The sequence below is a fragment of the Lacticaseibacillus suilingensis genome, from assembly GCF_016861845.1.
GTDB lineage: Bacteria > Bacillota > Bacilli > Lactobacillales > Lactobacillaceae > Lacticaseibacillus > Lacticaseibacillus suilingensis.
This window is the reverse complement of sequence record NZ_BOLV01000006.1, coordinates 55,564-113,234: the sequence shown is the minus strand read 5'-3', so window position 1 is coordinate 113,234 and position 57,671 is coordinate 55,564. Positions and strand designations below refer to the sequence as shown.

52 protein-coding genes and 1 tRNA gene (2 of these 53 only partly in view) are annotated in these 57,671 nt (G+C 54.2%); 43 read left to right on the top strand and 10 right to left on the bottom strand.

The window, feature by feature from the left end:
* The 3 genes from JUF11_RS05220 to JUF11_RS05210 form a co-directional block, all read left to right on the top strand.
* Window positions 1-288 carry the 3' end of a sulfite exporter TauE/SafE family protein gene (locus JUF11_RS05220; RefSeq protein ID WP_204118655.1) on the top strand. Its footprint begins 558 nt before the window's first position, so the window shows 288 of its 846 coding nt (coding positions 559-846); its start codon lies beyond the left edge, outside the window; the stop codon is at window positions 286-288.
* Window positions 288-656, top strand: coding sequence for a DUF1634 domain-containing protein (locus tag JUF11_RS05215; RefSeq protein WP_204118654.1), 369 nt, complete (start codon window positions 288-290; stop codon window positions 654-656). Before JUF11_RS05220 ends, JUF11_RS05215 begins: the two co-directional genes overlap by 1 nt.
* Window positions 657-1,406: 750 nt before the next feature.
* On the top strand, window positions 1,407-2,303 hold the full coding sequence (locus JUF11_RS05210; protein WP_204118653.1) for a LysR family transcriptional regulator: 897 nt from the start codon (window positions 1,407-1,409) through the stop codon (window positions 2,301-2,303).
* Here JUF11_RS05210 and JUF11_RS05205 read toward each other — a convergent pair.
* Window positions 2,286-2,765, bottom strand: coding sequence for a ribonuclease H family protein (locus JUF11_RS05205; protein WP_204118652.1), 480 nt, complete (start codon window positions 2,763-2,765; stop codon window positions 2,286-2,288). The genes JUF11_RS05210 and JUF11_RS05205 overlap by 18 nt on opposite strands.
* A gap of 110 nt (window positions 2,766-2,875) precedes the next feature.
* On the opposite strand from JUF11_RS05205, the gene JUF11_RS05200 reads away from it, so the two are divergent.
* Together JUF11_RS05200 and brnQ are read left to right on the top strand one after the other, a co-directional pair.
* Window positions 2,876-3,679: a Cof-type HAD-IIB family hydrolase gene (locus JUF11_RS05200; protein WP_204118651.1), complete on the top strand. Its 804-nt coding sequence runs from the start codon at window positions 2,876-2,878 to the stop codon at window positions 3,677-3,679.
* Between the two features lie 268 nt (window positions 3,680-3,947).
* Entirely contained in the window at window positions 3,948-5,303 is a 1,356-nt protein-coding gene (gene brnQ, locus JUF11_RS05195; protein WP_204118650.1) for a branched-chain amino acid transport system II carrier protein, read from the top strand.
* Between the two features lie 26 nt (window positions 5,304-5,329).
* On the opposite strand, the gene JUF11_RS05190 is transcribed toward brnQ, so the two are convergent.
* A complete protein-coding gene (locus JUF11_RS05190; RefSeq protein ID WP_204118679.1) occupies window positions 5,330-5,593 on the bottom strand; it encodes a DUF2187 domain-containing protein in 264 nt (87 codons plus the stop codon).
* A gap of 177 nt (window positions 5,594-5,770) precedes the next feature.
* Between JUF11_RS05190 and JUF11_RS05185 the strand changes: the two genes are divergently transcribed.
* The 11 genes from JUF11_RS05185 to JUF11_RS05135 all read left to right on the top strand — a co-directional run bounded on the left by JUF11_RS05185 (window position 5,771) and on the right by JUF11_RS05135 (window position 17,901).
* The gene (locus tag JUF11_RS05185; RefSeq protein ID WP_204118649.1) at window positions 5,771-6,115 is read left to right on the top strand and encodes a hypothetical protein; all 345 of its coding nucleotides are present in this window, start codon (window positions 5,771-5,773) and stop codon (window positions 6,113-6,115) included.
* 74 nt (window positions 6,116-6,189) lie between these two features.
* A complete protein-coding gene (locus JUF11_RS05180; RefSeq protein ID WP_204118648.1) occupies window positions 6,190-7,011 on the top strand; it encodes an HAD family hydrolase in 822 nt (273 codons plus the stop codon).
* Window positions 7,011-8,003 carry an aldo/keto reductase gene (locus tag JUF11_RS05175; RefSeq protein WP_204118647.1) on the top strand — a complete coding sequence of 331 codons (993 nt, stop codon included), beginning with the start codon at window positions 7,011-7,013 and terminating at the stop codon, window positions 8,001-8,003. The genes JUF11_RS05180 and JUF11_RS05175 overlap by 1 nt, the downstream gene beginning before the upstream one ends.
* A 328-nt stretch (window positions 8,004-8,331) precedes the next feature.
* Window positions 8,332-11,631, top strand: coding sequence for a SpaA isopeptide-forming pilin-related protein (locus JUF11_RS05170; protein ID WP_204118646.1), 3,300 nt, complete (start codon window positions 8,332-8,334; stop codon window positions 11,629-11,631).
* 1 nt (window position 11,632) lies between these two features.
* Window positions 11,633-12,883: a pilin N-terminal domain-containing protein gene (locus tag JUF11_RS05165; RefSeq protein WP_204118645.1), complete on the top strand. Its 1,251-nt coding sequence runs from the start codon at window positions 11,633-11,635 to the stop codon at window positions 12,881-12,883.
* Window positions 12,884-12,896: 13 nt separating this feature from the next.
* Entirely contained in the window at window positions 12,897-14,483 is a 1,587-nt protein-coding gene (locus JUF11_RS05160; protein WP_204118644.1) for a SpaH/EbpB family LPXTG-anchored major pilin, read from the top strand.
* 28 nt (window positions 14,484-14,511) lie between these two features.
* The gene (locus JUF11_RS05155) at window positions 14,512-15,342 is read left to right on the top strand and encodes a class C sortase (RefSeq protein WP_204118643.1); all 831 of its coding nucleotides are present in this window, start codon (window positions 14,512-14,514) and stop codon (window positions 15,340-15,342) included.
* 212 nt (window positions 15,343-15,554) lie between these two features.
* Window positions 15,555-15,890: a PadR family transcriptional regulator gene (locus JUF11_RS05150; protein ID WP_204118678.1), complete on the top strand. Its 336-nt coding sequence runs from the start codon at window positions 15,555-15,557 to the stop codon at window positions 15,888-15,890.
* On the top strand, window positions 15,877-16,224 hold the full coding sequence (locus JUF11_RS05145) for a DUF1048 domain-containing protein (protein WP_204118642.1): 348 nt from the start codon (window positions 15,877-15,879) through the stop codon (window positions 16,222-16,224). The genes JUF11_RS05150 and JUF11_RS05145 overlap by 14 nt, the downstream gene beginning before the upstream one ends.
* On the top strand, window positions 16,221-17,135 hold the full coding sequence (locus JUF11_RS05140) for an ABC transporter ATP-binding protein (RefSeq protein WP_204118641.1): 915 nt from the start codon (window positions 16,221-16,223) through the stop codon (window positions 17,133-17,135). Before JUF11_RS05145 ends, JUF11_RS05140 begins: the two co-directional genes overlap by 4 nt.
* The gene (locus JUF11_RS05135) at window positions 17,122-17,901 is read left to right on the top strand and encodes an ABC transporter permease (protein ID WP_204118640.1); all 780 of its coding nucleotides are present in this window, start codon (window positions 17,122-17,124) and stop codon (window positions 17,899-17,901) included. The genes JUF11_RS05140 and JUF11_RS05135 overlap by 14 nt, the downstream gene beginning before the upstream one ends.
* A gap of 59 nt (window positions 17,902-17,960) precedes the next feature.
* Here JUF11_RS05135 and JUF11_RS05130 read toward each other — a convergent pair whose 3' ends face one another.
* Complete coding sequence (locus JUF11_RS05130; RefSeq protein WP_204118639.1) at window positions 17,961-20,498, bottom strand: excinuclease ABC subunit UvrA; 2,538 nt, start codon at window positions 20,496-20,498, stop codon at window positions 17,961-17,963.
* Window positions 20,499-20,545: 47 nt separating this feature from the next.
* Here JUF11_RS05130 and JUF11_RS05125 point away from each other — a divergent pair, with 47 nt between their 5' ends.
* On the top strand, window positions 20,546-21,271 hold the full coding sequence (locus tag JUF11_RS05125; protein ID WP_204118638.1) for a nitroreductase family protein: 726 nt from the start codon (window positions 20,546-20,548) through the stop codon (window positions 21,269-21,271).
* Here JUF11_RS05125 and JUF11_RS05120 read toward each other — a convergent pair whose 3' ends face one another.
* On the bottom strand, window positions 21,272-21,691 hold the full coding sequence (locus tag JUF11_RS05120; protein WP_204118637.1) for a MarR family winged helix-turn-helix transcriptional regulator: 420 nt from the start codon (window positions 21,689-21,691) through the stop codon (window positions 21,272-21,274).
* Between the two features lie 109 nt (window positions 21,692-21,800).
* Between JUF11_RS05120 and JUF11_RS05115 the strand changes: the two genes are divergently transcribed.
* From JUF11_RS05115 to JUF11_RS05100, 4 genes are all read left to right on the top strand, one after another.
* The gene (locus tag JUF11_RS05115; protein ID WP_204118636.1) at window positions 21,801-22,445 is read left to right on the top strand and encodes an HD domain-containing protein; all 645 of its coding nucleotides are present in this window, start codon (window positions 21,801-21,803) and stop codon (window positions 22,443-22,445) included.
* A gap of 91 nt (window positions 22,446-22,536) precedes the next feature.
* Window positions 22,537-22,609: transfer RNA gene (locus tag JUF11_RS05110), tRNA-Thr, on the top strand.
* A 344-nt stretch (window positions 22,610-22,953) separates the two neighbouring features.
* Window positions 22,954-23,622 carry a CPBP family intramembrane glutamic endopeptidase gene (locus tag JUF11_RS05105; protein ID WP_204118635.1) on the top strand — a complete coding sequence of 223 codons (669 nt, stop codon included), beginning with the start codon at window positions 22,954-22,956 and terminating at the stop codon, window positions 23,620-23,622.
* Window positions 23,623-23,732: 110 nt separating this feature from the next.
* Window positions 23,733-24,662 (top strand): DUF7916 family protein, encoded by a 930-nt coding sequence (locus JUF11_RS05100; RefSeq protein ID WP_204118634.1) that lies wholly within the window; start codon window positions 23,733-23,735, stop codon window positions 24,660-24,662.
* Between the two features lie 61 nt (window positions 24,663-24,723).
* Here the strand turns inward: JUF11_RS05100 and helD are convergent, their stop codons facing one another.
* Window positions 24,724-27,009, bottom strand: coding sequence for an RNA polymerase recycling motor HelD (gene helD / locus JUF11_RS05095; protein WP_204118633.1), 2,286 nt, complete (start codon window positions 27,007-27,009; stop codon window positions 24,724-24,726).
* Between the two features lie 143 nt (window positions 27,010-27,152).
* On the opposite strand from helD, the gene JUF11_RS05090 reads away from it, so the two are divergent.
* From JUF11_RS05090 to JUF11_RS05065, 6 genes are all read left to right on the top strand, one after another.
* Window positions 27,153-28,685, top strand: coding sequence for an ABC transporter permease/substrate-binding protein (locus tag JUF11_RS05090; protein WP_204118632.1), 1,533 nt, complete (start codon window positions 27,153-27,155; stop codon window positions 28,683-28,685).
* On the top strand, window positions 28,685-29,614 hold the full coding sequence (locus JUF11_RS05085) for an ABC transporter ATP-binding protein (RefSeq protein ID WP_204118631.1): 930 nt from the start codon (window positions 28,685-28,687) through the stop codon (window positions 29,612-29,614). The genes JUF11_RS05090 and JUF11_RS05085 overlap by 1 nt, the downstream gene beginning before the upstream one ends.
* Before the next feature lie 67 nt (window positions 29,615-29,681).
* On the top strand, window positions 29,682-31,007 hold the full coding sequence (locus JUF11_RS05080; RefSeq protein ID WP_204118630.1) for a dihydrolipoyl dehydrogenase family protein: 1,326 nt from the start codon (window positions 29,682-29,684) through the stop codon (window positions 31,005-31,007).
* Between the two features lie 552 nt (window positions 31,008-31,559).
* The gene (trpS, locus tag JUF11_RS05075; RefSeq protein WP_204118629.1) at window positions 31,560-32,576 is read left to right on the top strand and encodes a tryptophan--tRNA ligase; all 1,017 of its coding nucleotides are present in this window, start codon (window positions 31,560-31,562) and stop codon (window positions 32,574-32,576) included.
* Window positions 32,577-32,868: 292 nt separating this feature from the next.
* Window positions 32,869-33,453, top strand: coding sequence for a LemA family protein (locus tag JUF11_RS05070; protein ID WP_125579428.1), 585 nt, complete (start codon window positions 32,869-32,871; stop codon window positions 33,451-33,453).
* Window positions 33,454-33,462: 9 nt separating this feature from the next.
* The gene (locus JUF11_RS05065) at window positions 33,463-34,344 is read left to right on the top strand and encodes a TPM domain-containing protein (protein WP_204118628.1); all 882 of its coding nucleotides are present in this window, start codon (window positions 33,463-33,465) and stop codon (window positions 34,342-34,344) included.
* Between the two features lie 61 nt (window positions 34,345-34,405).
* On the opposite strand, the gene JUF11_RS05060 is transcribed toward JUF11_RS05065, so the two are convergent.
* On the bottom strand, window positions 34,406-35,260 hold the full coding sequence (locus JUF11_RS05060; protein WP_204118627.1) for an AraC family transcriptional regulator: 855 nt from the start codon (window positions 35,258-35,260) through the stop codon (window positions 34,406-34,408).
* A gap of 124 nt (window positions 35,261-35,384) precedes the next feature.
* Here JUF11_RS05060 and JUF11_RS05055 point away from each other — a divergent pair, with 124 nt between their 5' ends.
* The 7 genes from JUF11_RS05055 to lepB all read left to right on the top strand — a co-directional run bounded on the left by JUF11_RS05055 (window position 35,385) and on the right by lepB (window position 44,679).
* Window positions 35,385-36,686: a PTS sugar transporter subunit IIC gene (locus JUF11_RS05055; protein WP_204118626.1), complete on the top strand. Its 1,302-nt coding sequence runs from the start codon at window positions 35,385-35,387 to the stop codon at window positions 36,684-36,686.
* A 26-nt stretch (window positions 36,687-36,712) separates the two neighbouring features.
* Window positions 36,713-37,186 (top strand): DUF3284 domain-containing protein, encoded by a 474-nt coding sequence (locus JUF11_RS05050; RefSeq protein WP_204118625.1) that lies wholly within the window; start codon window positions 36,713-36,715, stop codon window positions 37,184-37,186.
* Window positions 37,158-39,395, top strand: a complete 2,238-nt coding sequence (locus tag JUF11_RS05045) for an alpha-galactosidase (protein WP_236000446.1) — start codon at window positions 37,158-37,160, stop codon at window positions 39,393-39,395. The genes JUF11_RS05050 and JUF11_RS05045 overlap by 29 nt, the downstream gene beginning before the upstream one ends.
* Before the next feature lie 96 nt (window positions 39,396-39,491).
* Window positions 39,492-41,531 carry a beta-galactosidase gene (locus JUF11_RS05040; RefSeq protein WP_270235044.1) on the top strand — a complete coding sequence of 680 codons (2,040 nt, stop codon included), beginning with the start codon at window positions 39,492-39,494 and terminating at the stop codon, window positions 41,529-41,531.
* Between the two features lies 1 nt (window position 41,532).
* On the top strand, window positions 41,533-42,525 hold the full coding sequence (locus JUF11_RS05035; RefSeq protein ID WP_204118624.1) for an SGNH/GDSL hydrolase family protein: 993 nt from the start codon (window positions 41,533-41,535) through the stop codon (window positions 42,523-42,525).
* A 173-nt stretch (window positions 42,526-42,698) separates the two neighbouring features.
* Window positions 42,699-44,081: an MATE family efflux transporter gene (locus tag JUF11_RS05030; protein WP_204118623.1), complete on the top strand. Its 1,383-nt coding sequence runs from the start codon at window positions 42,699-42,701 to the stop codon at window positions 44,079-44,081.
* Window positions 44,062-44,679, top strand: a complete 618-nt coding sequence (gene lepB, locus JUF11_RS05025) for a signal peptidase I (protein WP_204118622.1) — start codon at window positions 44,062-44,064, stop codon at window positions 44,677-44,679. Before JUF11_RS05030 ends, lepB begins: the two co-directional genes overlap by 20 nt.
* A gap of 37 nt (window positions 44,680-44,716) precedes the next feature.
* Here the strand turns inward: lepB and JUF11_RS05020 are convergent, their stop codons facing one another.
* The gene (locus JUF11_RS05020) at window positions 44,717-45,727 is read right to left on the bottom strand and encodes an SDR family NAD(P)-dependent oxidoreductase (protein ID WP_204118621.1); all 1,011 of its coding nucleotides are present in this window, start codon (window positions 45,725-45,727) and stop codon (window positions 44,717-44,719) included.
* 103 nt (window positions 45,728-45,830) lie between these two features.
* On the opposite strand from JUF11_RS05020, the gene JUF11_RS05015 reads away from it, so the two are divergent.
* Window positions 45,831-46,271 (top strand): MerR family transcriptional regulator, encoded by a 441-nt coding sequence (locus tag JUF11_RS05015; RefSeq protein WP_204118620.1) that lies wholly within the window; start codon window positions 45,831-45,833, stop codon window positions 46,269-46,271.
* 66 nt (window positions 46,272-46,337) lie between these two features.
* Here JUF11_RS05015 and JUF11_RS05010 read toward each other — a convergent pair whose 3' ends face one another.
* The gene (locus tag JUF11_RS05010; RefSeq protein ID WP_204118619.1) at window positions 46,338-47,255 is read right to left on the bottom strand and encodes an aldo/keto reductase; all 918 of its coding nucleotides are present in this window, start codon (window positions 47,253-47,255) and stop codon (window positions 46,338-46,340) included.
* Window positions 47,256-48,043: 788 nt separating this feature from the next.
* Between JUF11_RS05010 and JUF11_RS05005 the strand changes: the two genes are divergently transcribed.
* The 5 genes from JUF11_RS05005 to JUF11_RS04985 all read left to right on the top strand — a co-directional run bounded on the left by JUF11_RS05005 (window position 48,044) and on the right by JUF11_RS04985 (window position 54,070).
* On the top strand, window positions 48,044-49,573 hold the full coding sequence (locus JUF11_RS05005) for a Ppx/GppA phosphatase family protein (RefSeq protein ID WP_204118618.1): 1,530 nt from the start codon (window positions 48,044-48,046) through the stop codon (window positions 49,571-49,573).
* The gene (locus tag JUF11_RS05000) at window positions 49,570-51,750 is read left to right on the top strand and encodes an RNA degradosome polyphosphate kinase (RefSeq protein ID WP_204118617.1); all 2,181 of its coding nucleotides are present in this window, start codon (window positions 49,570-49,572) and stop codon (window positions 51,748-51,750) included. The genes JUF11_RS05005 and JUF11_RS05000 overlap by 4 nt, the downstream gene beginning before the upstream one ends.
* Entirely contained in the window at window positions 51,747-52,685 is a 939-nt protein-coding gene (locus tag JUF11_RS04995) for a Ppx/GppA family phosphatase (protein ID WP_204118616.1), read from the top strand. The genes JUF11_RS05000 and JUF11_RS04995 overlap by 4 nt, the downstream gene beginning before the upstream one ends.
* A 96-nt stretch (window positions 52,686-52,781) precedes the next feature.
* Entirely contained in the window at window positions 52,782-53,765 is a 984-nt protein-coding gene (locus JUF11_RS04990) for a DUF1002 domain-containing protein (RefSeq protein ID WP_204118615.1), read from the top strand.
* Window positions 53,766-53,839: 74 nt separating this feature from the next.
* Window positions 53,840-54,070 carry a hypothetical protein gene (locus JUF11_RS04985; RefSeq protein ID WP_204118614.1) on the top strand — a complete coding sequence of 77 codons (231 nt, stop codon included), beginning with the start codon at window positions 53,840-53,842 and terminating at the stop codon, window positions 54,068-54,070.
* Between the two features lie 56 nt (window positions 54,071-54,126).
* Here JUF11_RS04985 and JUF11_RS04980 read toward each other — a convergent pair whose 3' ends face one another.
* A complete protein-coding gene (locus tag JUF11_RS04980) occupies window positions 54,127-54,666 on the bottom strand; it encodes a dihydrofolate reductase family protein (protein WP_204118613.1) in 540 nt (179 codons plus the stop codon).
* 59 nt (window positions 54,667-54,725) lie between these two features.
* Window positions 54,726-55,235, bottom strand: a complete 510-nt coding sequence (locus JUF11_RS04975) for a YbhB/YbcL family Raf kinase inhibitor-like protein (RefSeq protein WP_204118612.1) — start codon at window positions 55,233-55,235, stop codon at window positions 54,726-54,728.
* Window positions 55,236-55,339: 104 nt separating this feature from the next.
* Between JUF11_RS04975 and JUF11_RS04970 the strand changes: the two genes are divergently transcribed.
* The 3 genes in view from JUF11_RS04970 to JUF11_RS04960 are tightly spaced (at most 17 nt apart) and all read left to right on the top strand, a layout consistent with a single transcriptional unit that may run on beyond the window.
* Entirely contained in the window at window positions 55,340-56,119 is a 780-nt protein-coding gene (locus JUF11_RS04970) for a PHP domain-containing protein (RefSeq protein ID WP_204118611.1), read from the top strand.
* A 17-nt stretch (window positions 56,120-56,136) separates the two neighbouring features.
* Window positions 56,137-57,075 (top strand): hypothetical protein, encoded by a 939-nt coding sequence (locus JUF11_RS04965; protein ID WP_236000444.1) that lies wholly within the window; start codon window positions 56,137-56,139, stop codon window positions 57,073-57,075.
* An 11-nt stretch (window positions 57,076-57,086) separates the two neighbouring features.
* Window positions 57,087-57,671 carry the 5' portion of an NAD-dependent protein deacylase gene (locus JUF11_RS04960; protein ID WP_204118610.1) on the top strand. 102 nt of this gene lie beyond the right edge of the window, so the window shows 585 of its 687 coding nt (coding positions 1-585); it begins with the start codon at window positions 57,087-57,089; the stop codon falls past the right edge of the window.

Below are 57,671 nucleotides of genomic sequence, written 5' to 3'. Positions count from 1 at the left end.
GTGCTAGCGATGGATACCATCATGAAAATGCCACTGAAGCCTTCCACTGCGACCTCCAACTTGATGATGGGGGTTACGGCTGCCGCCAGTGCCACGGTGTACTTTTTTAATGGCAGTCTGCGGCCAGAAATCGCGGCGCCGCTGGCAGTGGGCATTTTGGTCGGGGCGACTTTGGGCACACGGTTGATGCAAATCATGCCGACCAAGGTGCTACGGCTGATTTTTATTCCGGTGATCGGCTACATGGGCCTGCAAATGCTGCTTAAAGGATTCGGGGTGAGCATCTAATGGACAATGAGGTCAAAAAAGAAACCCAAGACATTGAGCTCATCATCGGCCAGATTTTACGCATTGGGGTCATCATTGCCGCTGCCGTGATTGTGCTTGGGTTGGCGCTGCTGTTGATTACCGGCCAAAGCGGTTATCCGGCAGGGGTGCATCCCAGCAAGCCAGGGGCGATTTTGCAAGGCGTCATCGCGTTCAAGCCATACGCCGTGTTGATGCTCGGCTTGTTCCTCTTGATTTTGACGCCGGTGCTCCGGGTCGTGGTTTCGATTTATGCATTCATCAAAGAAAAAGACCATCTTTATGCTTGGATCACAACAATCGTGCTGGTGATTTTGGTCATTGCGATGGTGATTGGGTACTTAGGTTAAACTGACGCTGGCTCTAGTTGATGGAGCTGGCGTTTTTAGTTTGTTTTGGGGAGGGCCGCGGCGGCAGGCGGGGCGGCGCCGGGGCGTGGTGGTCCGGCTGCGGGGGACGGCTGGAGCCATAGGGCGGTCTCCAGCCTCAACGATGAGCCAGCATCGCGCTATCGCGCTCAACGCTGTCTCATCGTTGCCCCCAGTTAGCCCAGGAGCTGCCTGCTACGCAGTCACCTCGTGGGCTAACTGTTTCGCGGCTGGACCACCTCGCCCCTCTGCCGTCCCGCCTGCCGCCGCTGGAGAACAGTCATGGCTTCGAATAGGCATTCACCGGTTTTGTGAATGAGTTAACTTCTTATGCACTGCCCGATATTGCAGTACGGTTGTTCTGGATGTGGAGAGCTAGATCCAAGCCATCAACGTATTCGTTACTGTTATCGAGCGGGTGGTGGTGATGGGCGGAGCTTGGGGCACGCGGCCAGCAGTGAGCCGATGAGGACTAGTCAGACTGCGCTTTTTAGGCTTACCAGTCCTCATCGCGGCAATTCTAGAGACTCAAGCGAGCGAAGCGAGTTGAGGCTCTAGAATTAGGTTCGAGACCGGGTTTTGGCTCGAACCGGCCGCACAGCAGGCCGCGCGCCCCAAACGGAGCCCAGCGCCGCCACCCGCGGCCCATTGACGCCGCCTTGAACTCGTGTATCATAAATAATAATCAACTATCAGAGCATAAAATGAAATTCGTTCACATAAGGAGTCACCATGAGTAATTTTAGCTATCAAGTGTTTCGGGCGGTGGTCGAAAAAGGGACGTTCATCCAAGCCGCGGCGAGCCTGAATGTCACGCCCAGCGCCGTCAGTCATAGTGTGAGTCAGTTGGAAACCGACCTGGGTTTTCCCTTGTTTATCCGCAACCGTACCGGCGTGGCGTTAACGCCAGACGGGGCGAAGGTGCTGCCGACGGTGCAGGCCATTTTGAATCTGGAAGATCAACTGGCGCAAATCGCCGATAACATCAACGGCTTGAATACTGGGCGGGTGCGGCTGGGGGCCTTTTCCTCAGTCTCAACCAACTGGCTGCCGGGCATCATTCAAGCCTTCAAACGAGAAACTCCGGCAGTGGCGGTCTCGGTCATGCAAGGCGGGTTCAACGAAATCGGGGAGCAAGTGCGTACCGGGGCCGTGGATATTGGCTTTTCCTTGTTGCCGGTAGCGGAGGCGAATGTGGTACCGCTGCTCAAGGATCCGATTTACTGCATCACGCCACGTGATTTTGTCCCGCAAAATGGCAAGACCATGACGGATGCCGATATGGCCAAGCGTTCCTTTATCCTGCAACAAGGCGACTATGACCGCGACACCAAGGCGGCGCTGGATCGTTACCAAGTGTCCACCAATTCGTTGGTGTACTCCGTCGATGACCAATCTATTTTGTCGATGGTGGAAGCGGGTCTGGGTTGGGGCGTGTTGCCAAAACTGGCGTTGCAAAAATTGACCGGCGATGTGAATATCTATCCATTCTCGGAACCGTTCGCGCGTACGCTATGTTTGGTGACGAATCCCACCACGCAAAAATCACCGTCAGTGGCGCATATGTTGACGGTGATTCAAACGTTTATTCAAACCAATTACCCCGATAATTTACTGCCGGTCCGGTAGTTGATCCATGGTGTGATTAAGCGCGGCATCGACTTCATTATTGTACTGATTGGTGGCGTGGCCTTTGACTTTATGAAACACCGGCGCCTGCGGAAAGCGGGCGATTTGCGCCAGCAGCGCCTGCCACAGTTCAGCGTTGATGACTGGCTTGCCTTTCTTGCGCCAGCCGTTTTTCTGCCAGTTAACCCACCATTTTTCTGTCATGGTGTTGATAACATAGGCTGAGTCAGAGTAGATGTCAACTTGATAGCTGGTGTCTTTGATCGCGGTCAGGCCCTCAATAACGGCGGTGATTTCCATAAAATTGTTGGTGCGGCCATAATCACCGCCGGACAGCATTTTCTTATGCTCGCCAAAAATGAGCAGCGCTGCCCAAGCACTTTTGTCGGTAGGCTTGACCTTACCGCCGGCGACGTTGCCGGTGTTGCGATTGCCCCCGTCAGTGTAGAGTTGAATGTTCATGTAAAGACCTCCTGCGCTCTATTATACGCGAGCATCACGTCACTTGGGGAAATCCCCAAGTTCTGATAAACTAGATGCAATTCATTTTGACTGGAAAGGATGGCCCACGCATGCAACGAAAAATGATCGCCTTAGATTTGGACGGCACCACCTTGAATACAGAGGGGACGCTGACAGCGGCCACGGTGGCGACACTCAAGCAAGCTGAAGCGGCAGGGCATCTGGTGGTGATTGCCACGGGTCGGCCGGATTCGATTTCTGAGCAGTTTTACGATCAGCTGGGGCTGCAAGGACCGATGATCAACTTCAATGGCGCCTTGATTCATATTCCGCATCAAGCGTGGGCCAATGAGCTTGAGTCGACGATTCCAGTGGCGGATGCGCTGGATTTATTGACGCTGCGCCAGGATTATGACATCAAGGTGATGGTGGCCGAGGGTAAGCAACTGTTGCGCGCGGATCATGGCTACACCGACATTCCGTTTCTCCCGGATATGCCGCAGCCGGCATCACTCTTTGACGCGGCGGGGCTGACGCAAGCCCCAGTTTCGGTAACCATGTTTATCGATGAGGCGACCTTGGAGCCGTTGACGGCTGCGGTCAAACAACGGCACCCAGAATTGATTGCCAAAACCTGGGGCGCGTGGAGCGGCGAAAACACGGCCCTGGAAATCACCACGGCCCATGCCAGCAAGTCGCGTGGCTTAGCTTATGTAGCCGCAGCGTATGGCATTGCCCAAGAAGATATCATTGCCTTTGGCGACGACATGAATGATTTGGATATGATTGAATACGCCGGCGTCGGGGTTGCCATGGGCAATGCCCGCCCTGCGATCCTAGCTGCTGCCAATACCGTCACAGCGCCAAATTCAGAAAACGGCGTCGCTCAATATTTGACGAAGTATTTATTGTAGGCAGGCAGCGTAGTGAGGCCGGGTTTAGCCGGATGGATAGCCTAGCTCAATGCATTGCCGCCGATTTTTGGCGGCGAGGCATTGAGCGTAGCTAGCCACTCCGGCGTTGGCCGCACGAAGCGCAACTATAACAGGCTGCGAAGGTCGGCGGTTTTAGCGCGACTATAACAGGCTGCGAAGGCTGGCGTACTTAGGATGACAGCTGGCCTAGCCAGTTGTACTGTCAATTGTCTGCCGCACTGACACCCTTGGAAAGGAGCCCGATGAGATGGGCGAACGCAAGCTCACGCGCGGCGAGTTATTTTTCATCGGCACCATGCTGTTCGGCCTGTTTTTCGGTGCCGGTAATTTGATTTTTCCGGTGTTTGTCGGGCAGCAGGCGGGGCAGGCGCTAGGTCCAGCGGTGCTCGGCTTCCTGATTTCAGGCGTCGGCCTGCCGTTGTTAGGGGTGGCGGCGATTGGGATGAGCAAAAGCGATGGCGTTTATACCATGGCGCAGCGCATCAATCGCCCGTATGCCTATGGCTTCACCTTGCTGCTGTACCTCTGCATCGGGCCGTTTTTTGCCTTGCCGCGCCTGGTGCCAATTTCCTATGAGATCGGCCTGGCGCCGTTCATCAAGCCGGCGCATGGTACATTGGGGTTAGCGGTGTTTTCGGTGCTGTTTTTCGCGGCGGCGTGGTGGTTCGCGCGTAAGCCGAGCAAAATCATGACTTACGTGGGGAAAATCCTGACCCCGGCGTTTTTGATTGCGCTGGCGATTTTACTGATTGCCGTAGTGGTTAAACCGATGGGCCGCGGCCAACTGCCGACTGCGGCTTACCAAAGGGTGCCGGTGTTGACCGGGTTTACCGCTGGGTATTCGACCATGGATGCGTTAGCCGCGTTGGCCTTTGGCATCATTGTGGTGGATGCCATCAAGAATTTAGGGGTGACGGCACCCACCCAAATTGCTAAGGATACCATCAAAGCTGGCGTGCTGGCGGCGGGGATGATGGCGGTGCTCTACGCGCTGTTAGCTATTTTGGGGCGCAATGCCTTGGGCGAATTCGCCCGCGCCAGTAACGGTGGTCCCATTTTGGCCAATGTGGCCAATGCGTATTTTGGCCCGGTGGGCAGTGTGCTACTGGCCATCATTGTGATTTTAGCGTGTTTGAAAACGGCGATTGGCTTGATCTCCGCGTTTGGTGATACCTTGCACGAGCTTCTGCCGCAAGTGCCGTATCAAGGGCTGATCTTGGTGGCGACGGTTTTACCCATCATCTTTGCCAACGCCGGCTTGAATCAGATCTTGGCGGTGGCCACGCCGGTGCTGTATTTCATCTACCCACTGGCGATCACGCTGATTTTGCTCAGCCTGCTGACGCCAGTATTGGGGACATCGCGGTGGCTGTTTAACACGGTGACGGTGTTCACGTTGGTGCCGGCACTACTGGATGGCCTCAACGCCTTGCCGGCCAGCTGGCATCACGGCATCGTGCAAACGCTGCTGAATTTTGGTCACTATCTACCGGGGTTTGCTTACGGTTTAGGCTGGTGTGTGCCGGCGGTGCTGGGGCTGGCGGTCGGTTGGGTGCTGGCACAACTGGCGGCGCATCACCACACTAAAAAAGGCGTCGGTTGATGGCAACCGGCGTCTTTGCTTCATACTTAAGCTTGAGAATCAGCTTCGTCTTCTGATGGGGAGGGATTCGGCCGGCCGCCACCTAAGTTCTTGGTGATGGCCTTGAAGTTGATCACGATTTTGAAGTTAAGTTCAGCGGCGTTCGTTTTGTCGCTGGTTTCATAGTCCGTGATATCAAGCAGTGCCGAGTTTTCGTAAACCTTTTGCACGGTGCCGGTGAAGGGATGGTCCATGTCTTCTTTGACCTTACACTTCACGGTATCGCCGAGATGAATGTCTTCTTTCTTCACTATCATCAGTTCCTTCCTAGAGCTATCAATGGTTAATTGATAGAAGGATAGTAGCGCATTGAGCAAGTGAAAGCAATAGACTTCATTTAATTCTTTGAATACTATAATTGTTTGCCAAACCGGCCTTCATTGGCTTATCGTATAAGGTGAACATTTTGAGAAGGGATGACTGAAGACATGGCTGAAAAGACGGTATTATTTGACGCGTTGAGTGATCCGGCAAAGCATACGGCACTGGTGGGTTTTGCCAAGTTTTATATTGAAAAATATTACAATGAAGGGCTGGATTTGCTGGCTCAGATCGATGTGTCCGGGCATGTGGCAGACATCAACCAATGGCTGATTGATAACGATAGCTTTTTGAAAGAAGAAAAGCTGGATGGATTGGTCGCCGATCGCGGCGATAACATGGCGGCGTTGTTGGTCGCTTTGAAGGCGCCGTTTACCGCTAACGGCCAGCCAGAAACGCCTTGGAATACCTGGTTCAAGGATGAAATTGGGCAGGCTCAGCACGGTCGTTAACCCGCAAAGCAGTCGCGCGTGATGCCGACTGCTTTTTTGGTATAATAACAGCGAGTGGCGAAGGAGGTCGACGCATGGCACAATATTTGATTGTTTCGGATGTGGATGGCACGCTGGCGTATGATAGCACCACGATTTCGACCCGCACCAGCCAGGTCATTAACCAGCTCCTGGATGCTGGCCATCTGTTTTACTTGGCCACCGGGCGGATGTACGCTTTGGCGGCGGCGATGGCCGATCAAATTGGCCCACGAGCGGAAATCATTTCGGCTAATGGCGCCGCCTATGAATTTTCCGGTCAAAAAACGCATCACTTGCTCGGTGCTAAAGCCTTAGCCGCGATTGAAGCCGCCGCTGCCGGCAACGGCTTAACGGCAGTGTATTTCACCGATATGGCGGTTTACTACGTCACCACGCCACCGCCAGCCATCGAGCAAATGCTGTATTCTTTTGCGCCCAAGGATGTCACCATTGACGTGAGGCAGCTGCCGGATATTACGGCACTGCAAACCCATAGTGATGAGATTACCAACGGCATTATTTTCTCGCTGAGTGATCCTGAAGCTTTGGCTAACACCCGCGAGCAACTGGCTGCTCAGGCGCTGCTTCATCTGTCGGCCTCAGACCCGACCAACATCGAGTTAATTCCTAAGCATGTGGATAAGGCCAATGCGATTTTGGAACTGCAAGCCAAAACCGGTATTCCTAAGGACCGCACAATTGCCTTCGGGGATGGCCTGAATGACTTGGGGATGCTGAAAGCCGCCGGCATCAGCGTTGCGATGGGTAATGCAGTGCCAGAGGTGAAGGCAGTCGCCAAGTATGTGACTGAGACCAATAAAGAAGATGGTCTCGCCCAATTTTTACTGCGGTTTTTCGATAAGGAGGAAAGCTAATGTATCAAGCCCAAGCAGAGCGTTATGAAGGCGTACCCGTCCGGCCAGCCGGGAATTCCGGGTTAGTGATGCCACCGATTTCTTTAGGCCTGTGGCAGCATTTTGGCAGCGGTGATCCCTTGGCGGCGCGCCGCGATGTGATTTTAGCAGCGTTCGATCACGGGGTTTTTCAATTTGACGTGGCTAATCACTATGGCGATGGCGATTTTGGTTCCAGCGAAGCGCTGCTCGGTCAGGTGTTGGCCAATGAGCTCAAGCCATACCGCGATGAACTGGTGATTGCCACCAAGGTCGGTTACGAAATCCATCCCGGCCCGTTTGGCACTGGCACCTCGCGTAAAGCGATTTTGCAAGGCATCGATGATTCGCTGCGCCGGCTGAATCTGGATTACGTGGATCTCTATTACGCCCACCGCTTTGATGCTGGGGTGCCAGTGGCGGAAACCGTGCGGGCGCTGGATGATGTCGTGCGCCAAGGTAAAGCCCTCTACATCGGGGTTTCCAATTACGATACGGATCAAGCCAAGCAGGCGATTGCCTTGTTCAAGCAGCTGGGCACGCCGTTTGTGGTGGACCAAATGAGCTATAACATGTTCAACCGCAGCGTTGAAACCAGCGGCTTGCTCGATGAGCTGCGGGCTGCTGGGGCTGGGGTGGTGGCTTACGGGCCACTTTCGGAAGGCCTGCTGTCAGACCGTTATCTGAAGGGCATTCCCGATACGTTCAAAATTCACCCGACCAACGAAGGCACCTTTGCGCATGGCCGCGAGGCGGTAGTGACGAAGCTTAACGCCCTGAATGAAATTGCGCAAGATCGCGGCCAAACGCTGTCGCAAATGGCCCTGGCTTGGCTGCTGCGAGACCCAGTGGTGGCGTCGGTGCTGGTCGGTACCACCAGCGTTGAGCACTTGATTGATGACCTCAAAGCCTGTGAGCACCTCGAATTTACCGCGACTGAATGCGAAGCTATCGATAATATTCTCGCTGAGTGAACATTTCACAAACTGTGGCGATCGCGGGCGCCGTTGACCGGCGAGTCGTCGTTGATAAAGACTGAATATAAATATATTTTTGCCCCAAGCCCTTGACGTTAAAAGGGTTTGGGGCTTTTTGTATACCCCATTTATTAAAATAACTATCGCTATGTTTCCCTTCTCACAATTCACCATGCTAGGCTTAATATAAGCAGGTATTAAACGTTTGTATAACGTTTACCTGTCAATGCAGAAGCAAGGGGGAACAGAGATGAACGGAAAATGGTACGACGATACTTAAAGTGACACTGCTGTTGGTCATCTCAACGACACAAGGGGGAAGCCCATGAAAGCAAAAATAATGCATGGCTTCATGGTGGTCGTGCTGCTCTTCATGCAGCTGATGAATCTGGGGGGTATTCAAACCGCCGCGGCGACGACGCCGGATCAGATTGAAAAGGTCATCACCACAAGCAATGCGCTAGATGTCAACGTCACAGGCACGGTCCAAGGCGATCAGATTAACTGGGCGCTAAGTTACAACAAAAAGGACCAAGGCGAACTGCGCGCTCTTAAAGTGCGCGTGTCGACAGATCGAGACGCGACGCTCCGCTTAGCACCGAAAGCTAATCAGCTGGTGCAAGCGATGCAGGGCCAAGATAGCCAGCCGAAAAATCAATGGTGGATCGAAAAAGCCTACAGCCGCTCTTCACAAAATGTGCTGTACTATTCGACCCCAAAAACGAATAACCGTTTGTACGTTGCCGTTGAACTGAACCGTCGCGAAGTGGCGCAGACGGCGCAGCCAACGACCACGACCGTGGAAGCAGCTGATGCTGAAGCGGACCCTGACCCTCTCCAAACACCAGTTGATTCTGCATTGACTGATACCTTGGTGGGGCCAGTTGAAGTGTTGCTGCCGCTTTCGACGGCAACGGAAGAAGAACAAGCCGTTGCTATCGACCGCCCAGCAGCCAACACCCCACAAACCGAAGCAGACGCAGCGAATACTGTGGATGCTGTGGAAGAAAAAGTCCAAGCAACGCAAGGACTGTTGAGCGCGAATATTTACGCCAAAGAATTTGCTGATACACGAGAGGCAAATCCACTCCATTTCCGGATGCCACTGAATTATACCAACGATGCCAGTGGAATTTATCCGGCTAAGGCCTGGCCCTTCAGTGGCAACACCAATGTGAAAAATCACATCGGTGGGAATAGTCAGAACAACGTACTATACAGCAACACAAACGTTAATTCGGCCAATGCAAATACTTGGCTGGATTATGGGGCTGATAAATCAAATCCTGAGTTCAGTATTCGCAAGTATGCAAAAGAAAGCGAAACGACGAATGGCCTGTTTGATGTCCAGCTAGATATCAAAGGCAATACTATCTCTGAACGCCATAAGATGGCCATCGTACTTGTCCTGGATCATTCTGGAAGCATGGATGGCGACCGCTGGACAGCTGTAAAGACGGGTGTCAAAGATTTTCTTTCGGCGATCAAGAAGGCAGACTTAGGAGATGTTGTGCATGTTGGTGTTGTTGGCTATTCCGAAAACACAGATGCGGATTTTACAGTTCCTGTAAAGTCTGTTAATGATAACGAAAGCGCTATTAATACAGCACTGAATCCGAAGCCAGCGAATGGCACTTTTACCCAGAGAGGACTGGAATTGGGTAAAACAATGCTTGATGCGGTCAAGACGATTGAAGACAAGCAGATAATTTTATTGACTGACGGCGTACCGACTTTCTCCTACCACGTCGATGAAAGTCTCAGGTTGAGTGATAACACGATTGTTGGCACGAAGTTTACTGAGACAAAAGAAGGTGCGGGGAATACAGCAAAGCTTAGTAAATCCTATACTACTGAGAGCGGCCATACAATTGTTGACACATGGGCAGCGACAATTGGAGCAGCCCGTACCCTTAAATTAGCTGGCGTGAAACTTCAAGCGCTGGGTATTCAACTTGGTAATGATCGTACCTATATGACGAAGGAAAAAGTTAGGGAAAACATGAGTAAACTCCCTAGCATTGGCGCTAATAACCAACCGTTGTATGAAGACGCAGAAAAAGCCAGCGATGTAACCGCTTATTTACGAAAACAAGCAGACGGCTTGATTAGTAGCTACAACTCAATTATTGACGGCGTCGTCTCCGACCCGCTGGGCAGTCAGTTTAGTTATGTATCAACCAATGCGACAGTGACGAGCGGCACAGCGCCTAGACCAACAGCAACGATTGCGGATGGCAAGTTGACCGTCACTGATCTTAATCTGGGCAAAGATCAACAAGTCTCAATCAAATACCAAGTGCGCATCAACACTGAAGCTGAAGGCTTCAAAGCTGATCACTGGTACCAAATTAATGGTGATACGACCTTTATCGCCAAAGAAGGTACTCCCAAAGTCAATTTCGGTGTTCCTTCTGCCAAAGCACCTTCAAAGGTTTACACAGTTAAAAAAGTCTGGAATGACATTGAAGGCGCGGCGAAGCAACCAGCAAACTTGCAGGTTCATGTTGCCCGCGAAGGCTCAACGTTTGACAATGCGCAGACCCTGACGCTCACCCCGAATGGTGAATGGACCCAGAAGTTCACGGACGTTGCCTATGGTAATCAAGGCCAAGCCATGAAGTACATGGTAACGGGGGAAGTTGGCGCTGATGCTTCGTATGTTTCAACTCAAAACTACAATCCAAACACCTATACATTGACTTTGACTAACGTGCAATATGGCGTTCAGGTAGAAAAGGAATCAACGGATCCAAACTATCTAATGTCTACCGATGCAGCTAAAACGGCCCAATTCACGTTAAATACGTACAAGAATCAAGATTTCACCGACCCAAGCGGGACAGGTCTGGTTGCCGGTGTTCCTCAAGGCCTTGGCGAAGGTTTCTATGGCATTAAGGAAACTGTTGCCCCAGAAGGTTTCGAATTAGACCCAACCGAATATCTGTTCCGGCGCGACAGCAAAGGCAAGTGGTTCTATTACGGCTTCCGCAAAGAAGGCAGCAGTATCAGCATTCCACGCGAGATTAGCAGCACCATGAACTTGAATCAAGTTGATGGCAAGTATGATCGTTTTGAACTGGAAAACGGCACCTTGCTGAAATTGGTGAAGTACAACGAACCAAAGCGAAACCTGAAACTGGTTTTGGTCAAGAAAGGCTTCATGGACAGCTTCCTTCCAGGCGCCGATTTTGCTTTAACCGGCCCTGAAACTGAAGCTAAGACCGAAACTTTGACCTCAGTGGCAACTGCAGCTGGTGTGACCGCGGAAACCAAACTTTTTGGTAACGATGCTTACACCTTGACCGAAATCAAAGCCCCAGGTGGCTATGAAAAGCTTGATGCGACAGTTTCAATTCAAGTGAACGCCAAAGGCACCAACGCTACGGTGAAGGTTGACGGTCAGACTTTGACCAGCAATGGCGTCGCAGTTGAAGGATACTCCTACAAGCTCTCTGGCGACACGCTGATCATCACGGCAGTTAACCAACTCGCTGTGCAAGAAATGCCTGTCACCGGTGGCCCTGGCCTCAATGCGTTTATCGCCAGTGCTTTGGTACTGATGGTGGGCGCAACCGCAGCGGGGTTGACCCTGCGCTACAAGAAAGAACAGGAGGGACGGTAAGATGCTCAAGCGAATTCTCTTTAGTATTGCCGCAGCCGCAATGGCGCTCCCATTCCTGCAGGCAACCCCAACCCAGGCCGCGACGAAGAACGTCGATATCGTGGTGCACAAACGGCTCCACGATGATGCGCGACTGAACACTGACACATGGTCATACGAAAACGACGGTAGTCTCAAATCCAAAATTGAGCTGGCAGAAACCAAGGGCCTCAACGGCGCCGAAGTGGTGCTCTATGACGCCACTAAGTTGTACCAAGAAGCCCTAGAAGACGGAAAGACGCCGACTCAATTTGTGAATGAATGGCGCAACAAGGATCGCATGGACGCCTTTGCGGAAGCGGAAGAACATCTGGACCTGCTGGCAACCAAAACGACGCAGGAAGGGTTCATGGAAGATGGCAGTCGCGAAGACGGGATTGCGCGCTTCACCGTGGCGCAGAAGGTTGGCACTCAATATGCTGCCTACCTGCTCCTCGAAAAGAGTGTGGCGTCCGATCACAGTTTTGACGTCGACTTAAGCACCATGGCCGCTCCAATGATGGTGGTGATGCCCATCATGAATGCTGACGGTGCCGCAATGGACAACATTCATATCTACGCCAAGAACGTTGCCTATGTCCGGGACCCGTACTTCTTCAAGTTTGGGCGGAATGCGGCAGGCGATGATGTCCGCGTCCAAGGGGCAGTCTTTGCCCTGTACCAAATCGTGAACGGCGAAAAGCTTTGGCTGAGCACTGATCTCAGCGAAGCGCCGCGGAACGAATGGATCACGTCCAGCAATCCGCTGACCGATGAAGCGGTTGATAAGTTCATCTCCGATAAAGACGGTTTGGTGAACACCGGGACCCGGTTCTTAGCTAGCGGCACTTACTACTTTGAAGAACTCAAGCCAGCGCTGGGCTACATCAATAATCTGGGCGCGACCGGGGTCAAAGTCGAAGTGCCAACTTCATGGACCAAGCCAGATGGCAGTTTGAATCCGGTGTTGGTGAATGGCGAAGTGCTGAATGAAACCACCGCAGGGATGGTTAGCGCCGAACAAGTCGCAATCGGCCGCCCGCGTGTTTATAACATCCGGGAAAAAGAAGACCAAGGCGAAGTGACAGTGGTGGCTAAGCCATCTAACCCGCAAACGCCAGCTGGCAAGCTGCCACAAACCGGCAGCGTGATTTCTGGCTTGCTCATTGCCCTTGGCGCTGCGTTAATGCTCGGTGCATGGCTGCTTCAACGCCGTGCCCACACCAAGAATTAGGAGGACCCACTTAATGAAAATGACAATGAATAAAGTGTCCCGTGCTGCCCTTGCTGGCTTAATGGTTTGCGGCCTCGCTTTGTCCGCTGCCCCAGCATTGAATGCGGCCCCAGAAACGGTACGGGCAACGGCGGTAAGTCCGACTTTACCGACTAAAGTTACCGTACAAATCAACAAGAAGTTCATCGATTCCAATTATCAACTGACGCCCAACACCGGGGAAACCATCGCGGATCTTGAAGCGCTTGAAGGCATTGGTAACGTTAAATTTTCTGCCTATGATGTGACGAGTATCTTCTACGATTTACAGGCCGCTAATCCTGGTGTATCTGCGGAGGATTTAACCAAAGAGATTGTGGCCGACTGGAGCGAAAAATATAAAGAATCCACGCCCGTGAAAGCCTCTGGTACGACTGACCCCAAAAATGGCACGCTCGATTTTACAGATTTGGAAACGCGTACGGCGGACGGTAAATATAAATTGTATCTCTTCGAAGAAGGGGACAGTGATCGTACCAATTTACTGCGTTCGGTGCCGGTGGTTGTCGGCATGCCAGTGCGTAATGCAGCAAAGAACGGCTTCTTAAAGACCATCAAGATCTATCCAAAGAATACGGGATTGACGAAGGAACTGACCAACCTGAATGGTAACAATGCTGACGATGGCAATGTCTACAACTATGAAGTGGGTCAGAAACTGCACTACGAAACCAACTTCGTCATTCCTCGTGGGATCCGGGAAGCCGGTACGAAATTCAAATCCATCAACCTAACCGACCTCATGTCAGAGGTTGGAACAACGCTGGTTGGGGAACCCACCATCACCATTGAGGGTGAAGATGCAGATTTGCATGGTCTCTTTGTGGCTGCAGGCACTTACACGGACTCCAATGATGATGGCTGGAAAAATCATGCGGGCTTTAAGTATGAGATTGATTTGGAAAACGGAAGCAAGGAAAGCGAGATCATCGCATTACTGGACAAAATTGAAGGGAAAGCCCTGTCCGTCAAATACACCATGAAGATTAATAAGCATGCGGTGCCGAATCAAGAAATCGGCAACACCTTCACGGGTAAATTTGGCAACGAACCAGAGATGACCATTGTTGATAAATCTGAAGAAGTTGAAACTAGTGGCCATAAGTTCAAGAAACACGATGCTTATGACGCTAATCAAGGATTACCAGGCGCTGATTTCAAGCTCAAAAATAATGACGGTCTATGGGCAGTCCTTGATGACGAGACAGCCTCAGCAGGGACTTACATGCCAAATGACATTGATTGGGTAGAAAATGAGAATGACGCCACTGTGCTGACTTCTGGTGCTGGTGGCCATTTGCAAATCAATGGGCTTGAGTCCGGCAGCTATACCTTGGTTGAAATCGAGGCCCCAACTGGCTACCAGATTACCACTAAGAATACTGCTTTCACCGTGGCCAAAGGTGCGCCGACCACGACGGCTATTGGTTCTGACGACATCGCCAACACCCCACTCGATGGCGAACTGCCATTGACCGGTGGTATGGGCATTGCGGCCTTCCTGATTGTCGGGACGGCAGCGATGGGCACAGCGGTGATTTACAAGAAGCGCCACGCTTAATTCGAGTTAACGCAAAGGAGTGAAGGAGATGAGCAAAAAACGCCGCGCCAGCCTCAAAGCTGAGCTGTTTGTGACCATCCTGTTTTTTGCCGGTCTGGCTGTGTTTGCTTATCCCTTCGTGGCCCGCGCTGTGAATACCCTCACCTTAAGTGCGCGGGTGACGCGGGATCGGAAAAAGGCCGAAGCCAATGTGAAGCGGCAGCAGGCGAAGATCAAGCGAGAAAACGAAGCTTTGGCCGAGCAAGGCTTGCGCCCGAATGCTGATGTTTTCACCCAAAAAGGGCAAGGGGTGCAGCAGATCAAAGCGCTCCGTGAGCACCTGATTGGGGCCGTCACGATCCCCAGTCTGGCGGTGAACTTGCCGCTTTACGACACCACCAATGAAGTCCTGATGGAATCAGGCGCGGTGGTGCTGCCAGGGACGAGTTTCCCGACTGGCGGTGCTAGCACGCACACGGTGGTGACTGCCCATAGCGGTATTCCCAGCAAGACGCTGTTCGATGATCTGCATGAGCTGAAAAAAGGCCAGCTGTTCATCTTCACCGTCGATGGTGAGCATCTCGCCTACAAGGTGAATCGCATTAAGGTGATTGAGCCAGATGATGTGTCGAGTTTGCAGATTGAGCCAGGTAAGGACCTGGCCACGCTCATGACTTGCACGCCAATCGGGCAAAATTCTCACCGCCTGCTGGTCACCGGCTACCGGGTCCCTTACACGGAGCAAGCCGCCAAGGCCAGTGCTCGGAGCAACACCCGCGCTAAGGCCTTGAGCTGGGCGGTGATTGCGGCCGCAGTGCTGGGGCTGGCGCTCCTTGGGTATCTGATTTACCGCCTCGTGCGGAAGCACCGTCGCCGTTAAGGTAGCAGAACGTCCTCGTTCATGAAGCGAGGGCGTTTTTGCATGCGCGAAAAAATTAAAATAACGTTGACAGGGTAACTACTCACTGTTACTATGTACCGGTACCTAGCAACAAAGAGTAGCTATCATTTGGCCCACTCTTGCTAGGACTCACAAGCTAGCAAGTGCCGCATGCCGCCAAGCGAAGGCGGCGTCAGAGAAAGGTGAAGACAGTGAAGGGTTTAACGGAATTACTCAAAGGCGCGCTGGAAGGCATTGTCCTGCAGCGCATCAGCGAAGGCGAAACATACGGCTACGAGATCACGACGTATCTGGTCCACTTGGGCTTTGAAGATATCGTGGAAGGCACGGTATATACCGTGCTGCTGCGGCTGGAGAAAAAAGGGCTGCTCAATGTTGATCGGCGTAAGTCAGAAATGGGCCCGCCGCGCAAGTTCTACACGTTAAACTCAGCCGGTGCCCAATATCTAAAGGAATTTTGGCAGAAGTGGGAGTTTTTAGCCGCCACCATGGCCACATTGAAGGAGCAAGGTAATGACGAACATTAAAAACAGTATTAATAACATGATCAAGGACAAGCAGCGGTACCGGCAATTCCTTAAGGACGTCAAGCAACTGCCGACCCCTTATGCTGATACGGTGACGGCGTTAACTAAGTATATTTGGAACTTCGCCGGTAGCGGCGCGATGATGGATGTGCTGGAGGAAGTGCTGCACATCTTTCAAGAAAGTGCGGCTGATCAGGTCCCAGTCCGGCAAATTGTCGGTGAGGATCCGGTGGAATTTGCCGAAAATATCATGGCGCAATACCCAGAAGAAATGTGGCTGATTAAGTATCGAAAGCAGCTACGGCAGAAAGTCCAAGAGGCGGAGCAAAAATGAAAGCAATCGTTGTCAAAGGCGTGACCAAGGACTTTGGCGCGCTGCCGGTGCTGAAAGGCGTCAATCTTGAAGTGGAGCAAGGCGAAATCTTCACCTTGCTAGGCGCAAATGGAGCCGGGAAAAGCACATTGATCAACATTCTCACCACCCTGTCGCAGCCGACTGCCGGCACTGTGGCCATCATGGGGCTGGACCCGCGCACGGCTGGCAACCAGGTGCGCCGGCTGATGAGCTTGAATGCGCAGGCCACCACGTTGGACGGCGAATTCACCGGTGCCGAGAACCTGAGCTTGATTGCCCGGCTGCGAGGGGTGAAGGATGTCCCAGCCGAGATTAATGGACTGGCGCAGCGGCTGGATTTGACCAGCTTTTTGAACCGGAAAGTCAAAACTTATTCTGGTGGCATGCGGCGGCGGTTGGACTTAGCCATGTCCTTGCTGGGTAATCCGCAGCTGATTTTTCTGGATGAGCCGACCACCGGCGTTGATCCGCAAAACCGCCTCGCGCTGTGGCAGATGATTAGAGAACTGCGCGATGCTGGCAAAACCGTGTTCCTCACGACGCAGTATCTCGATGAGGCTGACGCTTTGTCCGACCATATCGCGTTCATCCATGATGGCGTGATTGTTAAATCGGGCACGCCAGCGGCTATCAAGCAGCGGGTTACGGCCACTTATACGCTGCAGGTGGCGCCAGCTGATGAAGCTGTCGCAACCGCCACACTCGGGGCGGCAGGCATCGCCTTTGCCCCAACTGAACATGGGCTTTCGCTGACCGCTAAGCAGGCCGAGCCAGCCCTGACGGCACTGCTCGATGCAGGCGTCACGGTGACCCATTACGACCAGGACGAAACCGATTTGGAATCGGTCTTCCTCAATGTCACCAAGGAGGCAGCCCATGCAAACCTTTAACCAGCTCCGTACGTTAACCGGCCGCATCATCCGGCAAAACCTGACCAACGCCGATACGATTATCACGGTGATTGCGATGCCGGTGTTCATGTTGCTGTTTTTCGTCTACGTGATGGGCGGCAACATTGCCACGACTGGTGCAGGCGGCGCCCAGGCGTATCTCCGGTATGCTTTGCCCGGTTTTTTGCTGCTGACAATGGCAATGGGGTCCGCCTACACCTCAATGCGTATTAACCTGGATCGCACCTCAGGCTTTTTGGATCGATTGCACTCACTGCCGATTGCCCGCTGGGTGATTTTGGGCTCACATGTCCTCGCGTCAGTGACCTTTATGCTGATGGCCGAAGCGTTGGTCTTTCTGGTTGGCGTGCTGATTGGTTACCGCGCTGATGTGACCTTAAGTTCGGCACTGCTGTTTGTCGGCTTGTCGGTGTTGTTCGGCCTAGGCATCACGCTGCTGGCAATTCCGTTTTCCCTGAAGGCGGATAACTATGCTTCCGCTGGGGGGTTCTCGTATGTGCTGCTGATGCTGCTGTTTGTTAGCTCGGCTTTAATGCCCACCACCGGGATGGCCAAGCCCGTGCAGATGTTTGCTGATCATCAGCCGATGACGCCGATTGTGAACACCGCCCGCGGCCTGCTCAATCAGGCCGTGGCGGTGAGCCAGCACACTGAATGGCTCGCGGTCGGTTGGCTAGTCGGCGCCATTGTGGTTTGCGGTTTCCTGTCTTATCGGGTGTATGTGCGGATGTTTCTAACGCGTTAGCCTGCAACTAAAAAGTGTGGCCCCGGCAGAATTGCTGGGGCCACATTTTTGGGTTGGCGTTAATGGGCAAAATGCGCTAGGTGAGCAGCGAGGTACTGGCCGGTATGACCGGCTTGGCTTTGGGCCACTTCCTGTGGTGTGCCGCTGGCGACGATTTCACCGCCGAACCGGCCGCCTTCAGGACCAAGGTCAAGGAGGTAGTCGGCATTGGCCAAAACGTCAAGGTCGTGTTCAATGGTGAGCACCGTGCCGCCAGCGTCAATCAGATGCTGAAACACTTGCAGTAAGGTGGCCACGTCCAGAGGATGCAGGCCGACCGAGGGTTCATCGAAGACAAACAGCGTGCCTTTTTGGCTTTTCCCCATGTGGGCCGTGAGCTTGAGGCGCTGGGCCTCGCCGCCGGAGAGACTGGGGGTGCTTTCACCGAGGTGCAAATAGCCCAGCCCCATGTCGTGGAGCGTCTGCAAGGTTTGCTCAATCGCGGGTTGGTCAGCGAACACCGGCAGGGCTTCATCGACGCCAAGATTCAACAGATCCGCAATGGACTGGCCCTGCCACTTGATCTCTAGCACTTCAGGGTTGTAGCGCCGGCCTTGGCAAGTTGGGCAAACCTGCTGCATATCAGGCAGGTATTGGATGTCCAAACTGATTTGGCCAGTGCCGCCGCAAGTCGGGCAGGCGCCAGCAGTGACGTTATAGGAGAAGTTGCTGGCGGTGTAGCCGCGCTGTTGACTGGCCGGCAAGCTAGCAAACAAGTCGCGCAGGCGGTCGAGAATGTTGGTGTAGGTTGCCACCGTTGAGCGGACATTTTTGCCGACGGGACTGGCATCAATGGCCACCACGCGCCGCAGTCCGCCGCGGTGCCAGTCTTGGACAAAGCTGGGCGCCAGCTTGGCTTTGGTCGCCGTTAAGGCTGGCACCAGTGCGTCAAATACCAGCGTCGACTTACCCGCCCCAGAAAAGCCGGACACGGCGCTCAGCTGATTGACTGGGAAGGTGGCAGTGAGATTGTGCAGGTTGAAGCGGTCGGTGACGGTGACGCCATACCACTTTTTGGCGGTTACGGTGGCGCGCTTGGCAGTGGGCCGGACAATCAAATCGGCCTGGCCGGTGAGATACGGGCCAATCAAGGAGTGCGGGGCCTTGGCGATGGCGGCCGGCGAGCCTTGATTGATCAACCGACCCCCTGCCGCCCCGGCACTAGGACCAATTTCAAGCACCTCATCAGCGGCTTCGATAATGGCCGTGTCGTGATCAACCACCACGACGGAATTACCTTGTGCAACCAAACCGCGCATGACCGCAATCAAACCGGCCACGTTAGCCGGATGCAGGCCAATCGACGGTTCATCAAGCACATACAGCACACCAGTAGTTTGCGTGCGCAGGGTACGCGAAAGTTGAATCCGTTGCAGTTCACCAGTGGACAAGCTGGCGCCGGCGCGACTGAGTTGCAGATAAGACAGCCCCAAATCCAGCAGTGGCTGCAAAATCGTGGTTAACTCGCGGATGATATCATGGGCTAAAGCCTGCATGTCCTCTGGCAGCCAGGTATAGATGGTGGGAATGAACGCCTTCAGGTCACTCAGCGTCATGGCGGAGACATCGGCAATGGTCTTGCCGGCAATCAGCTGATGCAGCAGCTCTGGCCGAAAGCGCGTGCCATGGCAAGTCGGGCATACATCGAAGCGATAGAAACGATTCAGCCGGGTGATGGCGCGCTCGTTCGTGGTCGTCGCCATGGAGTCTTCCACGGCGTTGAAGGCATTTTCGAACATGGCATTGTCCATGTGGAAAATCTTGCCGGATTTGCTGGGAATATTAATCGAGTAGGTGCGCTTGGTGCCATGCCAAACCATGTCTTGCTGCTTTTTGGGCAGGTCTTGAAATGGCGTGTCGATATCGATGCCGATTTGCTGGGCCACCAGCGGCATAAAGTTGCGGCCTGGCAGACGCCAAGAAGCAACGGCGCCGTTGCGAATGGTCAGGCTGGGGTCGGGTATTAGGCGATCCGTGGCCAGAGTTTTGGCTTCCCCGGTGCCGTTACAAGTGGGGCAGGCGCCGGCGGAGTTGAAGGCAAAATCTTCCGCGCTGAAAGCTTGGAATTTGACGCCACAAGTGGGACAGGTGATTTCACCCATGCCGCTGCCAGGTTGATTAGGGAGATCCATGCTCTGGGCGATGGCCAGCGTGGGCGGGACCTGATGGCCATTGGGACACTGCGGCGACCCCAGGCGAGAAAACATCAGGCGCAAGACATTCAGCGCCTCAGTGGTGGTGCCGACAGTGGAGCGAATGCCAGGCACCACTGGCCGCTGACGCAAGGCAATGGCACTGGGGATGTGCTGAATCGATTCGACTTGGGCATGGCCGACTTGGCCGAGCCGGCGCCGGGTGTAAGTCGACAGCGCCGAGACGTAGCGCCGCATGCCTTCTGCATACAACACACCCATCGCCAGCGATGATTTGCCGGAGCCGCTGCGGCCGGTAATCGCCACGAGCTTGTGCAGGGGGATATTCACATTAACATGTTTGAGGTTATTGACGTACGCGCCAGTGACCCGAATTTGATCTGGAATCGTGGTAGACTGTGACATAGAAACCCTTCTTGGTGGATAAATTTGATGGTGAAAGTAGGCAAAACATGACTGAGCAACCTTTGAAACATCGCAGTATTCGCGACTTTGCCGCGGCGCCGAGTGCTGCGCAACAGGCAGCACTCGAAACCACCGCGCAGGAAACCGCCTCGAGCAATTATTTGCAGCAGTTCACCTTGATTAAGGTGACGGATACGACCAAAAAGCAGGCCGTCGCTGAGTTGACGCATTGTCCGTTTGTGGCCGGGCCGGGGCTGCTTTATGTGTTCGTACTGGATACCCACCGCAACTTACGGCAGGTCCCTGATGCTGACGCCCATAATTTAACCGGCTGGGCGGCGTTGCTCGCCGGTGCCGCGGATTGCCAATTGGCAGCGCAGGCGCTGGTTAGTGAAGCCGAAACCCAGGGCTTAGGGACGTGCTACCTAGGCAGTATCTTAAATGATTCGCGGCAGATGATTAGCCTTTTGAAGTTGCCGCGTCATACTTTCCCGTTGCTCGGCGTGATGGTGGGGGTGCCGGAAGGCTTATCCCAGCCCAAACCCCGCCTGCCGCATGCGGTGGTGGTTGGGGACAATCAATACCCAACCTGGGATGCTGCTGCCCTTCAGGACTATGATAACACCACCCGCGATTATTATCGGAATCGCCCGGTGAATGCCCGCGATAGCGGCTTCGTCGACATGCTTTTGGCCTACACAAAAACCGACCTGCATCAAAGAGATGAGATCGGTCAGATTTTGAAAGTCCAAGGGTTTGAGCTACCGCAATGATTACTCGGGATTAATCAGCACCTCATTGGCTTGATCCAGTAAGGCAATGAGTTTGTTGAATTGCTTTTTACCCAGGCCGGCCTTGAGCGTGTTCATCGGCTTGAAATAGGCCTCCGCCATTTCTCGCACTGCTTCCTTGCCCGGTTCGGTGACCACCAAGGTAAAACTGCGATTATCGTTAGGGTCGCCGATCCTCTCCAGCAGGCCATCATCGAGTAGCGGTCCCATCATTTTGGTGATGGCGGCTTTAGATAGGCCCATGGCATCAGCCAGTTCGGTCGGGGTGGGTGGCGTATCCTCTGCCGCCACCCAAAACAGCAGATTTTGTTGGGCCAGGGGCCGCTCCTGGGCGCCTTCTGTGGCGGTGAGGCGGGTGAACTGGTTCAAGGTTTGGTTAATTTGAAGATGACGTAACTTCATGAAGTTCACTTCCTTTATGTGGGTGATCTGGTTGACTACTTTAAGCATAGCCGGTTGCCAGTAAGGAAAGCAATTAAGAGGCGTCAGGGAAAATGGAAGGAGTATGCACATGACCCCAGAAGCACAATTGATGGCCTACGCGGAGGAGGTACTGGCGGCGGACCATAGCGGCCACGGCTTGGACCATATCAAGCGGGTGGTGGCCACGGTTAAAACCCTGCTAGCGCAAACGCCAGCAGCTAATCCGCGGGTGGCCATTGCCGCGGCGACGCTGCATGATACCTATGATGATAAACTGGTGGCCGATGTAGCGGTCGCTAAAGCTCAAACTGGCAAGGCGTTGACCGCAGCAGGCTATGCCGATGAGGAGCAACAGGCGATTTTTGCCATTATCGATCACATGAGCTTTAAGGCCAACCTAGCTGGCCACCAGCCCCTGACCCTGACTGGCCAGCTGGTGCAAGATGCTGATCGCCTGGATGCGATTGGCGCCATTGGGATTGCCCGGGCGCTGATGTATGGCGGTGCTCATGCCCGCCGGTTGTACGATCCAGCAGTGCCACCGCGCCGCGCGCTGGACGCGACCAGCTACCGCGATGCCACCAGTACCACGATTGACCATTTTTACGAAAAGCTGCTCAAACTCAAGGATCAAATGAACACCGAAGCAGCCAAAACCTTGGCCGCAGGGCGTCAGCAAGTCATGCTTGACTATCTCGCTGAGTTCAAAGCCGAGTGGCAAGGTGAACGGTAAAAAAATCTGCCGGAATTTTCCGGCCGAGGGTTGCGAGCACCTGATATATATAGTATATTGTTTAGGCAGTTGTTTTTACGAACAACGACATGCCGTCTTAGCTCAGTAGGTAGAGCGCATCCATGGTAAGGATGAGGTCGTCGGTTCAAATCCGATAGACGGCTGCACAGACCCGACAGAGATGTCGGGTCTTTTTGATATCAGGCTGCGAAGGCCACCGTACTTAGCCCAATGAGCAGCCCAACCCAAGGCATTGCCGCTGCTTTTTGGCGGCGAGGCCTTGGGTGTAGCTGGTCACTCGGGCGTTGGTGGCCTGAGCGCAACTATAAAGGCTGCGGAGATCGGCGAACTTAGCTCGACGAATAGCCTAGCTCAGAACATTGTCGGCGCACTTTGCCGACGAGGCTCTGAGCGTAGCTATTCGCTCGGGCGTTGCCGACCGGAGCGCAACTACGCAGGCTGCACTTACCCCAAAGCGCAACTAGAAACTGCAGAAAAGAGGTTCCTCATGCTCAAACTACTTGGACGGGCATTGCTGACGATGCTGGCGTTTGTCGCTTATTCCTTTGCTCAGTCGCTGGCCCTGGTGCCAACCTTAATGACGAAAGGCCAAGCCAGCGCCTTTGAAGTGGCTGGCGTGTTCGTCGTGGTGTTTGGTGCCTTACTTTGGGGACTATGGCGCTTGTACCAACGCTTTTTGGCGAAGGAGCCGCAAGGGAAGCAATGGGGGCTCAAGCGCCTGGATCGACAGACACTGGGCTTTACCGTGCTGATGGCGGCGCTGCTAATGCTCATTCAAATCGGTGGCGGCTACTTGCAATTGCGGCACATCACCGCCGAACCCGCCAATCAAAGCGCCCTTTTGCAGTTGATGCAGCAAGCCCCATTGGCGATGGTGCTGATTGCTTGCGTCGGCGGCCCGGCAGCGGAAGAATTGATTTTCCGCGGACTATTGATGCATTGTTTCCCGCATCAGGATCAAATGCGCTGGCGCGCCTTAAGCGGCTTGGTGTCGGCGGTCATTTTTGGCCTTGCGCATAGCGGCTTCAGCGATCCGCTGAACTGGCTGATTTATGCTGGTCTCGGCGCCGTGTTTGCAGCAACGTATGCCCACACCAAAGATATTCGCTATTCGCTGGTCTTGCATTTTCTCAACAACTTAGCCGCATTATTATGATCAGGCATCGCGTTTGCGGTGCTTTTTTATGTGGTTGGCAGACTTGAACCGCGCCCGGCGTAAGTGTACCCTCGAGTCTGTAAGCGGTTTAAGCACAAGGAGGAATTCGCATGGTAAAACGTTTGATTAGTGCCAATACCAGTGAGGTATTGGCCATGAATGGTGAGGAATTAAAGCAAAGCATCAAGGCCTCAGAAGGGCGCACGGTGCTGTCAGAGAATGTGGTGCTGCATGAGCCTGGTGATGGCATCACCACCGCCGAAATTGCGGCGGCGTTTGGCGCGGATTTGATTTTGCTGAATGTGCTGGATGTGTTTAATCCGGTGATTTTGGGCTTGTATCCCGGCGAAGAAACACTGGCCACAGCCAAGCCGCATCATGATGGCGAAAGCATTCATCGCCTGCAGAAGCTGGTCGGCCGGCCCATCGGCGTCAACCTTGAGCCGGTGGATCCTGATGCTGACATGGCGGAGAACCGCCGCGTCATTCCTGAAGGGCGGATGGCCTCAGAAAAGACTTTGATTGAAGCGGAAAAACTCGGGATGAATTTTGTCTGCCTGACCGGCAATCCTGGCACCGGTGTTACCAACGCTCAAATCGCCGCTAACATCAAAGTGGCCAAGCGCGTCTTCAGCGGTTTGATCATCGCTGGTAAAATGCACGGCGCTGGCGTAAACGAACCGGTGGTCTCCGTGGAAGCCACGCAAAGCTTCCTAGAGGCTGGGGCTGATGTCATTTTGGTGCCAGCGGTTGGGACCGTGCCAGGGCTCGATGATGCTGACATTAAGGCTGTGGTGCAACTGGCACACGCCCATGACGCGCTAGTGATGAGCACCATTGGCACGTCGCAGGAAGGCTCTGGCGCCAGCTATGTGGAGTCAATCGCTATTCGCAATAAAATCGATGGTGTCGACATTCAACACATGGGGGATGCCGGCTGGGGCGTCGTGTCACCACTCGAAAATCTTTACGCCTTAAGCCGCGCGATTCGCGGCGAGCGGCATACCATCTCCCGGATGGCACGGTCCATTAACCGTTAATCTGGGGTCAAAGTAAGAAAAAGACCGTCATTGTCCAAACTGGACGATGGCGGTCTTTGCGTTATGAGTGGATTTGTGCGGCTGGCTGATTCGTGTACAAACTGGGGTCAAGGCTGGTTAACAGCGGACTCGGTGCGTCCAAACTGATCAAAACCAAGGTGTGCAAAGCGCGGGAGGCCAAGGTGTACAAGGTATCGCGGTCGCCGGGGTGTTTGTACGTCGCTTGCGAAACGTCAAAGCCAATCACCGCATCGAATTCGAGCCCTTTGGCCAGGTAAACCGGTAAAATCACACAGCCGGTTTGCATCTGATGGTCATTGGGTGAGAGCAGGGTAATCGGCACGTCGAGCTGGAGCGTCGTGAACAGCTGCTCGGCGGTTTGCATATCCCGGGTCAAAATCGCCACCGTTGTGTTGGTGGCGAGGAGTTGGGTCACCTGCTTGATGAGGCCGTTGCGGAAGTCCGTGCGGGGCAGGGTGAGCACCTGCGGTTTTTGACCGTCGCGGTTGAAGGCCTGAATGTGATCACTGGCCGGCAAAAAGGCTTTGGCGAAGTTGGTGATGGGCAGCGTGGACCGATAGCTGCGGTTCAAGGCAATGAGCCGCATGCTGCTGCGCGGAAAGACGGTTTTGATTTCGTGGCTGAAATCACTCGGCGCATAGTCGCTGCTGAAAACATCTTGGCGCGCATCGCCCAGCAGAGTCAGCTTGGCTTTAGGGAAGGCGAAGTGCAAATAGCGCAGCTGCGCCATGCTGTAATCCTGCATTTCATCAATGAAGACATATTGAATGTTGTGGTTACGGCCAGTGCCAGCAATCAAATCACGCAGGTACAGAATCGGGGCGGCATCGCTGAGGCGCAGGACATGTTGTTCCAAGTCTTGGCGGTAAGCGGTGATCATCTCTTGCCACACCGCCGCGTTCACCGGCGCTTGGCATTGGCTCAAGAAGCGTGCGTAATCTTCATACGGATCCAAGAAGTAGTCATTGTAGATGGCATCATACACCGGGGCGAAGGCCTGCTTGACGAGCTGGGTGGCAATATAACGCTGCTCGTCTTCGCCGGTGTCGAAGCGGCGGTCCTGCAAAAAGTCGCGAATCTGCTCATCGCTTAAGCTGCCCAAGGCGTCTTGCACCCAGTCTTCATACACCGCCATTTTGATGCGGGTTTTCAGGCGGCGAATGAGCGTATTTTTGGTGTCGAGGAATTTGTTGGCCGCGGTGGCTTGCGCCGGCTGGCTGGCGTAAATTTTGGCAATCGTACTGGCGGCGAAGAAGACTTCACCGTTCAGGACGATGTCGACAAAGTAGGGAATCTGGCCGGGTGTGTTGGCGTAAGTTTTCAGGGCAGTTAAGTAGGCGGCGTCTTCCTTGTAGCGCCGCATGGTTTTGGCTGCTGCCGGGAGGCCATTTAAGTCGCGTTCATAGCGTTCGAACAAGGTTTCCACATGCAATCCAGAGAAACGCTTGGCCAAAAATTCGCCTAAGGTGGCCTGGCGCATGTTCTTTTCCCCTAAACTGGGCAGCACGGCGGAAATGTAGTTGGCAAACAGCTGGTTGGGCGAAAAGAGCACCATTTGATCGGCGTCCAAACCGCTTTGACTGTGGTACAGCAGGTAGGCAACGCGCTGGAGCACCGCGGAAGTTTTCCCTGAACCGGCGACCCCTTGCACCACCAGCAAGTCGTGGCTGGTGTCGCGGATGATGTCATTTTGTTCCTGTTGAATGGTGGCGACGATGTTCTTCATATAGATGTCGCTTTGCGCACCCAGCACGGCTTGCAGGATTTCGTCGCCGACGGTTTCATCGGTATCGAACATATTGGTGATGTGGCCATTTTGAATGGTGAACTGGCGTTTGTTGACCAGCTGCACGGTTTCGGGGCCAAACGGGGCAGCGTAGGTGACTGGCCCCAATGTGCCGTTGTAGTAAATGGCGGCAATCGGGGCCCGCCAGTCATACACCAAAAATTCATCATCGCTGTCGATGAAAGTGCCCAGACCAATGTACAAAGTGTCAGGCTGGCCGTCTTGAATGATGTCGATGCGGCCGAAATACGGGTTGTCTTGTAAGAGCCGGAGCCGCTTTTGCTCGCTTGCGAGAATCATTTCGTTTTCCACCGCACGGGCAACCATGGTTTTCTGCTGCTGGACGGCAGCGTTGGTTTCCATCCGGTCATCGATTTCGGTGACGTTAACGCGAGTGGCTTCGCCGTATGCCTGCTCGATGCGGGTGGTTTCCGCATGCGCCTTGGCGATTTGATCGGCAATGGCGACCAATCTGGCCTTGATGCGACTGCGCACCCAGTCCACCCGGGTTTGTTCTTCGGCTTGAGTCATATTTTGCACAGCGAAGGCCTCCTTTGGTGAAATCGTCCTACTAGTTTAGGGCACCGGCGCGCAAAAGTAAAGCGAGCAGCGCACGGCTGTTCGCTTACGATTTGTCAGCTATGTTATGATTAAAGTATCAATAAAAGCCTTGGAGGCGCAACATGCAGAACTTATGGGAGACCTTCCTGACCCGGCGCGGTGACCTGCTGGCGGCGCTCGGCGAACATATTCAACTGTCGCTGATTGCTTTGCTACTGGCGTTATTAATTGCGGTGCCGTTGGGAATTTGGGCGCAAAACCACCCGCGTTTTGCCGGGGCGCTGCTTCAGGTGACTGGGGTGCTCCAAACCATTCCCTCACTGGCGCTTTTGGGGTTACTGATTCCCATTGTCGGCATTGGCACGGCGCCCGCCATTATCGCGCTGGTGGTGTACGCCTTGCTGCCGATTTTTCAAAATACATACACGGGCCTGCACGAGATTGATCCAGCTTACACCGAGGCAGCGGATGCCTTTGGAATGTCGAAGCCGCTGAAGCTGGTGAAGGTGCAGCTGCCACTGGCGATGCCGGTGATTATCGGCGGCATTCGCACTGCCACCGTACTGATTATCGGCACCGCCACCTTGGCGGCGTTGGTCGGTGGTGGTGGCCTGGGGACGTTTATTTTGCTTGGCATCAACCGTAATGACACGACCTTGACCCTGCTGGGCGCCATTGCTGCGGCGCTGCTTGCGCTAGTGTTTTCCTGGTTCATCGCGCGGCTGCAAAAATGGCCATGGCGGGTGTCAGTGGGCGTGCTAGCGGCCTTAGCGTTGGCTTTTGGCGGCACTGCCGTGTATCAGGCGATTGCCCCACAGCCGGAAACCATCGTGGTGGCTGGCAAGCTGGGGAGCGAGCCTGAGATTTTGATCAATATGTACAAGCAATTGATTGAACAAGCGGACGCCAATGTCAAAGTCAGCCTGAAGCCTAACTTTGGCCAAACCAGCTTTCTTTTTAATGCGTTGAAGAGTAAAAAAATTGATGTCTATCCTGAATTTACCGGCACCGTGGTCACTAGTTTGGTGAAACCCACGGCCAAGCAAAATCAGGCCATTGCTAATGGCGCCGACAGCTACCCGATTGCGGAAAAGCTGCTTAATCAGCAGCAGCTGACCATGGGCAAACCGATGAAATACAATAATACTTATGCCGTGGTGGTGAAGCAGGATTTTGCTAAAGCTCACCAAATCACCAAATTATCACAGCTCAATCAGTTTGCCACGCCGCTCAAAGCCGGCTTTGATTTGGAGTTCAACTCCCGGCAAGACGGGTACAAAGGCATCCAAAGTTTGTATGGTTTGACCTTTAATGTGAAGACCCTCGATGCCTCACTGCGGTATCAAGCGCTGGATGGCGGTCAGGTGCAGGTCACCGATGGCTACTCAACCGATTCGCAAATCCGCCAGTATCACCTGCTGGCGCTGAAAGACGACAAGCAGCTGTTTCCGGTGTATCGTGGCGCCCCGCTGATGCGTCAGGATTTTGCCAAAGCGCATCCGCAGGTGGTCAAAGCCTTGAATCAATTGGCTAATCGCATCACGGAACCGGAAATGCAGGAAATGAACTACCAAGTCAATGTGAAAGGGCAAAGTGCGGCCAAAGTGGCCAAAGCTTACCTAAAGGCCCATGGCTTGCTCAAGGAGGCGCGCTGATGAACGTCTTAAAATTTGACCATGTCACCAAGCGCTACGATGGCCGCGCCGTGGTCGAGGACTTGTCCTTGACGATTGGGGAAGGGGAGCTGTTCGTGCTGGTCGGGGCCTCTGGCTCTGGGAAAACCACCACTTTGAAAATGATCAACCGACTGATTGAGCCCACCGATGGCGATATTTACTTCAATGATAAGCGCCTGATTGATACAGATTTGCGCGATTTGCGCTGGAACATTGGCTATGTCTTGCAACAGATTGCCCTGTTTCCGAACATGACCGTTGGCGCCAATATTGCGCTGATTCCCCAGATGAAACACTGGCCGAAAGATCAAATCAAGCAGCGGGTGGATGAGATGCTCGAGGCAGTCGACCTCGCCCCAGAGAAATATCGCGACCGCATGCCAGATGAACTGTCCGGTGGTGAACAGCAACGTGTTGGCATCTGCCGGGCCCTGGCTTCCAAGCCGCCGATGGTTTTGATGGATGAACCGTTCTCGGCGCTAGATCCCATTTCCCGCACCAGCCTACAAGACATGGTGCTGCGGCTGCATCGTAAGCTCAAAACCACCATTGTCTTCGTTACGCATGACATGAATGAAGCCATGAAGCTGGGCGATCGCATCGCGGTGATGCGCTCTGGCAAGCTGCTGCAAGTCGCTACGCCAGAAGAAATTGCCGCCAACCCCGCCACCAGTTTCGTGTCGGACTTCTTTGCCGGCGCGGCGCCGGCGCTGCTGGACACGCCAATTTTTGAACTGGCCAGTTTTGGCACCCCGACCACCGAGCAAGGCAGTTATGCTGAAGACACGCCGCTGCAAGTGGTGTTAGGGCCTCTGGCCGAGGGTAAACACGTGACAGTGACGGCGCAAGCAGGTAACTTTAAGTTGAATGCCTCGCAAGTGCTGGGGTATCTGGCGAAGGCGAAATAGTTGTGAGATTTCATTAGTGTGCTCCTTTCACGCATCAAAAACGCTGACTTTCAGGAGGTTTGATCCTATGGAAAAGTACGATGTCATTGTTATCGGCGGCGGCCCTGGCGGCCTGGCTGCGGCGTATCCTTTGGCCGCTGGCGGCAAGCGGGTGCTAGTGGTGGAGCGCGACTTATGGGGCGGCACCTGCCCCAATTACGGCTGTGACCCCAAGAAAATGCTGTATAGTGCGGTTCAGGCTAAAAAGCGCGCCGCGCGAATGACGCGGGCGGGCCTCGTCGGCATTCCCGACATCAACTGGCCGAACCTGATGGCCTTTAAAACCAGCTACACCGAAACGGTGCCTACTGGGACGCGAGCTGGTTTGGTGGATCAACGCATCGCGGTGGTCGACGGCGAAGCGCATTTTGTGGATGAGCAAACCATTGTGGTAGGCGAGCAGTCCTTTTGGGGCGCTGACATCATTATTGCCACTGGCTTGCAGCCGGTGCTGCCCAATGTTCCTGGCAGTAGCTTAGTGCAAACCAGTCGTGATTTTCTTGAAATGCCGCAAATGCCGCAGAAAATTGCCTTCATCGGCGCCGGCTATGTGGGCATGGAACTGGCTAACATCGCCGCGGCTGCCGGGGCGGAAGTGCATATCATCATGCACGGTGACCGCGCCTTGCGCGCCTTCCCAGCCGCTGCGGTGACCGCCTTGGAAACCGAAATGGCGACCGGCCACGTTTATTTCCACAAGAACGTTACCTTGGATGCCATTGAACCGCTTGGCAACGGCGTGCGGCTGATGGCACCGGATTTCACGCTGGATGTGCAACAAGTCTTCGCCGCCATGGGCCGGCGCCCGGATGACCAACTGATGCTCAATCGCGGCCGCATTCGGTCTACGCCACAAGGTATCCTGGTCAACGACCACCTGCAAACCAGCAATCCCCATGTCTATGCCATTGGGGACGTCGTGGCGAAAACCCAGCCGAAGCTTACGCCAGTCGCCGGCTATGAAGGCCGCTATGTCGCCGCCCAAATTCTTGGTGACACCGAGCCTATCACTTACCCAGCCATTCCGGTCACGGTGTATGGCGCTTTGGAAGTGGCCCAAGTTGGCCTGAGCGAAGCCGAAGCTAAGGCCGCGCCCGACTACTATACCATCAACACCCAGGATGTCACGCACTGGTACACTTATAACCGCACCTTGGAGCCCCACGCCAGCGTCACTATCATCAAAGCAAAAGCCACTGATGAAGTGGTCGGCGCCGTGGTGGTATCCAGCAGTGCCGAAGACCTGATCAACGTCCTCACGGTGGCAATCAATCAGCACTTAACCGCAGAAGCCGTCAACGCCATGATTTTTGCTTACCCAAGCGAGGCCAGCGATTTGAGCTATTTACTATAACGACAGACTTGGCTAGGCCGGCTTAAAGCCGTCGAGATGATCACTTGAGTCGCCGCTTTCAATTAGGCGGATTGATCAGTCAGCCATCGATGTAGGGCAGGGCAGCCGGAGCAGCAAGGGGCTCAGGGGTGAAATTGTTCTTAGCCAGTGGTCTTTACTGGCTTAGAACAAGCCGCGACTTTGAGACTCGCAAGGCGAGGCTCAAAGCGCTGGCCACCCCGTTCCAGCCCCATGCTGCGGAGGCTGCCCTGCCCGGCCTCTAATGTCCCGGCTTTGCGGGCTGTAATTGACTTTAACCGCCGCCTTAGCTATCATCAAAGTATATTCGCGTCAATGCGTGTGATGAGTAGCTAACCCAAGCGTGTGCAGGAAGCCGTCGAAACTGGAAAGACGACCACGGGGGTGAGTGAATTGGCTCACACAAGACGCTCGGTGGGTGCGCCTTAAGCCAACGAGAGCATCCAGTTTTTGGATGAAGTTAGGTGGTACCGCGCATCAGCCGTCCTATGTTGATTTCAACATAGGACGGCTTTTTATTTTTAGGAGGTTAACATGACAAAAAAAGTGATTTTGACAGGCGATCGCCCAACCGGCCGCTTGCACATTGGCCATTACATTGGCAGCTTGAAGAACCGCGTAGCGCTACAAAACTCTGGGGATTACAATACCTTCATCATGATTGCGGACACCCAGGCGCTGACTGACAACGCCCGTAACCCTGAGAAAATCCGCCACTCCTTGATGGAAGTGGCCCTGGACTACCTGGCGGTGGGGATTGATCCCGCCAAGTCCACGATTTTGGTGCAAAGTGGCGTGCCAGCTTTGACCGAACTGACGATGTATTATCTGGACTTGGTATCAGTGTCCCGGCTAAATCGCAATCCAACAGTCAAAACCGAAATCAAGCAAAAAGCGTTTGGCGAGTCCGTCCCAGCTGGTTTTCTGATTTATCCGGTCAGTCAGGCTGCCGATATCACGGCCTTTAAGGCTGACACAGTGCCAGTCGGGGATGATCAAGAGCCGATGCTGGAACAAACCCGCGAAATCGTGCGCACCTTCAACCGCACCTACCAAAAAGAGGTGCTGGTGGAACCAGAAGGCTATTTCCCGCCTAAGGGCCTCGGTCGCCTGCCTGGCATCGATGGCAACGCCAAAATGAGCAAGTCGCTGAACAACGGCATCTACTTGGCTGATGACGCTGACACGGTGCAGAAGAAAATCATGAGCATGTACACCGACCCAGATCATATTCACGTCCAAGATCCGGGCAAGGTCGAAGGCAACGTGGTCTTCACTTACCTGGATGTTTTTGATCCGGATAAAGCCAAAGTGGCAGACCTCAAAGCGCAGTACGAACATGGCGGCTTAGGTGATGTGAAGATCAAGCGCTATTTGAACGAGGTCATGGAGGCAACCTTGGCCCCGATTCGGGCGCGGCGGGAAGAATACGCCAAGGACATGGATGCAGTCGCGGATATGTTGATTGCTGGTACCAAGCATGCCAATGACGTGGCGAACCAAACCTTGACCGAAGTGCGCGATGCCATCGGGTTCAATTATTTTAAATAAATGAATGTGCAGGATTATTCCCGGCGATAAACATCCTGCTTAGGGCTGATGCTCCTTAGTCGAAACATGATAGACTTAGGGTATCAGCCCATTTTAATGAGGACGGGGCTGTGACAAAAGGCGGTTTTGGAGCCGACAGGTAGCCTAGCCAGCCACCAAGTCCGTTCTTTGGACTCGGGGGCTGGCGTAGCTGCCTGCTCGACTTCGGCCTTTTGGCACGTAACTCTGCGATAACGGTCGGAGTGAGAAAAGCGGGTGTGACACCATCACAACCCCATGAAGGAGAACAATTATGGACAAGAAAAAGCTCAGCCCAGTGGCCATTACGGGGATTGTGATTGGCATTGTGGCGGTGATTATCGGTATCTACAGCATCAGCACCTACAACTCTTTGCAACGCGAAAACCAAGCGGTGGAAGCGCAGTGGAGTCAGGTCGAAAATGTGATGCAGCGGCGCGCGGATTTGGTCCCAAATTTGGTCAACGCTGTTAAGGGTTCCATGAAGCATGAAGAGAAGATCTTCACAGCGATTGCCCAGGCCCGCGAGAACTACAACAAGGCCACCAGCACCACTAAAAAGGCGCAGGCCGATGCGCAAATCAACACCAGCGTGGGCACCTTGCTGTCAGCGATTAACGAAGATTATCCTGATTTGAAGAGCAACAGCAACGTGCAGACCTTGATGACCCAACTGGAAGGCAGCGAAAACCGCATTTCTGTTGAGCGCAAACGCTACATCGAAGATGTCCGCGACTACAACCAAGCGGTCGTGACTTTCCCGAAGAATCTGTTTGCCAACATGATGGGGCTGGGGCAAAAGGCGACCTTTAAGGCTGACCCTGGCGCCGAAAAGGTTCCAACTGTCAATCTCGATTAGAGGCTTGCCATGAAAAAACGGTGGCTTTGGTTCCTTCTGCCACTGGTGCTGCTATTTGGGCACGCCAGTCCAGTCCAAGCAGCCGCGTATCCAGCGGCTCCAACGAACGGGCATTACTACGTGGACCAGCTCAATCTGCTGGATTCATCGACTCGCGAGTTGATCGATCAGAAAAACCACACCTACGAAGCGACCAAGCAAAATCCTGCCATTGCGGTGGCAGTGATTAAATCTTCGGATGGCCAAGACCTTGGCGAGTATGCGCCTGAACTTTTCAGTCGCTGGGGGGTCGGCCAAAAAGGCAAGGATAACGGGGTGCTGTTGGTGTACGCCGACAACGATGGCCAGCAAAATCTGTTCATCGAAGTCGGTTATGGCCTTGAAGGCGTCCTGCCAGATGCCTTAGCCGGTCAAATCCTCCAGCAAAATAAGGCGGCCATCAAGGCCAAGGACCCCGCGAAAATCAACGCCGGCCTGCGAAAAGTCTTCAACGCAGTGGCCACGGTTATCGACAAGAAGTATAAATTTCCTAAGGATAGTAACACCTTGTCCAGCAGTCAGCTGGCCCGCTATCAGAACGAAGATGAGACTGATAACGACAGTGGCGGTGGTGGCGGCATTCTCGTCACGCTGATCACGATTTTCATTGTTCTGGCGGTGATTGCCTTGCTCTTTGGCGGCAATAATCGTGGTGGGCGCGGCGGCGGTGGCTCCGGCTTCTGGCTATGGATCCTGCTCGATGCGCTTTTTTCCAGCAACAATCGCGGCGGCCGCTGGGGCGGTGGCTCTGGCTTCGGCGGCGGCGGTGGTTTTGGCGGTGGCGGCTTCGGTGGGGGCTCCGGCGGTGGTTTCGGCGGCGGCTCCTCTGGCGGCGGCGGTGCCGGCATCTAATCGTAAGCTGAAACAAATACAGGCTCGAACGCTGATGGCGTTCGAGCCTATTTGATTCCCATTATTCGGCTGGTTGATGTTGCTTACGATAAGCCCGTGGTGACATCCCTGTTTCCTGACTGAAAGCTTTGGAGAATGAGAAGGGATTCTGATAACCCACCGCATGGGCGATGACGCCGATGGGGTAGTCGCTTTCAGTCAGGAGCTGCGTAGCGTGCTGCATGCGGTAGGTTTTGATGTATTGCTGCGGCGACTGGCCAACATGTTTGACGAACAGGCGGTGCAGGTAAGTGCGGTCGATGTGCAGTGAATCGGCAATTTCGCCGACCGAAATGTCTTCCCCATAATTATTGGTAATGTAAAACAGTGCTGATTCCAAGGCTTCTTTTTGGTCCAGATTGGTGCGCACGGCGAGACTGGGGTAGGTGGAGCTCAGCTGATACAGGAATTCATACAGGCGGCCCGTCATCAAAAGATTACGATTGCGGCTCGTGTGTGAGGCGGCAATCACCGCCTGCGCTGCTTGGATCACCGAACCATCTGGGTTAAAACTGAAGGTGGGGTTGCTGTTATCCAGCGCGGTGGTTTGAACATAGCGCTCAGCGGCGCGGCCGGAAAAGCCAATCCAGAGGTAGGTCCAAGGCTGACGATGATCCGCTTCAAACCGAATGAGGGTATGGGGTTCGATAATAAAGCCCTGACCTGGCTTCAAGGCATAGAAGTGGTTGCGCACCGTGTAGCTACCTTCACCGGCCAAGACAAAGTACAGCATGTAGCCGCTGCGCACGGTGGGGCCATACGAATGATCCGGCTCGCAGCGTTCGGTGCCACAAGTATAAACATTGATATCAAGATTAGCGTTGCGATTGAGACTAGAGAAATCATCAGTGCGATTATTTGCTTTATTTGTCGACATTTGGACAGGTTACCTCAACATTCTACCATTTTGTTAGGGCTTACATGCAGTTATCATAACTCTTGTAAACCGATTTACAAAATTCATTTTATTGCTATTATCAACCCAAGGAGGGGTGGATCACATGAGTTTACAAGACACCATGAACGAGAAAGTGTTGCCACTGGCAACCAAGTTCTCCCAAAATAAGTTCCTCATGAGTATCCGTGATGGCTTCATGGTTGCGTTCCCAGCGACGATGTTTGCTTCCATCATGATCATCATCCAGAACTTGCCAACGACTTTCGGCTTTGCCAAGTACATGCCGCAGCCGGTCACCGACTTTTTGAACAATTTCCTCGGCCCGGTTTCTAACGCGACGATGAATATTACCTCACTGTTTGTTGTCTTCGGGGTTGCTTATGCGTTGGCTGGCCATTACCATGCTACTCAGCTGTATGCCGGTGGGATCGCACTGTCTGCCTTTTTTATGTTACTCCCAATTATGTCCAATAAGAACGGCTCATACGTTGACCTCAATTTGCTTGGTTCCAAAGGCATGTTTGTGGCTTTGCTGACCGGGATTTTTGCCACGGTTGTATACTCCAAACTTGAAAACGCCAACATTACGATTAAAATGCCGGAATCTGTACCGCCGGCCATCTCACAGTCTTTTATCGCGGTTATCCCTGGTGCCGGCGCCCTGCTGACGTTCACCTTTATCCGCTGGTTGTTTACCTTTACTGCCTGGGGCAATGCCTTCGACTTCATTTATGATGTCCTGCAAGTACCAATTCAAGGCTTGGGCGCAACGCTACCAGCGACGATTCTCGTCGTGTTCTTCTCCCAGTTTCTTTGGTGGTTCGGACTTCACGGCACCTTGTTGGTTAATTCAGTGGTTTCGCCAATCTATGCGGCTTTGGATATTCAAAACTACAACGCTTACCAAGCAGGCAAGCGCATTCCTCACATCATTTGCTCGACCTTTGCTGGTAGTTTCGAAATCACTGGCATGATTCTGGCGATGTCACTGGCGGGCTTGTATATTGCCAAGTCCTCTCGCCTCAAGCACACCATGGAGCTCACTGCAGTGCCTTCCGTCTTTAACATCAGTGAACCGATGACCTTTGGGGTGCCAATGGTCTTGAACCCAACCGTCTTTATTCCTTGGACTTTGGCGCCAGTCCTGGTTTCTATTGTCAGCTACTTTGCCTTTGCCTCTGGCCTAGTACCATACCCTACCGGCGCGACAGTGGTTTGGTCCACGCCATTCATTCTTCAAGGCTGGCTTGCGACCGGTTCCTGGCGTGGTGCGGCACTGCAGATCGTAATGTTCATCTTGTTCTTTGTCATCTGGTTCCCATTCCTAAAGGTGATGGACAAGCAATACCTGAATGAAGAAAAAGCGCAAGCGGCCAAAACGGCAGCCGAAAGCTCAGCGCAGTAATCAATTTCTAAATTGGAGGGACCAACATGGCCAAAACAATGACAGTCGTCTACACCATGGCGCAGCCTAGTGCTGCCGTGTACCAGACGATTGTGGCGTCGCAGCTGGCATACTTCAAAGACCGCAACGCCGGTATTCATGAGCTGACCGTGGGGACTTCCGTCGCGACCACACTGCACACCAAAACTGATCAAATGCCGGTCGCCGCGACTATGACTGTGACGCAGCTAGAGGCTGATCGCGTGTTTGAGACCGAGGTGACCTATGCCGCTGGTCGAATTGTGACCACCTATCAGCTGGCGCCAGCGGCTGAAGGTACCAAAGTCACTTACAGTGAAACCAATACCTTTAACAAGAAAAATTTTACCAACAGTTTTTGGGTAGTTGGCTGGGTCTACACGCTGTTTTACCGGCGTAATATCAAAAAACGGCTGCAGTGGATTGAAGACACTGCCGCTCTGAGTAAAGTAGGTGAGTCTAACGGCACTGCAAGTCATTAACAATAAGTTTTTTCACTTAAGTAACGACCGCGTCAGCTATATCATCGCGGTGATGCCCAACGGTCAGTTAGGCCACGTGTACTTTGGCCCGAAACTGACCTTGGATCAAGCCCAGCTTGAGGCCTTGGTGGCCCCGGTAAGCAAATCTGCCGGCACCGTCAAGTTCAGCGCGGATGATCACCAATTCAGTTTGGCCGATCAGCAGCAAGAATTGCCTGTCTATGGTTCGACCGATTATCGGCAAGGCAGCCTGGGCCTCAAAGCTGATGGCGCGCCGTTGTACCTCGATCTCAAGTATCAAAGTTATACCACCGCCAGCAGCAAACCGCGGGTGTTGACCACCCCAGGCGCGTTTGGCAATCAGGCTGATTGCCTGAATTTGACGGTGACAGATACTACCTGGCAAGTGGAGGCGGTGCTGCATTACACGCTGTTCCCTGATGCTGCGGCGGTCGTGCGGTCGGTAACGGTGACCAACCACGCCCAGCAGGCTTATCTTTTGGAACGGTGCCTGAGTGCTACTTTGGATTTGCCCACGGCTGATTATGAATTCCTTCATTTGTCGGGCAACTGGGCCCGGGAACGGCAGGTGCAAACCCAATCGCTGGCGCATGGCATTGCCAGTGTGGAGTCGCTGCACGGCGCTTCCAGTCATCAACAGAATCCCTTTGTCGCCTTGGTGGCCACTGACGCCACGTTGCGGCATGGTGAGGCTTACGGGGCTAATCTGATTTATTCCGGTAACTTCCAAGCTAGCGCAGAAGTCAATGAGTGGCGCCAGACCCGGCTGACCACCGGGATTCACCCAGAGCAATTCGAGTGGCAGTTGGATCCTGAGTCGGCGTTTACCTCGCCAGAAGCGGTGCTTTTGTACTCGGCTGATGGGCTGAACGGCTTGGCGCAACAAGCGGCGCAATTTGCCAATCAGCATATCATTGCGCCGCACTGGCAGCACCGGCCGCGGCCAGTGGTCCTCAACAGCTGGGAAGCGGCGTACTTCAATTTGGATCCTAAGGTCTTGCTGAAGTTAGCGGATCAAGGCAAACAAATCGGTGTCGACTGCTTCGTGCTGGATGACGGCTGGTTTGGCAATCGTGATACGGACAATTCCTCGCTGGGCGACTGGCAAGTGGATCGCCGCAAGTTTCCAGCCGGGTTAGGCGCTTTTGCCCAAGCCATTCATGCTAAAGGCCTGCAGTTTGGGTTGTGGTTTGAGCCCGAAATGGTCTCCCCCAAAAGTGCGCTGATCAAGGCGCATCCTGATTGGGTCGTGGGCCCAAGCCGTGGGCGACGCTCGGTTGGTCGCCATCAGTATGTGCTCGACTTCGCCAACCCGGCGGTGGTGGAGAACCTGTTTGAGCAAATGCGGCGCGTGATTGATGAAACGCAGCTGGATTACATCAAATGGGACATGAACCGCGACATCACGGAAGCTTATTCGGCCTATCTCGCGCAAACAGGGCGGCCGCAAGGGGAATTCTTCCACCGGTATATCCAAGGCGTCTATACCTTGTATGCGAAATTGTTGACCGCTTATCCGGACGTGCTGATTGAAGGCTGTGCCGGTGGCGGCGGTCGTTTTGACCTCGGTATTCTGTTCTATTCGCCGCAGATCTGGGTCTCTGATGACAGTGATGCGGTTGAACGCCTGCGCATTCAGTTCGGCACGAGCTTGGGTTATCCGCTGAGTGCGATGAGTAATCATCTCACCAAGGTGCCCAATGATCAGGTGGGTCGCACCACGCCGCTGGCCATGCGTTACAACGTGGCAACGTTCGGCGTGCTGGGCTATGAGCTGGATCTCACCAAGCTGACACCAGCCACGCTGGCGGCCCTCAAACAGCAAATCGTCCAGTACCGGCAAAACCAGGAATTGATTTTGCATGGCCAGTTCGAATTGCTACCGCCAACTGGAACGGACCCGAATGAGTTCGCCTGGGCGGTGGTGAATGCTGAACGCACAGAAGCGCTGGTGGGTTTCTACCGGCTGTTAGCCACCCCTGGTAAGACGGTGTCAGACCGCTTGCCTTTGCCATTTTTGAACGGCAATCAGCAGTATCAAGTCGAAGGCCAAACCGTGCCCATCAGCGGCAGCGTGCTGAAGCATGTCGGCTTGCCGCTGCCGGTGCAATTCAATGGGGTGAACCCAGATACCGCCACCCTCAAAGGTGACTATCAATCATGTTTGTTGCATCTGCAGGCGCTTTAACCGCTGCCGGATGCCATATAATGGGGATGTGATGCCATCACATCCCCTTTTGTGAATAAGGCGACAAGGGCTGCCTGCTGATAGGAGGAAAGACTTGTGAACTTCAATGTTGATGAACGCTTGCTGCATGGCGGCGACTACAATCCCGACCAATGGCTTGATTACCCAGCCGTGATTGAAAAAGATTTTGCGCTGATGAAAAAAGCGCAGATCAACACGCTGACCTTAGGCGTCTTCGCCTGGTCGGCGTTGGAACCGGAGGAAGGCCACTTTGACTTTGGCTGGTTGGATGATATTTTCGACCGCGTGAACCAAATGGGTGGCAATGTGATTTTGGCCACCCCCAGTGGGGCGCGGCCGCAGTGGCTCAGTGAAAAGTATCCGGAGGTGAACCGGGTCGATGAGCGCCTGCAGCGCCACACCCATGGCTTTCGGCATGATCACTGCTTCTCCAGCCCGGTTTATCAGGAAAAGGTCCGCATCATCAATACCAAGCTGGCTGAGCGCTACGGTAACAATCCGGCGCTGGCGATGTGGCATGTGTCCAACGAATATTCCGGTACTTGCTTCTGCGACTTGTGTCAGGCGAACTGGCAGCAGTGGCTGCAAAGCAAGTATCACACCCTCAAGGCCTTGAACGATGCCTGGCTGATGAGCTTTTGGGGCGGCACGTATACCGACTGGGCGCAGATCAAAGTGCCTAGTGAACTTGGCTCCCGTAAAGTGCATGGCATGGCGCTGGACTGGCACCGGTTCAACACGGCGATGACGATTGACTTTTTCGATGCTGAAGTGAAGCCGCTGCGGGCGGCCAACCCAGCGATTCCAGTGACGACTAACTTCATGGCAGAAGGCCCGAATGGTGATTTCATTCCGCTGCAGGGCATCGATTATGGCGCGTTTGCCAAGCATGTCGATGTGGTGTCCTGGGACAGCTATCCGCAGTGGAACAATAATTTTGAACCACTCGCCGAAACTGCCATGAAAACAGCGTTCGTCCATGACACTTTTTATGGTTTGAAAAACCAGCCGTTTTTGGTGATGGAGTCCGCGCCTTCGCGGGTCAATACCGCCGTGGCGAAGCTGAAGCGGCCAGGGGTACATGCTCTGGCGTCGTTCCAGCAGCTTGCCCATGGCTCTGAAGGCTCCTTATACTTCCAAATTCATGCCTCCCGGGCGAATTCGGAAAAGTTCCATGGCGGCGTGATTGGCCATGATGGTACTGGTGACACCCGCGTGTTTAAGGAAGTGGCGGCCTATGGGGAACGTCTGACCCAACTTAAAGGGTTGCGTCGCACCACGCGCAAGCCATATGTGGCTATTTTGTTCGACTGGGATGTGCTGTGGGCGCAAAAGCGGGAAGCGGCGTTCGGCCGCGACCGTAAGCGTTACTTCCAGACTTTGGAAGATCATTACAACTTCTTCTGGCAGCATGACATTCCCGTGGCGGTTCAGCCGGTGGATCACGATTTCAGTCAGTATGATTTGGTGATTGCCCCGATGCTGTACCTGATGCGGCCAGAATTAATGGCGCGCCTGCAGGCTTATGTCAAACAGGGCGGCACGCTGGTGTCCTCATACTTCACCGGCATTGTCGATGAACATGACTCAGTTTACCTTGGCGGTTGGCCGCAGTCGCTGCAAGAAACCTTTGGCGTAGCGCTGGGTGAGTTTGATTCGGTTTATCCTGGTGAACACAATCGCGTCAGCTTTGCCGGCCAAACGTTTGAAACGCATGATTACAATCAGCTAATCACGGCTAAAGCCGCGCAAGTTTTGGGTCAGTATGAAAACGACTTTTATGCCGGCACAGCCGCCGTAACTCAAAATGACTACGGCACTGGCCACGCGTACTATATCGGACCGCGTACCGGCCGCGATTTGCTGAATAAGCTGTATGATGGGCTGCCAGTGGTGCAGGCCCTGACGAGCGAGCAGTTGGCAGCGCCTAATGCCGCTGTGTCGATTCAAACCCGCCAAGGTGAAGCCGGGACCTTTGTTTTCATCATGAACTTTAGCGAGCAAGCCCAAACCGTGACGCTGAAACAAGCGCTGGTCGATGCTGAAACTGGCGCAGCGCTCAGTGGCACCTTGGCGCTGAACCCGTATCAAGTCGTGGTGGCCAAGGAGGGCTAACTTGCAGCAGGATGGGATTGAATTTCATAACGTGGCGTTAATTCGCGCCACGCCAGCCGGGCCGCTACTGGATCGACTGCCGGCCGCGGTGCGCGCCCAAGTCGACGAACCGGCGACGCATACCTCCTCGGATGCGTCAGGCGTCGAGCTGCGGTTTGTCATGCAAGCGCCGGAAGTGAAGTTGACCTTGGCGGTGGAGGCGGCAGCCGAAGCGCAAATCGCCTACCTGCGCTTCGGGACTTTTCCTGGCACTTGGACCGCAGCAACGCGAATTTTAACGACCAAACCGACCACAATCACGATTGCCCGGCCGGCAAACCTGGCGCGGCTGCAAGCCCTCGCCAAGGCCAAACATCTGGCTTTTGATCCGGCCGTGGTGCGAGTCTGCCTGCCGTACTGTCGCAATTACTACTATCGGGTTGAAGGGGCGGTGGCGTTGCCGGCTCCCCACCAGCTGCCGCCGCGCACGTACCTAGCTTATGGTTCTTCCATCACGCATGGTTCACTGGCGTTGAATCCCATGGCGACGTATCCACAGCTGATTGCAGATCGGTTCGGGACGGATCTGTTGAACTTTGGTTTTCCCGGATCGGCCTGGCTGGAGCCGGCGGTGGCCGATTACTTGGTCAGCCGCCGGGATTGGCACTTCGCGTCGCTGGCCATGGGCATCAACATGCTCGGCGCCTTTTCGCCAGCCGCGTTCCGGACGCGGGTCCGCCGCTTTATCGCGCCCTTCGCCGCCGATCCGCGGCCGGTTGTGGCCACGGATATGGTGGTCACCGACTATCCCGAGAATCCGCGCAAGGTGGCGCAATTTCGGCAAATCGTCAAAGAGGAAACCGCTGGCAAGTTGCCCTATATCAGCGGATTGGCCTTGCTCGGGGATGAATCTGACTTGAGTTCAGACTTGCTTCATCCCACGGCGACTGGCATGCGGCAAATTGCGCACCACCTCGGCGATTTTCTGGTGGCTCACGTCGGTCATCTTGATTAGGGTGCAATTGAACAAGACCCCGCTCCCATCCGCATTGGCGGCGGGAGCGGGGCCTTTTTAAGTTGCTTCACCAGCTGGTAAAAGTTGCGGGGTTTCTTTGCGAAAATGACGCCTAAACGGTGGGCATTTGTGATAGAGTGGGGCAAGATATTGAAGACGAGGTAGGTTGTAGCATGCGGACTTTGACGAAGGGCAATCCCCTGAAGCTGGTATTTTTCTTCACGATCCCGCTTTTGATTGGGAACCTCTTTCAACAGCTGTATAGTTTCATGGATGCGCTGATTGTCGGACGGACGATTGGTAAAGACGCGCTGGCCGCAGTCGGCGCCACCAGTAGCATCAATTTTTTGATTATCGGCTTTGCCCAGGGGTTAACCGCCGGCCTGTCTGTGCTGACTGCGCAAGCGTATGGCGCGCGAGATGAACGCGGCGTGCGCAAGAGCTTTGGCACCAGCGTCTGGATTTCAGCGGCGATTGCTTTGGTCCTGACCATCGTGGCGGTGGCGATGACGCGGCCGATGCTGGTCTTGATGCAAACGCCGCCGGCCATTCTGGAAGACTCGATTGCCTTTGTGCGCGTGATTTTCTATGGGATTTTTGCCTCGATGGCGTTTAACCTGTTGTCCAACATGATGCGGGCGCTGGGGGATTCACGCACGCCGCTGATCTTTTTGATTATCGCGACGGTCATCAACATCATCCTGGAATTCACCTTCATCCTCGGCTTCCACATGGGGGTCGCCGGCGCGGGCTGGGCAACTGTGACCGCGCAAGTGATTTCGGCTTTGCTGTGTTGGTGGTACATCAAACGTCGCATTCCGCTGCTCAACATTCACAAAGAAGACTTGATTATTGACTGGGCCGCCATTAAGCATCACGTGGTCGTGGGGATGCCGATGGGCTTTTCCATGTCCATTATTGCTATTGGCTCGATTATTCTTCAGGTGATGCTTAACACCTTGGGCACCGATGCCGTGGCGGCTTACACTGCCGCTGGCCGAATTGATCAGATTGCGACCCTGCCCGCGTCTTCATTCGGGGTGACGATGGCCACTTATGCCGCCCAGAACTTAGGCGCGCGCGAGTATGGGCGGATCCGGCGCGGGGTGCATCAGACCTTGCTGCTAAACGTGGGCATTTCGGCAGTATTCGGGGCACTGATTATTGTGTTCTCCAAGCCACTGGTCAACCTGTTTTTGGGCCCGAATCAGCCGGCCGTTACCGCGCTGGCGCAGACCTATTTCCACTTCAATGCCAGCATGTACTGGCTGCTGGCGATTCTCTTTACCATGCGGAATTTGCTGCAAGGGTTGGGCCACACTTTGGTGCCTACCGTCGCCGGTTTGTTTGAGCTGATGATGCGGGCGTTTGCCGGGATTATCTTGGTGTCACACCTCGGCTTTACCGGGGCGGCGATGGCTAATCCGCTGGCCTGGGCAGGCTCGGTGTTTGTTCTGGTGAATATGTACATTCGCACTATGCGCAAGATCCGGCAGAAGGAAGATGCGCAAGCCGCACAGTTGGCAGGAGGTCAAGATGAGCGCACCCCAGTCTAACCAATGGCAGCTACTCTGGCGCGTACTCCGCTGGCTGGGGACCGTGGTGGTGATTATGGCCGTGGTCTTCGGCGTCAAAATGGTGCTCGGCTTGTTTTTGAGCAATGACCAAGTGGCTGGCAACTCGATGCAGCCCACCTTGAAAAACGGGGACCGCTTGGTGGTGGTGACCCAAACCAGCATCAAACGCAATGCCATCGTCACCTTGAAGAGCCCGATTCAAGCCGATGAGCAATACATCAAGCGGGTGATCGGCCTGCCTGGTGATACTGTGAGCGTAAAGAATGATCAACTGTACATCAATGGTAAGCGCACGGCCCAGCCTTATTTGAAAACGAGTTTCATCGAGAAAAGTCTGCGGCTGTCTGAGGTCCAAAGTGGCGCGGTGACCGGTGGCCAGCATTTCACCCCGAACTTCAGCCTCGCCACGCTTAAGGCCACTCAGACGGCACGGGTGCCAAAGGGAAGTTACTTTGTCCTCGGCGACAATCGGCCAGTGTCTTACGACAGTCGCAAGTTCGGTTTTGTGAAACGCAGTGATATTTACGGCGTCGTCAAGTGGCGGTATTGGCCGCTTAACCAAATGAAGACCTTTTAACCGAAGCGGCTTGAGCTTTTAACTCAGGCCGCTGTTTTTATTTGGTCAGTTGATCGACGGTGCGTAAAATGGTGGCTTCAGTCGTGTACTGCGGCTGCCAGCCCAGGCTTTGGGCCGCGGCAGTGCTGGTATGGCGGTTGGTCATCAGCATCAGGCGGCCTTCCTTGGCCCGCGCGGAAAAAGGCGCCAGGGTTTTGACGAGCCAATCCGGCAAGGTGCGAGTCGGAAGCTTAGCCGCTAGAGCAGGCCGCTGCTGGCGAATCAAGGCCGCAATTTCTGGCAGGGTGATTTGCCCGTTGGCGCTGGCAATGAAGCGATGACCAGCAGCCGCGGGTTGCGTCATGGCTAAGCGGTGCAGGGTCGCGACATCCACCACATCGACCACATTCACCGGCACGTTTGCCAGCGGGCGGTGTTTGCCATCCAGCATGCCTGCCACCAAGCCAAAGCTGCCAGAAACATGACCATTCAAGGACTGACCGAGCATCGCGACCGGATTGACGACAGCGAGTTCTGGTTGCCCGGGGTGAGCTGCGGCAAACTGCCAGGCGGCTTTTTCCGCGAGCAGTTTGGATTTTTCATACGGTGAGAGGCCTGGTTCTGCCGGGTCCGTCCAATCGGCCTCGGTGGTCACGCGGGTGCGGTCGTGGTTGGAATAGCCAATGGCGCCCCAGTTGCCGGTCATCACCACGCGCTTGACGCCGGCAAGGTTAGCGGCTTTCAGAATGCGCAGGGTGCCAGCCTCGGCCTCATGCGCCAAAGCGGCGTCACTCGCACCAGCCACAAACACTGGCGCAGCGACGGCATAGACGCCATCGATGTTGGCCATGGCCTCGGTCCAGTTAGTATCATGGGTGAGATCGGCAGCAATGAAACTGAGCTGGTCGAGATGCTGCACCTGATTGGCCGCCAACGTCTGTTTCACTGCCGCTGCTTGCTCCAGGCTGCGCAGCGTGGCGCGCACGGTCGCGCCATGATTGAGTAGCTGGGCAATCAGTTGCATGCCCAGAAAACCATTACCGCCAGTGACTAAAACCTTTTTGATCATCTTGATGAACCTCACTTGTTTTTAGATTAAATCACGATTATGCTAATGAGCATAAACCTTAGAGTGAACTCTAAGGCAAGACTTAATTTTTTCGGAGGCTGACATGCGTTATTCCATCCAAGAAGTGGCCGCTAAAACCGGCCTGTCGAGCTATACGTTGCGCTATTACGATAAGGCGGGGCTGCTGCCTTTTGTGGCCCGCAACACCGCTGGGTACCGCATTTTTACTGACGGTGATTTGGTCCTGCTGCACACCATCATGTGCCTGAAAAATACCGGGATGGCGATCAGCGATATTCGCCGCTACATCGATGATGTCATGGCCGGCCCGACCAGTATTGCGGATCGCAAGGCGCTGCTGACGGCGCATCGCGCTAAAGTCTTGGCCAAACAGCAACAACTCACCGAAAACCTGCGTGAAGTCGACTATAAGTTAGGGCTATACGCCGCGCCAGATGCAGTCACGCAGGTGCAAGGCGAGTTGGCCGCGGCCCGCGCAGATAAAGCCGCCAATGGCCTGGCTGATCCGTATCCGGCTAGCTGAACCGACGAAAAAGGCGTCTCCTCAACATGCAGGAGACGCCTTTGTTTTAAAACTGGAAACCTCAAATCACGGCAAATCGTTGCCGGCCGCAAAGTACACATCGTACCACTGCTGGCGGGTTAAGGTGATGTCGCCAGCTTCGGCGATATCAGCAATGCGTTTGGCATTGGTGGTGCCGGCGATAACTTGTACATCAGGAATCCGCAGCAACCAGGCCGCAGCAATGGCACTGGTATTCGTGTGATATTCATCGGCCAATTGCTTCAAGCTAGCATTCAGCTTCGGGAACTTTGGATTGTCGATGAAGACACCTTCGAAGAAGCCATACTGGAATGGGCTCCAAGCCTGAATGGTCATATCATGCAACCGACTGTATTGATAGATGCTGCCATCATGATCCACTGAGCGGTCATCGGCCATGTTCACATGAATGCCATTGTCTAGCATCCCGGTGTGCATCACCGATAACTGCAGCTGATTGGCCACAAGCGGCTGCTTGACGGCCTTTTTCAGCAGTTCAACCTCCATTGGATTGAAGTTAGAAACGCCGAAGTGCCGGACTTTACCACTGGCTTGCAAGGTATCAAAAGCTTCAGCGACTTCTTCTGGCTCCATCAAAGCATCTGGCCGGTGCAGCAGCAGGGTGTCAAGGTAATCCACCCCTAAGCGGCTCAAACTGCCATCAACGGCTTCAAGAATATGTTCCTTCGAAAAGTCATAGCGCTTGCCCGGGACGATGCCGACTTTGCTTTGCACCAGCACATCTTCGCGGTTAAAGTTGGCGTCGCGCAAGGCTTGGCCAAACAGCGTTTCTGATTTACCCCCGTCATAAATATCAGCATTATCAAAGAAATTAATGCCGGCATCATGAGCGGCTTCCAGTAACTTGGTAGCGCCGGCGCGGTCGAGTTTGGTGATCCGCATGACCCCTAACGCAACGGCGGAAGCTTTCAGGCCAACATGGCCAAGATCGATAGTTTTCATAACATCGCTCCTTTATCCTAGGTCCTCAATTCGACCCGCAGATTCACTTTCATTTTAGCACAGTGAGCGCTTTCGATAAATCTGGGCGCGGCCGCAGGTGGGGTTCGGCGTGGGGTGGTCCTGCTGCGGGGTCGGCTGGAGCCAAAATACGGTCTCCAGCCTCAAATATGAACCGCCATCGCTACGCTCAACGGCGTTTCACATTTGCCCCCAGTCAGGACAGGAATAGCCTGCAAAGCCCGCAGTCTATTCGTGTCCTGACTGTTTCGCGGCTGGACCACCGCGCCCCTCTGCCACGCCAACCCCACCGGCTACATGGCTGTGACACTCATTAAGCTGAGAACGCAGCATCGGTATCATTTAAGGCTTATTGCGAGTGGAAGCGTGACAGCCATTATCGTAAAGACTGCAACTGCAACAGGCCACGTTATCGCTATCGAGCCGGGTTTGGTGGCTGTGGGCGGAGCTGGACGGGGGTCTGGCAGTGAATCGATTAGCGACAGGAAGACCGGCGCGTTTTTGGCGCTAGGCTTCCTGTCGCTAATCGCGGCAGTTTTGAAGACGCATTGGAGCGTAGCGACTGCGGCTTAAAAACTAGGTCCGAGACCGGTTTGTGGCTCGGACCGGCCGCACTGCCAGCGCCCCCGCCAAGCGGAGTCCACTGTCGCCGAACCCAGCGGCCGCAAACTCGGATTGAGAACCTGCGCCGAGTCGGGGTTGAACATGCTATGATGGGGGCAGCAAGATTGGTAAAAGTGGTCAGGGCAGACCACTGAAAAAGGAGCGCGATGGCAATGAGCGAACATGGCTTTGTGGTGATTGGGGCGCAAAGCGTCTTCTTTAGTATCACGAACCTGAAAACTTTGGTGGAAGTCGAGCGCGGCGCGTACCCGGTGTCGATTGGGGAAGATATTTTCGCCACCCATGAAATTCAGCCTGGCACCGTCGATCAGTTGGTGGTGGCGCTGCAAACCATTGATCAGCTGATGACCGACTATGGCGTCAAAAGCTATGACATCATCGGCACCCACAGCTTTTTTGAAGCGAAAAATTCGCAGTTCGTGCGCGACCAGCTCTTCAGTCGCACCGGCCGGCCAGTGGCCACGCTGACTTTATCGCAAGAGTCCTACTACCGCACGCAGGCGGTGCTGGGAAAGTTTCCGCATTTTGACCAAATCACCCAAAAAGGGACGGTGCTGATTGACATCAGTTCCGGTTCCGTTGAGTTAACGGCCTTTGCTAATGGGGAGTTCGGCTTTTCGCGTAACTTGTCGCTTGGCCCGCTGCGGGTGTTTGAAGTGATGGGGGACTTGCAGCGCACGGTGCCAAACCCGACCGAGGTGATGCGGGATTATATCGACAGCCGGTTGGCGGATTTCATGCGCCTGCTGCCGAAAAATCAGCATTATCCGCACATGATTTTGATGGGCAGCGCCTTGTCGGTGTTCAACACTTTGATTCCTAGCGGCGAGGAAATGGTGGAAACCGACCACGAAGGCTTCCGGCTGATCTACCAGGAAGTCGTGCAGGCCAGCGACCAATACTTAAGTGATCATTTTGATTTAACCCCGACGCAAACGGCTCAGGTGCTGCCAACGGTGCTCTTGGTGTACCGACTGCTCAAAACCCTGAATGCTGAGCGGGTCTGGATTTCTAATTTGAAGCTGCTAGATGGCATCGAGCTGTCGGCGGCAGGGGAAGCAGGATCCCAGGCGGCAGCGATTGACCCCACCCGCGAGATTTTGATTTCCGCCCAAAACCTAGCGGATCGTTACCAGGTGGATCCGAAACATCGCGATAGCACGGTTAATTTTGCCTTACAGCTGTTTGACCGGCTGAAGAAGCTGCATGGTTTAGGCAAACGCGAGCGGCTGCTGCTGCAGATTGCGGCGACGGTTAATGACGTGGGGAGCTATGTCGATACCCATAAGCACTACGAACATTCTGAATACATCATCAACTCTTCGGAACTGATGGGCCTGACCATGCCGGAACAACGGATGGTGGCGGCGATTGCGCGCTATCATTCCAGCGATACCCCGCAAACGGACCTGAGCGACTTGCATGAACTCAACTCCACCCGGCGGCTGATTATCGCCAAGCTTTCGGCACTGCTGCGAGTGGCGGATAGTTTGGATGCTTCCCGGCAGCAGAAAATTCAGAAGATTCGCGTTTCGATTCAGCCCACGCGGGTGCTGCTGACGGCCACGGCGACCGATGATGTCGAGCTGGAGCGCTGGACGCTGCAAACCAAAGGTGAGTTCTTCGCGATTGTCTTTGGTCTGCCCATCGAATTGAAAGGAAAGACGCGCTTATGAGCAAAAAATCCATCGATTTTAAAGATAGCAAGTACTACAACAATCGCGAGCTGAGCTGGATTGCCTTCAATGATCGGGTGTTGGAAGAAGCACGGGATAAAACCAACCCGCTGCTGGAGCGCGTGCGTTTTTTAGCCATTACTCAAAGTAACCTCGATGAGTTCTTCAACGTCCGGGTGGCTTCGCTGCGCAAAATGGTCGCCGTCAATTACGACACGCCTGATGCTGCGGGGATGACGCCGCTGCAGCAGCTGACCGCGATTGCCAAAGCTGCTCATGCCATGGTCGATAAGCAATACACCACTTGGAGTCGCTCCCTCGAGCCCCGGCTGGCGGAGCTGGGCATCAAACTCAAGGCGATGGATGAGCTGTCGCCGCATCAGCAGCAGTTCTGCCGCGATTATTTCGAACAGGAATTGTATCCGGTGCTGACTCCCATGGGCGTGGACCCAACCCGGCCGTTTCCATTTTTGGCGAATAACAGCCTGAATCTGGCCATTCGCTTGCAGCGGCCGGAAGACGAAGGCGATGACAACGAGAAGGCGCGGAGCTTTGCCACCGTGCAGATTCCTGACATGTTCCCGCGGGTGCTCCGCCTTCCAGACGGCGAAAATGATTTTATTTTGCTGGAGAACATCATCAAGGCCCATTTGGGGTCGCTATTTGTCGGTGCCACCATCCGGGAAACTGCCTTGTTCCGCGTGACGCGGGATATGGACCTCGATGTGGCGGAAGAGGATGCGTCGGATCTGATGAAAGAGATTCAGTCGCAACTCAAAAAGCGCCAGCGCGGCAAGGTAATGCGGCTAGAAATCGACGCCGAAATGAGCAAGTACCTCAAGAAAAAACTGATCAAAGGCCTTGATATTGAAAAAGAAGCCGACGTCTATGCCATCAAAGGTCCCATCGACTTAAATGTGCTCAGCAAACTGGTCAAGCAGGTGCAAGGGCACAGTGAGCTGCAATATCCGCCATTCACGCCGTATCTGGATCAAAGTCTGATGCAAGGCAACCTGTTCGCTCAAATCCGGGAGCACGATTTGTTCCTGCAGCACCCTTATGATTCCTTCACGCCGGTGGTGGAGTTTATCCATCAGGCGGCGCTGGATCCGCAGGTGCTGGCGGTGAAAATGACGCTGTACCGCGTGTCATCCAAATCGCCGATTATCAGCTATTTGAAGCTGGCGGCACAAAACGGCAAGCAGGTGACGGTGCTGGTTGAGCTGAAGGCGCGCTTTGACGAGGAAAACAACGTCCACTGGGCGCAGGAGCTCGAACGCGCCGGCTGCCACGTCATTTACGGCTTGGTGGGGCTGAAAACTCACTGCAAGCTGGCGCTGGTAGTGCGCCGCGATGAAGACGGCATTCGGCGTTACATGCACATGGCCACTGGGAACTACAACGATGTCACCGCGCGTGTGTATACCGATATGGGCCTATTCACGGCTGATACCGAAATGGGCACCGACGCTTCCAACATCTTTAATATGCTGTCTGGTTTCTCGGAACCGGCGTACTTCAACAAGCTGGTGATTGCCCCGCTGGGTATTCGCGATTTTCTCAAGGAACGCATCGAAGAAGAAATCGCTGAAGCGCAGGCCGGGCGCAAGGCCTTGATTGCGATGAAAATGAACTCGCTGTCAGATAGCGATATGATTGAAGCCTTGTACCGCGCTTCAGCGGCGGGGGTCAAAATTCATTTGATTGTCCGCGGCATTTGCAATCTGCGGGTCGGCATTCCTGGCGTTTCCGAAAACATCACGGTGCATTCGATTGTGGGTCGCTTCCTCGAACACAGCCGGATTTACTATTTCTACGCCGGCGGTGAGGAACACCTGTACTTGTCTTCAGCAGATTTGATGAAGCGCAACCTGTCGCGGCGGGTGGAGCTGTTGTTCCCAATTCTGCAGGATGACATTCATGCCCGGATTTGTGAAATTTTCCAGACCATGTGGGACGACAATGTCAAAACCCGGCTGCTCCAGCCTGACAACTCGTGGGACCGGGTGGACCTGCGCGGGGTCAACAAGCTGGATGCGCAAGCGACCTTCCTGGCGGCGGCGCAGGCCCAAACCGCGGCGCAACTGGCGCACCGGGAAGATAATCAAGAAGACCCGCAAGCCAACCGCCGCTTTACGCCGTTGACGGCGCCGCAAGATGAGGAGGCCGGCGAATGACGCATTTTGGGGTCATTGATTTAGGCAGTAACTCGGCGCGGCTATCCATTTGGCAAATTGATGCCAATCACCAGCCCCATGAAGTGCTCAAACTCAAGGAAATGGTGCGGCTGTCTGAGGACATGGGGCCAGAGCAAACGCTCAAGCCCGCCGCGATTGCCCGGACGTTGGCGGCGCTGCAGCGGTTCAGCACCGCGGCCAAGGCCTTTCCAGCGTTAACCTTGGAGGCTTATGCCACCGCAGCGGTGCGGCAAGCCGGCAACCAAAAAGCGTTTATTCGGCAGGTCAAAGCCGAAACCGGGCTGACCATCACCGTGATTCCCGGCACCCGCGAGGCGGAGTTGGACTATCTCGGGGTGGTCAACACCTTGCCCATCCAAAATGCTTTGATCATGGATACCGGTGGGGCGTCCACTGAGCTCATTTTGGTGCAAAACCGTAAGCTGATTCACCGCGTGTCGCTACCAGTAGGCTCGGTGAACTTATCGGAGCGTTTTTTGGACGCTGATGTGGTGCGGCCGGCGCAGCTGTTCAACCTGATTACCGAATTTTCCAGCATGCTCAATGGCATTTGGTGGCTGCGCAAGGCCTTGAATCTGCCGATTGTGGCGCTGGGCGGCTCCAATCGGACGTTGGCCAAAATTCAGCGGCGGCGCGAGCAGCGGGGCAGTTATGAAGATATTCATGGCTACCGCATGGCCACCACTGCCGCGAACAAGATTTATGCCGACATCTTGGACAAAGACCTAGCGGCGCGCAAAGAAGTGCCTGGCTTGTCCAAGTTTCGGGCGGATATCATTGTCGGCGGGTTGACGCCTGTGATTACGATGATTCGCTATCTCGACAGCGACCGGCTGCTGTTTTCTCAGTACGGCTTGCGCGAAGGGGCGCTGTATAGCTATTTGAATGCCAACGAGTTAGGCCAAGAAGCGTGACTGCAAAAGCTTTCCTTAAATCCCGGCTGGGCTGCTTTCGCTGCCAAGCCGGGTTTGGTATAACTGGGGTATTAAAAAACGAATGGAGCAATGATCATGAAAAAAGGCTTATTCACCTTAATGGCGGCTGCCGCCTTTGCGTTGGTGGCAGCTGCCACCCAAGCGGCGCCAGTGCATGCGGATGAAACCTGGGCCCCAGTGGCCACCTTGGGGGTGTCGCTGACCGCCGATCAGAAAACCGGCACTTTGAACACGTTGGAAAATGCGGCCAATGTGACTAACCCCAGCGAATTGACGGTTAATGGAAACACCTTGGTCAAATACCTCAACCCTGCCGGCAGTACCTTCACTGCGAACTCTGGCGTGTGGTCGAGCGCCTTGGTGCAAAAAACCAGTAGCGGCGGCATCAACGTCACGATCGTGAACTATAACGGCACTAACAACATCACCACCATCACGGCTGATCAGTACCGCAATGCGGCCCTGACCGCTGGGGTGACGAATGCGAATATTTACATCACGTCGGCGGTGCGGATTGACGGCTCCGGCGCCTTGGCTGGTGTTTATGCGGCTTTTGCGCAAAACGGTCAAACCCTGAATTCGGCGCAAATCACGGCGGCGCAGGATGAAGTCAACACGCTTTCTGGCATCACGTCGGCGAACAAAGACAAGGATGGGTATTCCGATAAGCAGCTTAACAACGCGGTGGCGGGGATGAAGTCTCAAATGGCCAGTCAAAGCAATAATGGCTCCCAAACCCTGTCGCAAAATCAAATCGGCAATATTGTCGATTCGCAGCTCAAAGACAACCAACTGGCCGGGGTCATCAACAACAACCAGCGGACTCAAATCATCAATTTGCTGGTCAAGATTCAAAACTCCGGTGCGTTGAAGAGCAGTGATTTTAAGGCTCAGGCCCAAAAACTGATGTCCAGCATTCAAGACAGTGCCAAGAACCTCTTCAGCAAACTAAAAGGTTTGGACACCCAAGAGAACCGCAACTTACTGCAGAAAATTTGGGATGGCATTGTTAGTTTCTTTAGCCAGATTGTGGCTTGGGTCCAAGGGCTGTTCAACTAGCTAGAGGCAACGCTGACGGCGCGCGGGCAAACGCAGCCAGTGAATGTGATACAGCATGAAAAAGGGATGGGTGCATGATTACCACAGTTGATAAAGTGTTTTTGGTCCTTTATGCGCTGACCGCAGCGGTGATGTTCTACCTGGCTGGCGTTCAGTTTGGTGCCGCTTGGTTTGGCCGCTACAGCGACACCGCCGACATCTGGATCAGCTTGCTATGGTTGGTGCCGGCTTTCATGGCACTGGCGCAATTGGGCCGTGAAGTTTGGCGCCTGCTCGGGCTGCGAGCCAAGCAACCCGAGCAATAAGCAGAATCAAAAGGCACGCCTCGCAGGGGGCGTGCCTTTTTTGCCTAAAAACCAGGCTATTTAGTTTCGTTGCAAACGCGATACGTCAAGGTCACGAATTGATCATGCTGCGCGGTCGTTTCCAGCTTCAGCGGCACATCCGTCAGGTTACTGGTGACTAAGCTGATGCCATCCCCCAAGAGCACTGGGGCAATGGTGATGATCAGCTGATCGATTAAGTTGGCCTTCAGTAATTCGGTGAAGATATCAGCGCCACCGACCAGCCAAATGTCATGGCCTTTTTTGGCTTTGAGCTGCCGCACGAACTCGGGGATGTTGCCAGCCACCACTGTCGTAGGATCATCAGTATCGTGCAGGGTGGTGGAGAAGACATAGCTTTCCTTGTCTTGATAAGGATAGGTGCCAGCTAACCGCAAGGCGCGCTGGTAGGTTTTGCGACCCATCAGCACGGTGTCGATTTGTTGATAAAAAGTCTGATAGGCGGCATCGGCCGCTGATGAATTCAGCCGGCTCAACCACTTGGTGCCGCCATCTGGTTCGGCAATGAAGCCATCCAGACTTTCAGTTAGATATAAAATCACTTTTCGTTCAGACATACTGCCACCTGCTTTCCTTTGTTACGTTAATTATATCACAAAAGAAAGCGGTTTCTCCGTTACTTTCGCGACCAAAGATCCATGCTGACTTCCGCCAGAATGTGCCCGGCCATCGCATGGCGCGCTTCGTTGAGCCAAAACCCGTCACTCAGCGGTAGCGTGGTATCAAGCGCAAACACCGTAAGGGTGTAGACGTGATCGGCATTCGGTGGCTGCGGACCGACGTAACCTGTGGCCGTCACTGGGTCCGTGTTGCCGACCATGGCGCCGGAGGAAGAGTTGTGGCCTTGCACCATCGGCGTGAGGCCAGTGTGGCTGGCATTTTCCGCGATGGTGGTGGTTGCGGCCGGAATATTCACGGCGACCCAGTGAATCCAGGGGAAACCAGAGACTGGCACGGCATCGAAATCAATCAGCTGCAGCGCAAACGTTTGCGTCCCTGCCGGCGCCTCCGCGATGGTAATGGGAAAACTGCGGGTGGGCGTACCCTGGTGTTGATCCGCCGGCGAGGCATACTTACCGAACCGGTCAGCGAGGTAACCATTTGTTGTTGGCACGGTGATTTTCATCCTGAAGACTCCTTTACATGTATAATTAAACTTAGCATAGCACTTTCAATTAGGCAGTGAGGCACTACAGTACTTAGATACCATCATGAAAAGGAGTTAGTCCGATGCCAGTTTATGACCAGCATGTGCACACCTATTTTTCCTTCGATTCCTCCGCACAATTTGAGGATTATCTGGCCCAAACCGAGCAGCCCTTTGTGACTACCGATCACTTGGAGCTTAGCAATCCCGATGATGGCGGCGGGGATGACAAGCCAGATTTTGCCGCGTATCAGGCTAAGCTCAAGGTGCTGCATCAGCAGTACCCCAATCAGCTGCTGCGCGGGGTTGAATGTGGGTATTTTGCCCCGCGGGCCGCTGACCTCGCAGCATACCTCGCGGCAGGCGACTATGATTTGGTGCTGCTAAGTTTTCACCATGACGGCCAGTACGATTATCAAAATCCTTATTTCAAAACGGTTGACCAAAAAGCGCATGTTCAGGCCTATTATCAGCGCATGCTCAGCGGCCTCAAGCAGGCCAACTTTGGCGATGTGCTGGCACATTTTGATTACGGCTTGCGGGTGCTGGACGTCACGCCGGCTCAACTAACGGCGTGGGCGAAGCCACAACTGCTGGAAATTCTGCGGCTGCTCGTTTCGAAGCACATGGCCTTGGAAGTGAATACCAAGTCACTGTATCGCTGGCAAAATGCCCCGCTGTATGAGTTGGTGCTACCATGGTACCAGCAGGTCGGTGGCGAGCTTTTGACCTTAGGCAGTGATGCGCATACCCCGGATAAGTTTCAAACCGAATTTCCAGCGGCCAAAGCCCTGATCAAGCGTGCCGGTTTTAGTCAATTAGCGGTTTATCATCAGCATCAACCAACGCTAGTGGCATTTTAAATAAAGGAGTTAACATCTTGGACGAAACCATTACGAAGTTATTAGAAGTCGTTAAAAGCAACTACGCCATGCCCATTGAGGTGGCGGTGGCAGGCGAAGCTTCTGGTCAGCTCAATCACAGCCAGTCGGCGCAAAAACTCCTAGCCAATGGCCATTTGGAAGTGCGCGTCACGGACACGACGGCGCCTGATTACACTTTGAGTCATGAACTCATGCACATGCTGTTGATTACCACTGGTTTTCCGCAGCTTCAATACCACCTGGCCAGCGGCGAACCGGCGCTGGATCAACAGTTTTTCGCCGTCAGTACGGCATTGTACGATGCAGCGTTGCATGATCTGATTCGCCAGTGGCAAGCCGAGCACGGCATCTTAACCGCTGAGGTGATGACAGCCTTGGCTGCCGGGGTCGAGGCGGCGCTGCCTGCCGTTGATGAATTAAATGATGGCTTGCTGGTTTACTGCACAATGACCTTACTTGATGCCTTAGTCATGTTTGAAGGCGGCAGCAAGGCCCAGCAGAAGCATTGGAGCCATGATTATCCGCAGGCGATGACCTTGGCGCAGAGTTTGTATGCCACGCTTACCAGCAAAAAGCACGCCACGCCATTTGATTTTCGCCGGCTGGTGGTGCGTTTGTGGCGTCAATTCGATGAGATGCTGCAGCACGCCGGTTTCCAGCCGACTGTCAACGCCGAATTTGCCACTTTGCCGCCGGTGCTGTCCGAGCGCCAGTTGCGGCTGGCGGTCAATCAGACCTATGAACTGCTCCACAGTGAAATGCGGGACCTGGAAACCAAAAAGCGGGCCTATGTTGCCATGGGCAAAGGCGATGGTCAAAACGCCTTTGTTCTGCCTGTGGGGGATTTGAGTCCGGAAGGGTTCCAGCAGCTGTACCAGGCGCCGTTGAAAACGATTTTGAATCAGTATGACATTGATTACGCCATCCGCGACTAAGGAGGCCCGGCATGTTTGATTTGAAACAAGCAGTTGCTAACGCTCATTTCGTCACGTTTTTGACTGGGGCCGGGGTGTCAACCGCTTCCGGCATTCCCGATTACCGGAGTAAAGGCGGTTTGTATGCTGATTTGGCCAGTCCGGAAGAAGCGTTGTCGATTGAGAATCTGCAGCAGCATCACCTGGCTTTTCACGACTGGGTCACCAAGAAAATGTACTATCCTGATGCCAAGCCCAACGTGATTCACGAAAAAATGGCGCAGATCACCAATGCCAAAGGCGCTATTGTCACGCAGAACGTGGACGGCTTGCATCAGCGCGGCGGCGCCAAGCACGTGGTAGAGTTTCATGGCAACTTGTACCGTATTTATTGCCAGACTTGCGGTCAGCAAATCGACTATCAAACTTACCTGCAGTCGGATGGCCACGCCGAAGATGGCGGTATTTTCCGGCCTGATATTGTGCTTTATGGGGAACCCATCAAACCTGATGTGATCAACGCGGCAGTTGAAGCCGTGGCCAAGGCGGATTTGCTTGTGGTGGTGGGGACCAGTTTTCAGGTCTATCCCTTCGCCGGGCTGCTTCAAATGGCCCAA

Coding starts and splice junctions, on each gene's coding strand:
- JUF11_RS05215 (WP_204118654.1), top strand. CDS start 288: ATGGACAATGAGGTCAAAAAAGAAACCCAAGACATTGAGCTCATCATC.
- JUF11_RS05210 (WP_204118653.1), top strand. CDS start 1,407: ATGAGTAATTTTAGCTATCAAGTGTTTCGGGCGGTGGTCGAAAAAGGG.
- JUF11_RS05205 (WP_204118652.1), bottom strand. CDS start 2,765: ATGAACATTCAACTCTACACTGACGGGGGCAATCGCAACACCGGCAAC.
- JUF11_RS05200 (WP_204118651.1), top strand. CDS start 2,876: ATGCAACGAAAAATGATCGCCTTAGATTTGGACGGCACCACCTTGAAT.
- brnQ (WP_204118650.1), top strand. CDS start 3,948: ATGGGCGAACGCAAGCTCACGCGCGGCGAGTTATTTTTCATCGGCACC.
- JUF11_RS05185 (WP_204118649.1), top strand. CDS start 5,771: ATGGCTGAAAAGACGGTATTATTTGACGCGTTGAGTGATCCGGCAAAG.
- JUF11_RS05180 (WP_204118648.1), top strand. CDS start 6,190: ATGGCACAATATTTGATTGTTTCGGATGTGGATGGCACGCTGGCGTAT.
- JUF11_RS05175 (WP_204118647.1), top strand. CDS start 7,011: ATGTATCAAGCCCAAGCAGAGCGTTATGAAGGCGTACCCGTCCGGCCA.
- JUF11_RS05170 (WP_204118646.1), top strand. CDS start 8,332: ATGAAAGCAAAAATAATGCATGGCTTCATGGTGGTCGTGCTGCTCTTC.
- JUF11_RS05165 (WP_204118645.1), top strand. CDS start 11,633: ATGCTCAAGCGAATTCTCTTTAGTATTGCCGCAGCCGCAATGGCGCTC.
- JUF11_RS05160 (WP_204118644.1), top strand. CDS start 12,897: ATGAAAATGACAATGAATAAAGTGTCCCGTGCTGCCCTTGCTGGCTTA.
- JUF11_RS05155 (WP_204118643.1), top strand. CDS start 14,512: ATGAGCAAAAAACGCCGCGCCAGCCTCAAAGCTGAGCTGTTTGTGACC.
- JUF11_RS05145 (WP_204118642.1), top strand. CDS start 15,877: ATGACGAACATTAAAAACAGTATTAATAACATGATCAAGGACAAGCAG.
- JUF11_RS05140 (WP_204118641.1), top strand. CDS start 16,221: ATGAAAGCAATCGTTGTCAAAGGCGTGACCAAGGACTTTGGCGCGCTG.
- JUF11_RS05135 (WP_204118640.1), top strand. CDS start 17,122: ATGCAAACCTTTAACCAGCTCCGTACGTTAACCGGCCGCATCATCCGG.
- JUF11_RS05130 (WP_204118639.1), bottom strand. CDS start 20,498: ATGTCACAGTCTACCACGATTCCAGATCAAATTCGGGTCACTGGCGCG.
- JUF11_RS05125 (WP_204118638.1), top strand. CDS start 20,546: ATGACTGAGCAACCTTTGAAACATCGCAGTATTCGCGACTTTGCCGCG.
- JUF11_RS05120 (WP_204118637.1), bottom strand. CDS start 21,691: ATGAAGTTACGTCATCTTCAAATTAACCAAACCTTGAACCAGTTCACC.
- JUF11_RS05115 (WP_204118636.1), top strand. CDS start 21,801: ATGACCCCAGAAGCACAATTGATGGCCTACGCGGAGGAGGTACTGGCG.
- JUF11_RS05105 (WP_204118635.1), top strand. CDS start 22,954: ATGCTCAAACTACTTGGACGGGCATTGCTGACGATGCTGGCGTTTGTC.
- JUF11_RS05100 (WP_204118634.1), top strand. CDS start 23,733: ATGGTAAAACGTTTGATTAGTGCCAATACCAGTGAGGTATTGGCCATG.
- JUF11_RS05090 (WP_204118632.1), top strand. CDS start 27,153: ATGCAGAACTTATGGGAGACCTTCCTGACCCGGCGCGGTGACCTGCTG.
- JUF11_RS05085 (WP_204118631.1), top strand. CDS start 28,685: ATGAACGTCTTAAAATTTGACCATGTCACCAAGCGCTACGATGGCCGC.
- JUF11_RS05080 (WP_204118630.1), top strand. CDS start 29,682: ATGGAAAAGTACGATGTCATTGTTATCGGCGGCGGCCCTGGCGGCCTG.
- trpS (WP_204118629.1), top strand. CDS start 31,560: ATGACAAAAAAAGTGATTTTGACAGGCGATCGCCCAACCGGCCGCTTG.
- JUF11_RS05070 (WP_125579428.1), top strand. CDS start 32,869: ATGGACAAGAAAAAGCTCAGCCCAGTGGCCATTACGGGGATTGTGATT.
- JUF11_RS05065 (WP_204118628.1), top strand. CDS start 33,463: ATGAAAAAACGGTGGCTTTGGTTCCTTCTGCCACTGGTGCTGCTATTT.
- JUF11_RS05060 (WP_204118627.1), bottom strand. CDS start 35,260: ATGTCGACAAATAAAGCAAATAATCGCACTGATGATTTCTCTAGTCTC.
- JUF11_RS05055 (WP_204118626.1), top strand. CDS start 35,385: ATGAGTTTACAAGACACCATGAACGAGAAAGTGTTGCCACTGGCAACC.
- JUF11_RS05050 (WP_204118625.1), top strand. CDS start 36,713: ATGGCCAAAACAATGACAGTCGTCTACACCATGGCGCAGCCTAGTGCT.
- JUF11_RS05030 (WP_204118623.1), top strand. CDS start 42,699: ATGCGGACTTTGACGAAGGGCAATCCCCTGAAGCTGGTATTTTTCTTC.
- lepB (WP_204118622.1), top strand. CDS start 44,062: ATGAGCGCACCCCAGTCTAACCAATGGCAGCTACTCTGGCGCGTACTC.
- JUF11_RS05020 (WP_204118621.1), bottom strand. CDS start 45,727: ATGATCAAAAAGGTTTTAGTCACTGGCGGTAATGGTTTTCTGGGCATG.
- JUF11_RS05015 (WP_204118620.1), top strand. CDS start 45,831: ATGCGTTATTCCATCCAAGAAGTGGCCGCTAAAACCGGCCTGTCGAGC.
- JUF11_RS05010 (WP_204118619.1), bottom strand. CDS start 47,255: ATGAAAACTATCGATCTTGGCCATGTTGGCCTGAAAGCTTCCGCCGTT.
- JUF11_RS05005 (WP_204118618.1), top strand. CDS start 48,044: ATGGCAATGAGCGAACATGGCTTTGTGGTGATTGGGGCGCAAAGCGTC.
- JUF11_RS05000 (WP_204118617.1), top strand. CDS start 49,570: ATGAGCAAAAAATCCATCGATTTTAAAGATAGCAAGTACTACAACAAT.
- JUF11_RS04995 (WP_204118616.1), top strand. CDS start 51,747: ATGACGCATTTTGGGGTCATTGATTTAGGCAGTAACTCGGCGCGGCTA.
- JUF11_RS04990 (WP_204118615.1), top strand. CDS start 52,782: ATGAAAAAAGGCTTATTCACCTTAATGGCGGCTGCCGCCTTTGCGTTG.
- JUF11_RS04985 (WP_204118614.1), top strand. CDS start 53,840: ATGATTACCACAGTTGATAAAGTGTTTTTGGTCCTTTATGCGCTGACC.
- JUF11_RS04980 (WP_204118613.1), bottom strand. CDS start 54,666: ATGTCTGAACGAAAAGTGATTTTATATCTAACTGAAAGTCTGGATGGC.
- JUF11_RS04975 (WP_204118612.1), bottom strand. CDS start 55,235: ATGAAAATCACCGTGCCAACAACAAATGGTTACCTCGCTGACCGGTTC.
- JUF11_RS04970 (WP_204118611.1), top strand. CDS start 55,340: ATGCCAGTTTATGACCAGCATGTGCACACCTATTTTTCCTTCGATTCC.